The sequence below is a fragment of the Paenibacillus sp. NAIST15-1 genome, from assembly GCF_001894745.1.
Taxonomy (GTDB): domain Bacteria; phylum Bacillota; class Bacilli; order Paenibacillales; family Paenibacillaceae; genus Paenibacillus_B; species Paenibacillus_B suaedae.
This window is the reverse complement of the sequence record NZ_BBYF01000015.1, coordinates 1-57,671: the sequence shown is the minus strand read 5'-3', so window position 1 is coordinate 57,671 and position 57,671 is coordinate 1. Positions and strand designations below refer to the sequence as shown.

General features: G+C 46.7%; 53 protein-coding genes and 1 tRNA gene (1 of these 54 running past the window's edge). 14 read left to right on the top strand and 40 right to left on the bottom strand.

Annotated elements, in window-relative coordinates; all coding sequences use genetic code 11:
- The 3 genes from PBN151_RS23560 to PBN151_RS23550 all read right to left on the bottom strand — a co-directional run.
- A protein-coding gene (locus tag PBN151_RS23560; RefSeq protein ID WP_072730936.1) for a YhgE/Pip domain-containing protein crosses the window boundary here: on the bottom strand, positions 1 to 2,409 show its 5' portion. It extends 591 nt beyond the left edge of the window; 2,409 of the gene's 3,000 nt are visible here — the first part of the coding sequence; it begins with the start codon at positions 2,407 to 2,409; the stop codon falls past the left edge of the window.
- A gap of 39 nt (positions 2,410 to 2,448) precedes the next feature.
- Positions 2,449 to 3,042, bottom strand: coding sequence for a TetR/AcrR family transcriptional regulator (locus PBN151_RS23555; protein ID WP_072730935.1), 594 nt, complete (start codon positions 3,040 to 3,042; stop codon positions 2,449 to 2,451).
- Between the two features lie 305 nt (positions 3,043 to 3,347).
- A complete protein-coding gene (locus tag PBN151_RS23550) occupies positions 3,348 to 4,091 on the bottom strand; it encodes an MBL fold metallo-hydrolase (protein ID WP_072730934.1) in 744 nt (247 codons plus the stop codon).
- Between the two features lie 421 nt (positions 4,092 to 4,512).
- Here PBN151_RS23550 and PBN151_RS23545 point away from each other — a divergent pair, with 421 nt between their 5' ends.
- The gene (locus PBN151_RS23545; protein WP_021257521.1) at positions 4,513 to 4,839 is read left to right on the top strand and encodes a YxeA family protein; all 327 of its coding nucleotides are present in this window, start codon (positions 4,513 to 4,515) and stop codon (positions 4,837 to 4,839) included.
- A 159-nt stretch (positions 4,840 to 4,998) separates the two neighbouring features.
- Here the strand turns inward: PBN151_RS23545 and PBN151_RS23540 are convergent, their stop codons facing one another.
- Positions 4,999 to 5,169, bottom strand: a complete 171-nt coding sequence (locus PBN151_RS23540; protein ID WP_005545397.1) for a CxxH/CxxC protein — start codon at positions 5,167 to 5,169, stop codon at positions 4,999 to 5,001.
- A 106-nt stretch (positions 5,170 to 5,275) separates the two neighbouring features.
- Complete coding sequence (locus PBN151_RS23535; RefSeq protein ID WP_072730933.1) at positions 5,276 to 6,520, bottom strand: S1C family serine protease; 1,245 nt, start codon at positions 6,518 to 6,520, stop codon at positions 5,276 to 5,278.
- A 243-nt stretch (positions 6,521 to 6,763) separates the two neighbouring features.
- Here PBN151_RS23535 and PBN151_RS23530 point away from each other — a divergent pair, with 243 nt between their 5' ends.
- The gene (locus tag PBN151_RS23530) at positions 6,764 to 6,988 is read left to right on the top strand and encodes a hypothetical protein (RefSeq protein WP_072730932.1); all 225 of its coding nucleotides are present in this window, start codon (positions 6,764 to 6,766) and stop codon (positions 6,986 to 6,988) included.
- On the opposite strand, the gene PBN151_RS23525 is transcribed toward PBN151_RS23530, so the two are convergent.
- The 15 genes from PBN151_RS23525 to PBN151_RS23455 form a co-directional block, all read right to left on the bottom strand.
- A complete protein-coding gene (locus PBN151_RS23525) occupies positions 6,942 to 7,763 on the bottom strand; it encodes an MBL fold metallo-hydrolase (RefSeq protein WP_021257524.1) in 822 nt (273 codons plus the stop codon). The two genes, PBN151_RS23530 and PBN151_RS23525, sit on opposite strands and share 47 nt — an antisense overlap.
- Positions 7,760 to 8,509, bottom strand: a complete 750-nt coding sequence (yycI, locus tag PBN151_RS23520) for a two-component system regulatory protein YycI (protein WP_072730931.1) — start codon at positions 8,507 to 8,509, stop codon at positions 7,760 to 7,762. The genes PBN151_RS23525 and yycI overlap by 4 nt, the downstream gene beginning before the upstream one ends.
- Positions 8,510 to 8,542: 33 nt before the next feature.
- Positions 8,543 to 9,862 carry a YycH family regulatory protein gene (locus PBN151_RS23515; protein ID WP_072730930.1) on the bottom strand — a complete coding sequence of 440 codons (1,320 nt, stop codon included), beginning with the start codon at positions 9,860 to 9,862 and terminating at the stop codon, positions 8,543 to 8,545.
- Positions 9,856 to 11,646, bottom strand: a complete 1,791-nt coding sequence (gene walK / locus PBN151_RS23510) for a cell wall metabolism sensor histidine kinase WalK (RefSeq protein ID WP_370510451.1) — start codon at positions 11,644 to 11,646, stop codon at positions 9,856 to 9,858. The genes PBN151_RS23515 and walK overlap by 7 nt, the downstream gene beginning before the upstream one ends.
- An 80-nt stretch (positions 11,647 to 11,726) precedes the next feature.
- Positions 11,727 to 12,461, bottom strand: a complete 735-nt coding sequence (gene yycF, locus PBN151_RS23505) for a response regulator YycF (RefSeq protein WP_072730928.1) — start codon at positions 12,459 to 12,461, stop codon at positions 11,727 to 11,729.
- Positions 12,462 to 12,670: 209 nt separating this feature from the next.
- Positions 12,671 to 14,206: a peptidoglycan DD-metalloendopeptidase family protein gene (locus tag PBN151_RS23500; RefSeq protein ID WP_072730927.1), complete on the bottom strand. Its 1,536-nt coding sequence runs from the start codon at positions 14,204 to 14,206 to the stop codon at positions 12,671 to 12,673.
- Between the two features lie 314 nt (positions 14,207 to 14,520).
- Positions 14,521 to 15,315, bottom strand: a complete 795-nt coding sequence (locus PBN151_RS23495; protein ID WP_072730926.1) for a spore coat protein — start codon at positions 15,313 to 15,315, stop codon at positions 14,521 to 14,523.
- Positions 15,316 to 15,548: 233 nt separating this feature from the next.
- Positions 15,549 to 16,832 (bottom strand): adenylosuccinate synthase, encoded by a 1,284-nt coding sequence (locus tag PBN151_RS23490; protein ID WP_028533236.1) that lies wholly within the window; start codon positions 16,830 to 16,832, stop codon positions 15,549 to 15,551.
- Positions 16,833 to 17,007: 175 nt separating this feature from the next.
- Positions 17,008 to 18,366 (bottom strand): replicative DNA helicase, encoded by a 1,359-nt coding sequence (gene dnaB / locus PBN151_RS23485; protein ID WP_021257531.1) that lies wholly within the window; start codon positions 18,364 to 18,366, stop codon positions 17,008 to 17,010.
- A gap of 1 nt (position 18,367) precedes the next feature.
- A complete protein-coding gene (gene rplI, locus PBN151_RS23480; protein WP_072730925.1) occupies positions 18,368 to 18,811 on the bottom strand; it encodes a 50S ribosomal protein L9 in 444 nt (147 codons plus the stop codon).
- Positions 18,808 to 20,766: a DHH family phosphoesterase gene (locus PBN151_RS23475; RefSeq protein ID WP_072730924.1), complete on the bottom strand. Its 1,959-nt coding sequence runs from the start codon at positions 20,764 to 20,766 to the stop codon at positions 18,808 to 18,810. The genes rplI and PBN151_RS23475 overlap by 4 nt, the downstream gene beginning before the upstream one ends.
- An 11-nt stretch (positions 20,767 to 20,777) precedes the next feature.
- Positions 20,778 to 21,731, bottom strand: coding sequence for a YybS family protein (locus tag PBN151_RS23470; protein ID WP_227775004.1), 954 nt, complete (start codon positions 21,729 to 21,731; stop codon positions 20,778 to 20,780).
- 101 nt (positions 21,732 to 21,832) lie between these two features.
- Positions 21,833 to 22,255 carry a CBS domain-containing protein gene (locus PBN151_RS23465; RefSeq protein ID WP_021257535.1) on the bottom strand — a complete coding sequence of 141 codons (423 nt, stop codon included), beginning with the start codon at positions 22,253 to 22,255 and terminating at the stop codon, positions 21,833 to 21,835.
- A gap of 135 nt (positions 22,256 to 22,390) precedes the next feature.
- Positions 22,391 to 23,374: an LCP family protein gene (locus tag PBN151_RS23460; RefSeq protein ID WP_072730923.1), complete on the bottom strand. Its 984-nt coding sequence runs from the start codon at positions 23,372 to 23,374 to the stop codon at positions 22,391 to 22,393.
- A gap of 849 nt (positions 23,375 to 24,223) precedes the next feature.
- Positions 24,224 to 24,715, bottom strand: a complete 492-nt coding sequence (locus PBN151_RS23455; protein ID WP_021257537.1) for a hypothetical protein — start codon at positions 24,713 to 24,715, stop codon at positions 24,224 to 24,226.
- Positions 24,716 to 24,985: 270 nt separating this feature from the next.
- On the opposite strand from PBN151_RS23455, the gene PBN151_RS31485 reads away from it, so the two are divergent.
- Positions 24,986 to 25,135 carry a hypothetical protein gene (locus PBN151_RS31485; RefSeq protein WP_175560784.1) on the top strand — a complete coding sequence of 50 codons (150 nt, stop codon included), beginning with the start codon at positions 24,986 to 24,988 and terminating at the stop codon, positions 25,133 to 25,135.
- 141 nt (positions 25,136 to 25,276) lie between these two features.
- Here the strand turns inward: PBN151_RS31485 and rpsR are convergent, their stop codons facing one another.
- The 3 genes from rpsR to rpsF are packed head-to-tail and all read right to left on the bottom strand — an operon-like array spanning position 25,277 to position 26,409.
- Positions 25,277 to 25,552 (bottom strand): 30S ribosomal protein S18, encoded by a 276-nt coding sequence (gene rpsR, locus PBN151_RS23450; RefSeq protein ID WP_021257538.1) that lies wholly within the window; start codon positions 25,550 to 25,552, stop codon positions 25,277 to 25,279.
- Between the two features lie 20 nt (positions 25,553 to 25,572).
- Entirely contained in the window at positions 25,573 to 26,070 is a 498-nt protein-coding gene (gene ssb, locus PBN151_RS23445; RefSeq protein WP_021257539.1) for a single-stranded DNA-binding protein, read from the bottom strand.
- A gap of 51 nt (positions 26,071 to 26,121) precedes the next feature.
- Positions 26,122 to 26,409, bottom strand: a complete 288-nt coding sequence (gene rpsF / locus PBN151_RS23440) for a 30S ribosomal protein S6 (protein WP_021257540.1) — start codon at positions 26,407 to 26,409, stop codon at positions 26,122 to 26,124.
- Positions 26,410 to 26,643: 234 nt separating this feature from the next.
- Here rpsF and PBN151_RS23435 point away from each other — a divergent pair, with 234 nt between their 5' ends.
- Positions 26,644 to 26,838 (top strand): YjzC family protein, encoded by a 195-nt coding sequence (locus tag PBN151_RS23435; protein WP_072730922.1) that lies wholly within the window; start codon positions 26,644 to 26,646, stop codon positions 26,836 to 26,838.
- Between the two features lie 771 nt (positions 26,839 to 27,609).
- Here PBN151_RS23435 and PBN151_RS23430 read toward each other — a convergent pair.
- From PBN151_RS23430 to PBN151_RS23420, 3 genes are all read right to left on the bottom strand, one after another.
- Positions 27,610 to 27,700, bottom strand: a tRNA-Ser gene (locus PBN151_RS23430).
- A gap of 62 nt (positions 27,701 to 27,762) precedes the next feature.
- Positions 27,763 to 27,969: a DUF951 domain-containing protein gene (locus PBN151_RS23425; protein ID WP_005545435.1), complete on the bottom strand. Its 207-nt coding sequence runs from the start codon at positions 27,967 to 27,969 to the stop codon at positions 27,763 to 27,765.
- The gene (locus tag PBN151_RS23420) at positions 27,969 to 28,904 is read right to left on the bottom strand and encodes a mechanosensitive ion channel family protein (protein ID WP_028533230.1); all 936 of its coding nucleotides are present in this window, start codon (positions 28,902 to 28,904) and stop codon (positions 27,969 to 27,971) included. The genes PBN151_RS23425 and PBN151_RS23420 overlap by 1 nt, the downstream gene beginning before the upstream one ends.
- A 146-nt stretch (positions 28,905 to 29,050) precedes the next feature.
- Between PBN151_RS23420 and yyaC the strand changes: the two genes are divergently transcribed.
- The gene (gene yyaC / locus PBN151_RS23415) at positions 29,051 to 29,635 is read left to right on the top strand and encodes a spore protease YyaC (protein ID WP_028533229.1); all 585 of its coding nucleotides are present in this window, start codon (positions 29,051 to 29,053) and stop codon (positions 29,633 to 29,635) included.
- Between the two features lie 9 nt (positions 29,636 to 29,644).
- Here the strand turns inward: yyaC and PBN151_RS23410 are convergent, their stop codons facing one another.
- From PBN151_RS23410 to PBN151_RS23385, 6 genes are all read right to left on the bottom strand, one after another.
- Positions 29,645 to 30,145, bottom strand: coding sequence for a DUF4446 family protein (locus PBN151_RS23410; protein ID WP_072730921.1), 501 nt, complete (start codon positions 30,143 to 30,145; stop codon positions 29,645 to 29,647).
- Between the two features lie 562 nt (positions 30,146 to 30,707).
- Positions 30,708 to 31,562, bottom strand: a complete 855-nt coding sequence (locus PBN151_RS23405) for a ParB/RepB/Spo0J family partition protein (RefSeq protein ID WP_072730920.1) — start codon at positions 31,560 to 31,562, stop codon at positions 30,708 to 30,710.
- Positions 31,555 to 32,316 carry a ParA family protein gene (locus tag PBN151_RS23400; RefSeq protein WP_005545445.1) on the bottom strand — a complete coding sequence of 254 codons (762 nt, stop codon included), beginning with the start codon at positions 32,314 to 32,316 and terminating at the stop codon, positions 31,555 to 31,557. The genes PBN151_RS23405 and PBN151_RS23400 overlap by 8 nt, the downstream gene beginning before the upstream one ends.
- A gap of 398 nt (positions 32,317 to 32,714) precedes the next feature.
- Positions 32,715 to 33,530, bottom strand: a complete 816-nt coding sequence (gene noc / locus PBN151_RS23395) for a nucleoid occlusion protein (protein ID WP_072730919.1) — start codon at positions 33,528 to 33,530, stop codon at positions 32,715 to 32,717.
- Between the two features lie 543 nt (positions 33,531 to 34,073).
- Positions 34,074 to 36,419 carry a S8 family serine peptidase gene (locus PBN151_RS23390; RefSeq protein ID WP_072730918.1) on the bottom strand — a complete coding sequence of 782 codons (2,346 nt, stop codon included), beginning with the start codon at positions 36,417 to 36,419 and terminating at the stop codon, positions 34,074 to 34,076.
- 153 nt (positions 36,420 to 36,572) lie between these two features.
- Positions 36,573 to 37,517 (bottom strand): helix-turn-helix transcriptional regulator, encoded by a 945-nt coding sequence (locus tag PBN151_RS23385; RefSeq protein WP_072730917.1) that lies wholly within the window; start codon positions 37,515 to 37,517, stop codon positions 36,573 to 36,575.
- A 123-nt stretch (positions 37,518 to 37,640) separates the two neighbouring features.
- On the opposite strand from PBN151_RS23385, the gene PBN151_RS23380 reads away from it, so the two are divergent.
- Positions 37,641 to 38,090 carry a VOC family protein gene (locus tag PBN151_RS23380; protein ID WP_072730916.1) on the top strand — a complete coding sequence of 150 codons (450 nt, stop codon included), beginning with the start codon at positions 37,641 to 37,643 and terminating at the stop codon, positions 38,088 to 38,090.
- Between the two features lie 96 nt (positions 38,091 to 38,186).
- Here PBN151_RS23380 and rsmG read toward each other — a convergent pair whose 3' ends face one another.
- The 7 genes from rsmG to rpmH all read right to left on the bottom strand — a co-directional run bounded on the left by rsmG (position 38,187) and on the right by rpmH (position 44,858).
- Entirely contained in the window at positions 38,187 to 38,912 is a 726-nt protein-coding gene (rsmG, locus tag PBN151_RS23375) for a 16S rRNA (guanine(527)-N(7))-methyltransferase RsmG (RefSeq protein WP_072730915.1), read from the bottom strand.
- A 69-nt stretch (positions 38,913 to 38,981) separates the two neighbouring features.
- Entirely contained in the window at positions 38,982 to 40,880 is a 1,899-nt protein-coding gene (gene mnmG / locus PBN151_RS23370) for a tRNA uridine-5-carboxymethylaminomethyl(34) synthesis enzyme MnmG (protein WP_072730914.1), read from the bottom strand.
- 80 nt (positions 40,881 to 40,960) lie between these two features.
- Positions 40,961 to 42,337 carry a tRNA uridine-5-carboxymethylaminomethyl(34) synthesis GTPase MnmE gene (gene mnmE, locus PBN151_RS23365; RefSeq protein ID WP_072730913.1) on the bottom strand — a complete coding sequence of 459 codons (1,377 nt, stop codon included), beginning with the start codon at positions 42,335 to 42,337 and terminating at the stop codon, positions 40,961 to 40,963.
- Between the two features lie 195 nt (positions 42,338 to 42,532).
- A complete protein-coding gene (jag, locus tag PBN151_RS23360; protein ID WP_072730912.1) occupies positions 42,533 to 43,297 on the bottom strand; it encodes an RNA-binding cell elongation regulator Jag/EloR in 765 nt (254 codons plus the stop codon).
- The gene (locus PBN151_RS23355) at positions 43,294 to 44,073 is read right to left on the bottom strand and encodes a YidC/Oxa1 family membrane protein insertase (RefSeq protein ID WP_021257554.1); all 780 of its coding nucleotides are present in this window, start codon (positions 44,071 to 44,073) and stop codon (positions 43,294 to 43,296) included. Before PBN151_RS23355 ends, jag begins: the two co-directional genes overlap by 4 nt.
- A 106-nt stretch (positions 44,074 to 44,179) precedes the next feature.
- A complete protein-coding gene (gene rnpA, locus PBN151_RS23350; RefSeq protein WP_021257555.1) occupies positions 44,180 to 44,518 on the bottom strand; it encodes a ribonuclease P protein component in 339 nt (112 codons plus the stop codon).
- 205 nt (positions 44,519 to 44,723) lie between these two features.
- A complete protein-coding gene (gene rpmH, locus PBN151_RS23345) occupies positions 44,724 to 44,858 on the bottom strand; it encodes a 50S ribosomal protein L34 (RefSeq protein ID WP_009223341.1) in 135 nt (44 codons plus the stop codon).
- An 882-nt stretch (positions 44,859 to 45,740) separates the two neighbouring features.
- Between rpmH and dnaA the strand changes: the two genes are divergently transcribed.
- The 6 genes from dnaA to gyrB all read left to right on the top strand — a co-directional run bounded on the left by dnaA (position 45,741) and on the right by gyrB (position 52,191).
- Positions 45,741 to 47,096 (top strand): chromosomal replication initiator protein DnaA, encoded by a 1,356-nt coding sequence (dnaA, locus tag PBN151_RS23340; protein WP_021257556.1) that lies wholly within the window; start codon positions 45,741 to 45,743, stop codon positions 47,094 to 47,096.
- Between the two features lie 245 nt (positions 47,097 to 47,341).
- Positions 47,342 to 48,484, top strand: coding sequence for a DNA polymerase III subunit beta (dnaN, locus tag PBN151_RS23335; protein ID WP_072730911.1), 1,143 nt, complete (start codon positions 47,342 to 47,344; stop codon positions 48,482 to 48,484).
- A gap of 39 nt (positions 48,485 to 48,523) precedes the next feature.
- Positions 48,524 to 48,748, top strand: coding sequence for a S4 domain-containing protein YaaA (gene yaaA, locus PBN151_RS23330; protein ID WP_072730910.1), 225 nt, complete (start codon positions 48,524 to 48,526; stop codon positions 48,746 to 48,748).
- Between the two features lie 4 nt (positions 48,749 to 48,752).
- The gene (gene recF / locus PBN151_RS23325; RefSeq protein ID WP_021257559.1) at positions 48,753 to 49,865 is read left to right on the top strand and encodes a DNA replication/repair protein RecF; all 1,113 of its coding nucleotides are present in this window, start codon (positions 48,753 to 48,755) and stop codon (positions 49,863 to 49,865) included.
- A 27-nt stretch (positions 49,866 to 49,892) separates the two neighbouring features.
- Positions 49,893 to 50,138: an extracellular matrix regulator RemB gene (gene remB / locus PBN151_RS23320; protein WP_021257560.1), complete on the top strand. Its 246-nt coding sequence runs from the start codon at positions 49,893 to 49,895 to the stop codon at positions 50,136 to 50,138.
- Between the two features lie 142 nt (positions 50,139 to 50,280).
- Complete coding sequence (gene gyrB, locus PBN151_RS23315) at positions 50,281 to 52,191, top strand: DNA topoisomerase (ATP-hydrolyzing) subunit B (RefSeq protein ID WP_021257561.1); 1,911 nt, start codon at positions 50,281 to 50,283, stop codon at positions 52,189 to 52,191.
- 143 nt (positions 52,192 to 52,334) lie between these two features.
- Here the strand turns inward: gyrB and PBN151_RS23310 are convergent, their stop codons facing one another.
- Positions 52,335 to 53,078 (bottom strand): YheC/YheD family protein, encoded by a 744-nt coding sequence (locus tag PBN151_RS23310; RefSeq protein WP_072730909.1) that lies wholly within the window; start codon positions 53,076 to 53,078, stop codon positions 52,335 to 52,337.
- A gap of 477 nt (positions 53,079 to 53,555) precedes the next feature.
- Between PBN151_RS23310 and gyrA the strand changes: the two genes are divergently transcribed.
- Positions 53,556 to 56,084, top strand: a complete 2,529-nt coding sequence (gyrA, locus tag PBN151_RS23305) for a DNA gyrase subunit A (RefSeq protein WP_072730908.1) — start codon at positions 53,556 to 53,558, stop codon at positions 56,082 to 56,084.
- Positions 56,085 to 56,240: 156 nt separating this feature from the next.
- Positions 56,241 to 57,377, top strand: a complete 1,137-nt coding sequence (locus PBN151_RS23300) for an HD-GYP domain-containing protein (protein ID WP_072730907.1) — start codon at positions 56,241 to 56,243, stop codon at positions 57,375 to 57,377.
- Positions 57,378 to 57,671: the final 294 nt, after the last annotated feature.

The following is a 57,671-nucleotide window of genomic DNA, read 5'->3' as shown; positions in this document are numbered from 1 at the left end:
CATCGCTGAACCGTAATTCGGTACAGGGAACAGTTCATGCTGATTAAGCAATACCGGCTCCGCGAAGAACTGGCTTTCCTTAGCCGCATCCTTACGAAGCAAGTCAATGACTTGATCCAGATCACCTTTTTCTTCGAATTCACGGATTTTGGATGCAATATCTTTTACTTTCTTTTTGATTTCTGGGAATTTGTCACTGAATTCATCCAGTCCATCTTCCCCCGTGTGAATCTTGCCCTTCATATCAGCCAGTTGGGTCTCGACCTCTGGAATCATTGAGAACATTTCTTTTTTCACGTTCTTGATGAAATCCAAGCCTTTGCGAGAATCTTTGACACCCTTGTCGAAGGCAGGTACAACATCCGAATCGATCTTCCCGATTACTTTATCAATGGACGCGCTCGTATCCTTCGAGGAATCATATATCTTCTGCAGCGCATCCTTCGTCGGTTGATTCGCTTTGCCAGCCGCTTCACTCGCACGCTTCAGCATATCCGACAAATCTGCCAGTTTCCCTTTTACCTTATACATACTATCGGCGATGTCCGTAATGGCACCATCATCCACCGTTTGCTTCATTTTCTCTGTTGAGGCGATAATTTTATCCGCCAGGTTCTGCCCGTTACTGATGTGGTTCTTTGCATTATTGATTTGATCGATCACCTTATCCGCCGTATTGCGGTTCATGATCTTATCTGTCATTTCAATGACATTGCGAGTGCTGTCCTGCATCTTATCGATCATCTTCAGAGCATCGCGATTCAATGCTTGCATATCTCCGCGGATCGTATGGAATCGCGGTTTAATTCCATTATCATAATCGCTAACGAGCTGAGCAACGAGCTCACTTGCTCTTGCTGCCGCTTCTGCGCCAATCTGCTTGCCGCCAGCCAAGCGATCCTGCAGCAGTGTGAGCTTCGTCTCCATGCCCTTCAATTGAGCAATCAACAGATCAGTGTCTATGCCTGTCACTTGAGCCAGCTTGTTCAGCTGATCCTTGTACTTCTCTAAGGAGCCTAATGTGAGCTTCAACTGATTCGTCATATCCTCGACAGCTGCATTCAGCTTGTCGGTTAATGAAGCATCCGTCGCACTGCCCTGAATAAGCTTGTTGACGCGATCAACTTTCTCCTGCAGCTGACCGAGATGCTCTCGATACGTCTTTCCTAATCGTTCTGCATCATCGAATGCCTTCGCTACCGTCGGCGCAACCTGTGAATTCAAGCTTGTTCTCGCTTTATCCAAAATCGAGTTGACTTCGATTGCCTTATTGCGAATATCCCTCAGCTTATCATCTGCAATCGACTTCGCAGACTCTACGGTTTTTTGTGCTTCATCCAGACGCGTCTTCAGATCCTCCGCGCCCCGCTTCGCGTCATTCAAGGACGTGAGCACATTATCAAATAGACCATTATTCTTCAAATTCCGATCTACATCTTCAACCGTCGTAATGAGGCGCTGCAAGGAATTCATCCCAGACTCCACTTCGACACTCTTCTTGGCCAGCTCTGTCTCTACCTTGCCAAGATCGAAGTCGGAGTTCATGATATTCTCCACGACCTTCGATGTATCCGTTGCGACACCCTGAAGCTTCCGCAGATTGTCTTTGACAACCGGTACTTCCTTATGGAAGGAATCACTGCCCTTATCGAGCATATTCTCCGCATCTGTAATTACCGAATCCGGTCGGTTCTCGTAGCGCTTGATGACGCGGATGGCAGACTCTGCCTTGCTAATGAAGTCCTTCGCCTTGATGATATCAACTTGGCCTGTCTTCATCAGCTTCTCGATCTCCGGCAGCTTCTCCTCCAATTTGAAGATGTTATCTCTAAGCTTCTTAATGTCCGGCTCATTCGTTTCAAGCTTAAGGCCAACATCATTGAAAATATCGAATATCGCTTTGTTCGCTGTCTCTACGAAGTTGCTGCTAATGTTCGACACCAGCGTCGAGGCTCCTGCCCCCGCAACCTTCGGCGAGATCGCATTTATCTTTTCATTAATATAATAATCAAGCTGTGCCTTCTCTGGATGATCCGAGATGACGGATGAGATCTTCTCAGAGAAATCCTCTGGGATAACAATGGCTGCATAATAATCGCCATGATTGACCCCATTGATTGCCTCATCCTTCGTAACAAATCTCCAACCTAACTTCTCATTTTCCTTTAACTGTTCAATAACCTTTGCCCCAACATCAAGATCCTTGCCTTCTACCTTGGCACCCTTATCCAAGTTCGCAACCGCAACCGATACATCCTTCGTATTGGAGTACGGATCCCATGACGGGAGAATGTTGAACCATGCATATAGGGAGGGCAGGATCACTACTGCTAAAATAACAATAATTGCAGCAGGATTTGTAATAATGTTGCGAAGATCCGTTTTATAAATGTGTAAGATGTTCTTCATCCCACTGCCACCACCGTTCTACTTATAATATGTAATGCGTTATCCAATTCTAGCAATCCCCTTCTGAGCTGCCCCATTCAGCAAATAAAATTCAAGCAAATGAGGAATTTGATCCTGATGGATAGCCTTCGCACGCTTCGGCCATTCCACTACAAGCGCTGCGTAAGTCTTAATAAATAGGAAAGCAGTCAGCTCAGCATCACAATTCTGCAGCTCGCCTGAATCAATAGCTAGTTCTACCTGCTCTTTCACAAAGTGCTGAAGCGCATCTTCCACCTTGCTCATCTCAGACATCACAATCTCGGTCCCCATCTCCCGCATCTCGTGTGTGAGAATAACCATCATCTCATGCTTTGAGCGGAATTCCAACACATTGTGCAGAGTACGGTGCAAGTTCTCTGTGAAGGTTCTCTCTGGATGAACGGATGACTGTGCAACTTCCAGTATGTCTTGAATGAATCTATTCATAATGGCTTCCAACAGCTCTTCTTTTGTTGGGAAAAAACGATAAATCGTCCCCTTGCCCACATGTGCAAGTCTCGCTATCTGATCCATTGTACTGCCTTTATAACCATATAATGAAAATGACTGTGTTGCTGCCTCTATAATCCTCGTTCTTCGATCTACGATCATACGGATTCCTCCTTTCTGCAAAGAGGCGATTACGAACAGGTTCTAGAACTACAGAACTAAATGTGAATTTCGGTCACTCATTCTTGCTATTATACTTCCAGTAAAATGAATTTGCAAGAAACGACACCTTTTAGACACAAAAAAGCGCCCTATCTCATTGACAGAACGCTTGTAACCGTTTTCCTATAGGTGACTTGCATCCGTTTGTAAGTAGTTCGATAAAACACCACTACCAATCGAAACTTTTATTTTCATCTATGTTTCTCTCAACATCGTGCTTCATTGGCCACTTCACTTCGTCCATTCTACTTCACAGCGCTGCCGTTCATAGATACCGCTCCCCACTTCCGTTCTGCTTCCTGAATGGCACAATCCATTTGAGATGTCGGCTTCATAAGCATCACCCCATGTCCTACTGCGAGCAGAGTAGGCTGTAACGCCCTTAACTTGATTGCACTTGCCAGCGCAGCCTCGTTATTCCAAGTCGCCATAGCTGGGAATGGGAACAGCGGCTTAAGCATCCCCGATACTGCGATTCCTCCTCGAATTTGGAAAGCATCGCCGGCAATCAGCGCACCATCTCTCGTATCATAGAAGGCCATCATGCCTGGTGTGTGACCTGGTGCAAGCACGGCACGCAGAGATCCCACCATCTGACCGTCTTGAAGTAGAACATCCGGCTTCGTACGAATTGCCCCTTCCTTCGGCACATCTCCACAAATAGGCGTTGCTGCCTCACCATCTTCCAATGAGCAGTTCCCCTGCAGCAGCTTGGCATCACGCGCTGAAATCATCACCTTCGCATGAGGAAGCTCCTGCTTCAAGGCATCCAATGCTCCGATATGATCACCATGTGCATGAGTAAGCAAGATACGTGTAATTGGCTTTCCAATTTGCTTAGCCGCCTTCAAAATACGAGCAGCACTATAAGGAAGAGCAGCATCGACTAATGTCAGCTCATTTTCCTCTTCAACGAAATAACAATTCACAGGAAACAAGCGTGGCAGGAAAGACAGTTGAATAATATGACCTTGCTTACGCATACGCATGGATGACCATTCCTCTCTAACTAATGTTAATTATATATTAACTAATTATATTAGTTTTTGCAAGAATGAATTTCCTCATCGTGTTAAAAATCATACCTAATTATGTATAAAGCTTACCGTGCATATTCAATTTACGATAGACGAATCTGTCGGTATCCCGATTATTTATCGTTTTCCACTATCCACATGTGGATAATTGTATTTTACCGTCCAAACGCCCCTTATCCACATATTCATCCACGTTATCACCAACCCTGCGCAGCATGTTCATAAGTTGTTCAATGCTCCCCTATTCACTCGCTTTTCCTTCACTTGCCACATGACAGAACTGTAAGGCTGTGTTGGGTAAATCGATTTGTCCTGTTCTTTGTTGCTGTTATGATAAATGCTAGAACTACGTAAACTCGGAGGTATCTGCATCATGAAGAGACTAATTGCTTTATTCGCAGTCATCACATTGTTTGCAAGCATTCTTGTCGGCTGTGACTACAATCGAAACGGCAAGCAGCAATATTATGTTCAAACCGTTGGCGATCCTAATGACAATGGAGAATATACCCTACCCGCATTCGATGAGAAAGGTAATGAGCTGAAGCTCACCTTTATGAAAACAGGGGAAAACCGCAAATTTAAAGAGCATGCGTTTTTACGCGTATATGTAAAAGATACGGATCGTGTAACCGCCTACGAAGAAGTAAGCAAGGATGAGCTTCCTACTAAGGTGAAGGATAAGCTGAATATCAAATAATAACGAGCTTCATTTGATTCCATATGGAACAACGCAAAAAAACAAGGGCGCATCCCCACCTCGGGGGTGTGCCCTTGTTCTATACACGCAATTGAAGTGTATGAACGATTGTGCCCGAACCTTCATGAAACGGACAGGATCATTCATCCTACGACAAGATTACACGACTAGAAACTTCGCCTCTTGCTCGCAATCCATACAGCACTTGATTGGCCGTTCCCAATCACTGAATTCAACGCCATCCAGATCGACAACGTCGGGGGCATCTTCGAACTCATCTACAAAATTGTCAATTGCCAATTCTACATGCTCTTTACAGACTACGTACATGTCGTTCCCTCTTTCTCGCTTATCTTGCTGTCTTATTACGTCCATCATAACATAAATAGGCCCGGTACGGGTGAAGACATTTGATTTTCCCATCTTTGGATATCACTTAACCGGCCTGCTGCGGCTTATCCTCAAGCTGCACAGTCGTCATCATCAGCTTGCCCTCGCGATAGAAGTGAACTTCCATCGTCTCGCCGACCTTCTTCTTCTCATATAAATATTTGCGCAGATCTCGGGTCTGACCGATCGTTTCATTGTCGAAGCGGACAATCACATCATTCAGCTTCAGTCCTGCCTTCTTCGCCGGCCCCGTAGCCTCCAGTACAATAACTCCGTTCTTCACGTCTTGCGGAAGCTTGAGATCATTGCGCTGCTCCTCCGTAATCGGAGCATAAGGATTCGTCAGATCGACCGTATATACACCTAGATAAGGCCGAATAACCTTGCCATTCTTCATAATCTCGTCTACTACGGTCATCACTTCATTCGTAGGAATCGCAAATCCGAGGCCCTCAACGCCAGTCGTCGCGATCTTCATCGTATTGATGCCAATAACCTGCCCCTGTAAGTTCACAAGTGCTCCGCCGCTGTTGCCCTCATTAATTGCCGCATCCGTCTGAATGACCCTCTGCTCCCAGTCATATACACCATCCTGGTTCAAGGATACCGGGATAAGTCGATTCGTATAACTGACGATGCCAGCTGTCAGTGACCCGCCTAGGCCAAGCGGATTGCCAATTGCGACGACGGTTTCCCCGAGACGCAGAAGGCGTGAATCGCCAATCTCTGCCACCGTGGATACACCTGCATCATCAATAAGAAGAACGGCAATATCCATTACCCGATCCTTGCCAATGAGCTCTGCATTTTTGCGCTGCCCGTTCGAGAGCACCACCTCTAGCTTATCCGCCCCCTGTACGACATGTTCATTCGTCAGGATGAACGCCTTGCCGTCATCGCGCTTAATAATGACACCTGAGCCTAGATTTGTGTCCTTCTCATTATCAGTCTCTGCTGCCACTCGCTTCTGCTCATTGACGATGCTGACCACCGCAGGCCCAACCTTATCGGCTACAGTCACAATACGATCATAGGGATCAACCGTCCCCGTTCGGTTAATGGTCACAGGCTGTGTGACTGAACCTGTTCCCACAATCCAGCTATATAAAATAACGGCTGACAAGGCACTAATCACCGAGCTCACAATAGCCACTTGGACGGTGGACCACCTGCGGCCGGATTGAGTTGTCTTGCCCAGTGTCCATCCCGTTCCTGTCTCTCGCTCCTGCCATCTGCGCTTTACCTTGCCAGATACCTTTGTCGAGAAAAAATCATCATCAAACAAGCTCATCCGAACAACTCCCCTCAACCCTCCAACCGGGATCGATCCACGGGTTGAACCACTGCCTTCGCAGCATCATTACACCACGGAATGATATGGCTGAAAATCGTCAACACTATATATTAATGCACACTATGAGCTTGTCATGTAAAAGAAATGTAATAGATTTGCAAGCTTGTACATATTCTATCATACAAACAGGGAATTGAGAGAAACAATCTCCCTCCCCTAATAGAAAGGAGAACTAGATTTATGACGACTTCAAGCACAATCTGGTCGGACATCGACCTAGTCGGACAACTAGCTGATATGAAAGAAGATCAATACCGTCTTACCTTGGCTTTATCCACCCTCATGGAGCTTCTCGTGGAGAAAGGCCTGATTACGCAGGAGGATATATCACGGAAAGCCAATGATCTCGACAGATGGCTTACAAACGCACCACAGACTTCGCATGAACCGTATCCCATGCCGTAGGCTTGTCATAATACGTATCTTTTAATTGCAGTTCACTCTCTTTGTAAAAATGGCCGTTGTCCTCCATAACTCCCTTTACCGTCATGCGGGCGAGATCCATCATATTATGATCCCGGCTTAAATGCGCCAAGTATACGCGGCGGGTATTACCCGTAGCAATCTCACACAGCGCCTCGCCTGCCGCATCATTGGACAAGTGCCCCATATCTCCTAGAATTCGTCGCTTAATATTCCATGGATACCGCCCCATACGAAGCATCTCCGTATCATGGTTCGATTCCAGCACAAGCACATCCGAATCGATAATCTCATCTCGAACCTTATCGCTCATATAACCTAAATCCGTTGTCACACTCAGCTTTGTCTCGCCTTCATAGAACTTATAACCCACCGGCTCGGCAGCATCATGAGAGATACCGTATGATTCTATGCGCAGATCCCCGAAATCGCGCGCTTCCCCCGTTTGCATGACAATCCGATTTTCGTCTGCAATTTCACCCACATGCTTCTCTAGTGCTTCCCATGTGTTCTCGTTGGCATAGATCGGCACGTTGTGCTTGCGTGAGAAGGCTCCAAGGCCCTTAATGTGATCAGAATGCTCATGCGTGACGAATATGGCGTCAATCTGCTTGCCCGAGAGCCCCTGTTCCTCCAGGAGCTGCTCTGTCCGCTTGCAGCTTAGACCAACATCGATCATCACAGTTGCGTCTTCATTTTGAATGACCGTTGCATTGCCTGTTGATCCACTCGACAGTACTGAAAATCGCATACTCATCTATCGTTCTCCTTCTTTCCTTCTTGCGGAGTATCAATTGCTCCACTTATCGCATTCACATAATACACTTCATCATTTTCCAAGAGGATGCGCCAAGACGGCGCTGCCACCTGTGTATTGGCCGCATCGAATATTTGACCATGGTAGCCAAGCTGTACATCCTTGACGACGGCCCCTGACATTAAGGCGCTCAAGATCACATGCTCCAATGCTTGAGAAGCCGGCAAGATCTTCTGCTCCTTGCTCTCCTTAGCTTCAATCAACTCTACATACTGCTGCCGGAACCCCTTAATCTTCTGCTGGCTGTGTGCCAGCTCCAATGTCACTTCGAATATCGGCAGGCCATTAGGCAGTCGCTGATACAAGACGAATGTTCCATTTCTACCTGTCAACGCGTCATATCGGTACATCTCAATATGAGGAATATCCCCTTGCAGGGACTTGATCAAATCATTCTCCATAAATACGATCTTCGTATCCTGCGGCTGCTTGAGCGGTTCCATCTGATCGCCCCGCTTCACGAATCGGTACGTGATTTCACGTAAGGCGGGTGTCTCTGAAGGAATCTTGGCTGTAACTTGAATCTTTTTTACTTCCATCATCTTCTTCGCCGCATCAGACAGGGAGGTCCAATCCAGCTCGGAATGCATTTGGTCGCGTACCTCTTGCCAGAGCTGATAGCCCAGCACAATATTGAGCAGCAGAAAAGCATAGATCAATATATTCTTCGCCCGACCCCAATCCATTTGACTCCTCCCTTCTGAGATACGATCTTACGTTCATTTCTTAACAGACCCATCAAGCAATGCGGTCGACCCATCCTTGTACTTTACCTGCCATGCAGGCAGCAGACGAACCGTCTCCTTCCCTAACTCAGGGATGTATACCGGGTCAATCCCTACGATTGGCTTCTTCTGACTGAGTGCATTCAATTTTTGAAGTAAGGCATCTCCAACCACCAGTTGGCGCATTTCCTTCTTCTCTGCACGCTGATGAAGTTGTACAAGAGAACGCTCATAACTCGTAACCGTGCCCTCTTGCATCGTAACCTGCATATACCCGAACCGGAAGCGACTTGTATTGACAATCGGGTAAGAGCCCCAATATTGCTGGAATCGAAAGGCTGTCCCTAATCCACTGGTTGCTCCGTTCAGCACATCCTTCTTCTCATTGTCCGGCAAGGTGACACGATATCTGCCATTCCAGCCTCCATGCTGGTTAATGAAGCGGACTGCTGCCGTGACATCAGAAGCAATATCCTGCTGCCCTTCCGTCTGCACGACAGGATCGGAGTAGATAAGCCATTGCAGGCCCCGATTCACTTCCAAGCCGCGCTTAACGTCGGTATAAATTTCGGAATTCCCAGTCTCTATATTTTTCGTAACGGTAGGATCATTGAACAGGCTGCGCTGCATCTGCTCTGCCGTAATTCGATCATAGGGAAGCGTAACCTCAAGCAGTTCAATCGGCTGTTCTGGAACATAATATGACCCGTTAACCAACTTATAAGGCGTCCAAGACCGTCCGAATTCGACCTGCTGCTTCACATCCTGCTCGGTCAAGTCTGCTCGGGTTGACTCATAGACAGCGTCCCCCTTCGCATTGAAGAAGAAGACGCGGACTTCCTTCGTATCCTTCGTCGTATACAGCCATATTCGACGAATACTCTCATTCATAAGCGCAGAATCGTCACCGATCGGAAACACCTTCTGCAGCAGTTTCACTGGGATAGGCGCGTGGAAAAGCAGTTCCACTCCCTCATTCTCCTCGCGTATTCGATTCCAATCCACCGCAGAAAGCGAGCGGTATTGGAATCCATCATACGAGCGTCCCTGCAGCCGCTTCACAATAATGTTATAGAACGTCATGCCTGGATATAGAATGGTATGCTTATTTCCTCCGAGGTGAAGAACCAGCTGTTCCGGGAAGATTAGATTCTCTACTTTCTCCTCAGGCCCGAGCGGATCGGTCGTAATGTAGTCACTGGTCGACTTTTTGCGTACATCGAAGTTCGGTATGCTATAGGCAAGGAAGAAGCTCTGCAGCAAGCTTAACAGCACAAGAAATGTTAGCAGCATCGTCTTAAATCGCTCTACCATTCGCTTGCCTCACTCCCTTCCGCCTTCATTGATGTCAACGGAAGCGAGAAGGTAATTTGCGTACCTGCGCCCCATTCCGACTCAATCCATATATCCCCACCATGCGTTCTCACAATTTCCCGGGCAATGGACAAGCCTAGTCCCGTACCGCCCATATTGCGCGAACGAGCCTTATCTACCCGATAGAATCGTTCAAATATTCGTTCCAAATCCTTCTGTGGAATGCCCAGCCCATTATCCTGCACTGATACATGAAGCATGCTGCGAGAAGAATCCAGAACCGCAACCAGCTTCACCTCGCCGCCGTCTGGCGTATACTTCACCGCATTGGACACAAGGTTATCCAGCAATTGATCGATCTGATCCCGATCGATCATCACTAAGCCTCCCTTGCCAATGTCCGGATCAATGACAACTGATGCAGCGATTCCCTTATTGCGGAACTGGAAGGAGAATCGGTCGATGACATCCTCCAGCATCTCCGTCATATCCGTCACCTGCTTGCGCAGCTTCGCCTGCTTCGAATCAAGGCGCGACAGATGCAGCAAATCCGTAACGAGACGAATCATGCGCTCCGTCTCGTTCTGTATAACGCCAACGAAGCGCCCTGCAAGCTGCGGCTCTTCCAGCGCGCCGTCGCCTAATGCCTCAACATAGCTCTTAATCGTCGTCAGCGGCGTCCGCAGCTCATGTGACACGTTGGCTACGAACTCGCGGCGAGACTGCTCCAGCTTCTCCTGCTCCGTCACATCCTGCAGCACGACAATTGATCCTGTCATACCTTCCCCACGGCGATGAACCGGGGTGAAGGATATGCGCAGGATTGTCTCGCTATCTTCATCACCCTCATGTTCTTCTGTTCGAGGAAGCAGCATCCAGTTCAGCTTGCCGTTCACCATCTCATCGATCTGTTCCTGCGGCACACGAAGCACCTCGGACATGGGACTGCCCTCTACCTCGCCTTGCTTGATACTTAGCAGCTTGCACGCCCGTCTGTTGACGAGAATAACCTGACCTTGTTCATCGGTCGCGACAACGCCGTCACTCATATTTGTCAAGATGGATGCCAGCTTCTCCTTCTCTTCCTCATTCGCATTCAGCGCTTCCTGCAAGCGCCTCGTCATATAATTGAATGCCTCACTCAACTGACCGATCTCATCGGTGCCCATGACAGGAACTTGTCCTGCGAAGTTCCCTTCCGCCACCTTCGTTGCTTGCTTCGTTATCTCCTTGATCGGTTGTGTAATGGTATGGGCCAGAATGACACCCAGTACGGCCGTTAACCCAAGTGCAATCGCCATCCCCGAGAGGAAAATCCGATTGATCCCCTCAATTGTAGCGTACAGCTCCTTCATTGATGCGACAATGTATAGGGCCCCTACGAGCTTCCCATTGGAGTAGACGGGCTTCGCCAGCACCTGCATGCGCACATTGTCCTCATCAATGATAACCTCTTGGTTATCACGCATGCCCTGCAGGGCCCGATTCACTACTGTCTCAGTATTTTTACGCCCTACATATTCCATATGAGTAGGCACAGATGTCGTCAATACCTTCCCGGTTACGTCCAAAACCTGTATTTCCACGCCATTCATATTGATGAAGCTGCGTACGAACTTATTGAGCGCCTCCAGCGTCTGCTCATCATCAAGCGTCTCATCGCCCTTCAGCGTCTGACCCGCGTAAATAGACATGAGCTCTGCTGTGTTCTGCAGCTCCTTCGTAAAGTTGGTCGTCTGCGTATGCTTCATCGAACTGACGAAGTAGACACCGATGAGCTGCATCGCAATTAAGATAAGCAGAACATAAATAATAATCAGCTTCGCCTGAATGGTGCGAAAAAATCGACCTAGCCCCCGCTTCACTAGAATCCTCCACTCCGCGGATTGCGCATCATATATCCCAATCCGCGCCGTGTAATGATATATTCCGGCTTGCTCGGATCATCCTCAATCTTCTCGCGCAGGCGGCGTATCGTTACATCCACCGTGCGTACATCTCCGAAATACTCATATCCCCACACTGCCTGCAGCAGGTGTTCGCGTGTCATGACCTTGCCAGCATTGCGCACCAAGTAGAACAGCAGTTCATACTCCCGATGCGTCAAATCCAGCATAGCTCCGTTCTTATAGACTACATACATGTCCGTATCAATGAGCAGTTCATTCAGCTTCATGCCCTGCTTCTCTGCGGCAGATGTCGCAGCATCCTCTTCTGGATCTGGAGTAGAGATTTTGTTTTGGCGCCGCAAGTGAGCCTTAACCCGAGCCAGCAGCTCTCTCGTGCTGAACGGCTTCGTCACATAGTCATCGGCCCCCAATTCCAAGCCTAATACCTTATCAAGCTCTGTGTCCTTCGCCGTCAGCATAATAATAGGCATATGCAAATGCTGACGTACCTCACGGCACACATCCATCCCGTCCTTCACGGGCAGCATCAAGTCAAGAAGCATAAGATCCGGCTTCTCCGATATTGCCAAATCAACGGCAGCTCCCCCATCGAAGGCGCAGATGACCTCGTAGCCTTCCTTCTCCAAATTAAACTTTAAAATATCTGCAATCGGTTGTTCATCATCTACAACGAGAATTTTGCCGTACACGAATCCGCACCTCTCCCTCTACCTTCACATTTCCTACCACGTACTAATACAGTCACAAATTCCGTTCTGCATGCAGCCAGTCCTTATGTCACTCTATTTTACCATAATTGTCTCTACATCCCGAACCCAAACGTTGGAGAAGACGGCATTACGCGGCAATCTAAATATAAAAAAGACGGGACATCCGATTCGTCCCGTCTAGCTTGCGTTTATAAGTATTTAAGAGGATTCTGCACTTCGTCATTTTTAATAATTTCGAAATGCAAATGCGTACCTGTGGAATCGCCCGTATTGCCCATTACGCCAATATCTTGACCCTTCTCCACAATATCGCCGGCATTGATATTAATTTTGCTTAGGTGGCCGTACAAGGTTTTGTACCCATTGCGATGGTTGACGATGATGCAATTGCCATACCCGTTCTTCACACCCGCAAACAGTACGACGCCTTCATCAGCAGCCATAATCGAACGATCCGAGGATACCATGTCGATCCCCTTGTGCATGCGGCCCCAGCGCTTGCCGAATCCGCTTGTCAAGGTTGCACTGTTCACAGGCCAATCGAAGGAGCCTGTCCCTTCGCCGCGCACGACCTTCGTACCGCGAATGACAATCTCCGGAATGGCAGGCTCGACAACCTCTTGCTCAATCCATTCCTCGTGGGATAGCTTGCCGTTGTCCTTCACCAGGCGATAAGACATGCGCTTTAATCCTTGTTTGCCCTTGCGGACAACCTTGGACTCCCCAGAGCGCATATTCGGATCTTCCTTGATCATCTTCTGCGGTTCAGTCACCAAATACTCGCTATAAGCTTCAACCGTCTTCACGGTAATAAGCGGCTTCGTATCCGTCAAATTAAGAATTTGTCCATCCTGCAGACGTTCCTCCCCGACAGTCGGGTTGTTATGGTAGATCGCATCCATAGAGACATTCATCTTATTTGCAATTGACGAAACGGTATCTCCTGCCCTCACAATATATTGGAGCTTATTCGTGAGGCCTGTCGTCAGCTTGCTAATCGCCTCATCCTGCGTCATCAGCTGGTCTGGGCTAATATTGGCATTTTCCGTGCTGACACGCTCGCGGAAACTAACAGATTCCAAGCGTGATACGGCTTTCGTGGCCTTTGCAGAGCGCATAGGCGCAGCTAATACGCGCACTTCCTTCGCATTCCCTTTGTTCGATGCAGATGGAGTGTACTTCGCCTTTACCTGCTTCAATATTTTCTCGGCCGTAGCCTCGTCATTCACATATCCGACTGTCGCGCCGTTGATCTTCAGCTCTACGCCCTCTGCATAAGCAGGCGTCAATTGATCGAGCTTCGCTAACGTTGCTTCCGTTGTCGGCTTCGCCTTGAATCCAGAATCCTCAATCGTTCGAATTCCCTCTCGATTTATCTTCATATGGGCGTTCGGATACTTAGCCTGTTCCTTCTGGAGCCGAGCTGCATAATATTGCTCGACTTCTTCTAGAGCAGACACCGTGCCCACCAGTTCATTCTTATGGTATACGTGATAAAAAGGTATCGTATTGGCTTGTACATAGGTAATGCCTCCCCATACTGCAGATGCAGCCAATGCCATGCCACTTATTGCGAATACAATCGTTCTTTTTCTCTTTGTCATCCATCGGGTTGCAGGATTCCTCGTCAACCGTTCCCGCCATGCAGCCGTCCATTGTTGCCATCGGTTGCGATCATTCATTTGTTCCTTTTCCTCCCGACGATTTCCGTTGAAACGTTCCATGATGGTCTCCTTTGCGAATACAATGCCTATATTCTCATACGTAATGTGATCTTTTTCTATGAAAATTTACAAAAGTTAACGTTTTGTCATCTTTTTTTAATGTACCATAGGTCGAAAGTACATTGCAACTTGACCGAATTCGTCATTTTTTGGACGTTCTTCATCCTTACACCCCTTACTTTTCCAAAACAAAAACGCGAAAATGTGCTCTCCTGAGGAGATGGCCACTTTCGCGTTTATTATGCAATCCTTTTAATCGGTTTATTCAGCATATGTTCTCACAAAGATGTTCTTCGTGAAGCCTATGAATCAGACTACGGTGTTCCCGTGCTTTCTGTCTTGCTTTCCTTCGCATTTGAACCATCCGTAGTGCTGGCAGTATCCTTCGTCTTCGATTCTCCCACCATCCACTCCCGCATCTCCTTATATTCCTCGTCATTCAGATGCTTCGCGAGAATCTGTTCGACTTCCATAACCTCACTGGAAGTTAATCCTCCCTCCATTAAGGTTGAGATGCGCTGCCAATCCTCTTGCGGGAGCTTCTTCATCAAGGTTGCAAAGATTTGATCCTTCTTCTCCTTCGACAACTCTTCCTTGCTCTTCGCTATCGCGTCAGGTGGCACTATTATTGCCTCCCGTCCCTTCGATTCCTGACCAGATGTTATGCCCCCCATTACCGGCAAAGCGCCATCAGGCGTTGGAGTTGATCCGCTCTCGCCTTCATTTCCCTCAGCAGATGGGGAACCTGTCGTTCCTCCGCCATTCGTCTCAGTCGCTCCCTGCCCATTCCCATTCGATCCCGATCCCTGACTATTAGTAGTGGTTCGTTCTGTATGGTTCCCGCTATTTCCCATTATCCCATTCTGACTCGTTCCTGTAGACTTATTATTTGATTGACTAGCCGTTTGTACATCGGAGCCAAGCAGAACACCCCACATAGAGGTCAATGTCAGCGGCTTCCGTTCTATTGGGATATGGAAACTATCCAGGGCAGTCTGAATATATCGATCGACTACGATCGCTGTTGTTCCAACCGTTAATAGGCTAGATAATATACCTACGACCAAAATCGTCATTGCTAACCGCATCACACGCCACACTAAGCGCATCTATACTACCTCCCAGCCAGCTCTTGCTGCCACGCGAGGGCAATATGCCCTCTCACGTGCCCGAGTGCGTATAATAGAGTACTAGCAGCCTCCAATATGACTCTTCTTCCTCTATCTTGTATTCGGGATCCTTGCCAGCTCACAGTCATTTACTGCTTAGTATGCCCAATTATGTACAAAAAAAACGACTCTTCCCGAAGGAAAAGCCGTTTCGTTTCTATATCATGCTGCAATTAGCGGTAGATAGAACGCACTTGATTCGTCTGCTCGCGGTTGCGGCCAACGGAGAAGATCGAGATCGGAATGCCTGTCAGCTCCGATACGCGCTTCACATAGTTGCGTGTTGATTCAGGCAGTTCATCAAGCGTCTTGCAGCCTGTGATGTCTTCCGACCAGCCTGGCATTTCTTCATAAATTGCTTCGCACTTCGCAAGCATATCCAAGCTTGCTGGATAGTGCTCGATAATCTCATCGCCGCACTTGTAAGCCGTACAGATCTTAACTGTCTCCAGTCCAGTCAATACATCAAGCGAGTTCAGGGACAAGCCTGTAATCCCGCTCACGCGACGAGCATGGCGTACGACGACACTGTCGAACCAGCCTACGCGACGTGCGCGGCCTGTTACTGTACCATACTCATGGCCAGCTTCGCGGATGAAGTCGCCTGTCTCATTGTTCAGCTCTGTTGGGAACGGACCATCACCAACGCGAGTCGTATAAGCCTTCGCTACGCCGATAACCTCTTCAATCTTGGATGGGCCAACACCAGAACCGATGCAGACACCGCCAGCTGTTGGGTTCGAAGAAGTAACGAACGGATACGTACCTTGGTCGATATCGAGCATAACGCCCTGCGCACCTTCGAACAATACCTTCTTGCCGTCATCGATTGCATCATTAAGTACAACCGAGGTATCAACCACATACTTGCGAATGAATTCTGCATATTCGAAGTATTCCTGCAACGTAGCTTCGATATCCAGCTCTTCGCCGCCATACATTCTGATTAACTCGTTCTTCTCATTTGCCAAGTGGCGGAATTTCTTCTCGAATACATCCTTGTCGAGCAAGTCGACAATACGAATGCCGTTGCGAGCTGCTTTATCCATATAACAAGGTCCGATCCCTTTGCGGGTCGTTCCAATCTTGTTCGGGCCTTTGCGCTCTTCCTCCAGACCGTCCAGCACCATGTGATACGGCATGATGACATGCGCACGATCACTAATGCGAAGATTATCGGTAGAGAAACCATTTTCGTGAATATATTCAATCTCTTGGATTAGTGCCTTTGGATTGATGACCATACCATTACCGATTACACAAATTTTGTTTGTGTAGAAAATACCGGATGGAATCAGGCTCAGCTTGTATTTCTTATTATCAATCAAGATCGTGTGTCCCGCATTGTTACCACCTTGATAACGCGCAACCACGTCGGCGCTTTCGGCGAGGAAGTCAGTGATTTTCCCTTTCCCCTCGTCTCCCCATTGGGTTCCTACGACGACTACTGTAGACATATTCATACCCCCGGCGGGTGTTTACACACCGTTATTCACTGCTTTTTTAAGCTTTCGCTCCAAGCAGCATACCTAGTTTATCAGTCAAATAGTGCAAAGTCAACGAAAAGCGAACGTTGATATCCGACCTTAACCAAATGTTCGGAAAAACAACGTTCGCTTTCTTTTACGCTTATTATCCCGCAGAAGCGTCCTGATGATTCCTTTCGTAGCTGACGAATTTGTTGAAGTTCTTCAAGAACACCAACTCCACCGTACCTACTGGACCATTACGCTGCTTAGCAATAATAATTTCGATAATATTCTTTTTCTCCGTATCCTGATTATAGTAATCATCACGGTACAAAAATGCAACGATATCAGCATCCTGCTCAATGGAACCCGATTCCCGAAGATCGGACATCATCGGACGCTTATCCTGCCGCTGCTCTACGCCCCGGCTTAACTGGGACAAGGCAATAACGGGAACCTCAAGCTCACGGGCTATCTGCTTCAGCGTACGTGATATCTCGGAGACCTCCTGCTGACGGTTCTCGCCTGGCTTGCCGCGTCCTTGAATCAGCTGCAAGTAATCGATCAGAATCATGCCAAGACCATGTTCCTTCTTAAGACGTCTACACTTGGCACGGATATCCGCCACCGTTATCCCTGGTGTATCATCAATGTAGACCTCCGCCTCGGACAAGGCTGCGATGGACATCGTCAGCTTCTCCCAGTCATCATCCTCAAGCGCTCCTGTACGGAGTCGTCCTGCATCGACATTGGACTCAGCACAGACCATCCGCTGTACAAGCTGTGCCGCGGACATCTCGAGACTGAATATCGCTACCGTCTCCTTCGCACGAACGCCAACATTCTGGGCTACGTTCAAGGCGAAGGCGGTCTTGCCGACGGACGGACGAGCAGCCACAATGACAAGGTCACTGCGCTGGAAACCCGATGTCATCTTATCCAAATCAGGGAAGCCTGACGGAATGCCTGTCGTCCCCCCGCCTGTTTGCTGGCTCAAGGTCTCGACTTTATCATACACTTCCATCAATACATCTTTAATCGCGATAAAGCCGCTCGAAGAGCGGCGATTCGAAATTTCTAAGATACGTCGCTCCGCATCGCTAAGCAATCCAGAGACATCCTCGCCGCCTGTATAGCCTTCACTTGCGATTTGCGTGGCAGTCCGAATGAGACGTCGCATCATTGACTTTTCTTCAATAATTTGCGCGTAATAATCGACGTTGGCTGCGGTTGGTACCGCATTGGCCAGTTTCGTCAAATAAGACACGCTGCCGACGTCTTCCAACTGCTGCTTATCCTTCAGCTTCGCTGTAAGCGTTACAAGGTCAATCGGCTGGTTGTCTTCGCCCAGCTCGATCATCGCCTCATAGATCATTTGATGGGCCGGATTGTAGAAGTCCTCGGACTGAATCCGCTCCATCGCCGTGATCATCGCTTCGGAGTGGAGCAATATAGCGCCGAGAACGGCTTGCTCAGCCTCCAGGTTCTGCGGCGGAACACGATCGACATACATCTCGTTCATTCTATTCCTCCGTTACGTGCACCTTCATCGTCGCCTTGACTTCAGGATGCAGCTTCACGGCTACATTCGTAAATCCCAGCGTACGAATCGGGTCATTAAGTTCGATTTTACGCTTATCTATTTTGATCTTCATGCCTGCAAGAGCTTCTGCAATTTGCTTCGATGTGATGGCACCGAACAGACGGCCGCCTTCACCAGCCTTTGCCTTCAACTCAACTGTTGTTTCTCCCAGCTTCGCTGCAAGCATTTCCGCATCTATCTTTTCTTGTTCCTTGCGCTTATCTTCTGACTTCTTCTGTTGATCCAGGGTCTTAAGATTGCCGTCCGTCGCCGGACGAGCCAGTCCCTGCTTGATGAGGAAATTTTGAGCGTACCCTTCGGAAACCTCTTTGACTTGTCCTTTCTTGCCTTGTCCTTTTACATCCTGCAACAAGATGACTTTCATTCGAACAACCCCTCTTCTGCGTCGATTTCTTCCAGCACGCGCTTCAGCTTCGCTTCTGCCTCAACAAGCGTACCTTGCAATTGAGCTGCGGCATTCGTTAGATGTCCGCCGCCGCCCAGCCGTTCCATAACGACCTGTACATTCATCTGGCCCAGCGAACGCGCGCTAATCCCAATGAGTCCGTCATTTCGCTCGCTGATAACGAACGAAGCGAGAACATCGGTCATATTTAATAGCGTATCAGCTACCTGTGCAATGAGCAACTGAGAAAATTTTCGTCCTGGCTCTGTAACCGCAATCGCAATATGTCCATACAGCATCTGTGCATGGCGGATGACTTCCGCCTTCTGAATATACTCATCCAGATCTTCTTTTAAGATGCGCTGGATAAGCAGTGGATCTGCACCTTGTCTGCGAAGGAAGCTTGCCGCATCGAATGTGCGCGAGCCTGTTCGCAGCGTGAAATACTTCGTATCTACCGTGATCCCCGCCAGCAATGCCGTTGCCTCCAGCATGCTGAGGTTGATCCGATTATGGATATACTGCAGCAGTTCCGTAACAAGCTCAGCCGTAGAAGATGCATAGGGCTCCAAATAAACGAGAACCGCGTCATTAATGAACTCTTCGCCGCGCCGATGATGATCGATAATGACAATCCGATCCGATTGAAGCAGACGCGGCTCTTCTACCATAGAGGCTTTGTGTGTATCACATACAACCAGAAGGCTTGCTTCCGTAATCATTTCGATAGCTTCCGCTCGAGAGATAAACCTTGACCATAGAATTTCATCCTTCTTCAAATAGTCCACTAGACGATCGATCGAAGGATTGCTCTCTTCCAGCACGATATAGGCTTCAATTCCAAGCATTCGGCATGCGTTCAGCACGCCAATCGATGATCCAATCGAATCCGTATCCGGATTCTTGTGCCCCATAATGAACACAGCGTCGCTCTGCTTAATGAAATCTCGAAGCGCGTGCGCGATAACCCGTGCGCGAACCCGAGTCCGTTTCTCTACCGCATTCGATTTACCGCCATAGAACGATAATCGTTGTCCCATACGAACCGCTACCTGATCTCCGCCACGGCCAAGTGCAATATCCAAGCTTGACTGTGCCAGCTGACCCAGTTCCGGGATACTGTCTGCGCCAGCTGCAATGCCCATGCTGAGTGTTACTGGAAGCTTATTATCAAGCGTCGTCTCCCGAACCTCGTCAAGAATGACGAATCTCGTCTGTTCCAGTGCCTTCAGTGTCTGCACATCCATAATCATGAAGTGTCGATCAGAGGACAGCCGCTTCATCAATACACCATGCTCGCCTGCCCAGGACGTAATCTGTCCATTTACACGCGCGAGCAGGGCAGCCCGCTGCTGGTCGTCCAGCCCTTGGGTCGATTCCTCCAAGTTATCCATAATGACGACTCCGACTGCTATCCGTTCTTCGTCATAACGTTTGCGCAAGCTCCACAGGTCAGTAATGTCCGTAAAGTAGACAACCCGCTCCTCTGGCACAATATCCGCATGTACGATACGCCCACCGATGAACAATTCAGCGGAGCGATCCTTTTCTTTTCCCATATGAAGCTGCGGGAAGATATCCGCCAATTCCTCTCCAACTAACCCATCCTGTCCGGTTAGCTGAGATACATAAGGATTATGCCATTCTATGACACGATCCTCACGATACAAAAGGATGCCATACGGCAAGTCGATGATGGCCTCTTCCCCCGCCCGCTTTACTCGTAATCCAAGCGTTGATAAATACGACTCCGTCTCTTCCCGGAATTTACGTTCTGCCGTGAACGATGCCATAGCGAGCGCTGCAATACTGATCCATGCCAATACCCCGACTCCCCAGTTATACCAGGTCAGCACTAAGCTCATGGCGATCAATACAACGAATGTCCAGCTTGTATGCTTCGTATACCAACGTTGAAACAATAGTTTAGGCATGCCTTCTCACCCTATACTTTTGGTTTGGACAGGTACTTCCGCATCGGAAGGACGAGATCCACCAATCCTACAATTCGAAGTAGTGAATAGAGCAGTGGAATGAACAATGCAGCTACTGTAATGACAATCGGCAGCACCTTGCCCCATTTCTTCATGTGCGCAAAGAAGAAGAGAAAGGCAATCCCCTGCACTACGAATGCCAACTGCAAGAGCGGCGCCAAGTTCAATACAATCATCGTTAAGAAGCTGTCCGTTGACTTCGGGCCAACAAGGTCAAGAATCACAACGATGAAATAGTACACGACAAGAGACTTCGGAAGCATCCATTGGTGTACAGGTTTCATCTTCTGCACATCATGTCCTTGCGCGGTTAATAGACGACGGCTGATAGCGTACGTAATCGTACCCATATACAGCGCACTCACAATCATCATAAATGGAACCATCTTGCTCATGAGAAGCGCAAATTGCTGTTTCATTTCTGCTGTCACTTGCGTCGGGAATAGTGCAGACTGCTCAACACCGACCATCCCGTAGTTCAGCATCTCAATCACAAATTCATACACATTGAAGTCTAGTACCCACTTCGCTACGACGAAGAGGACAAGGGACTCAACGAGAAAGGTCACGGTTCCAGCAACGAACACGTTGAGTGCAGGCTTTCTGCTTTTAAACATGTGGCCAATGACAATGCCCGGAATAATAAAGTACAAGGCGGTTACAGCAACAATCATGCCTGCCTTCCCCATTAACAAGTAGACGACGGCAAGCACGGCAGCAGTGATAAGAGCGAATCTCTGCTTTGATTGCGTTGCATACAGCATCACAAATGGAACCGCCATAAAACTCATCGTCAACACCTGTATCGGCTGCAATATGGATAATAACAATACGAGCGCTACAATCGCCCATAATAAAGACGATGACCAGCGGTTTTTCAATACGTTCACCTCTTGCGCATTCAATCTTTTTCCCCCGGAAAGAAACCCCGAGACCGCTTATTCCGCGGATATATCCCTATATCTTCCATATTTCTGAAAAGGGCGTCATTTTCATTATACCATAATTACTTCACGTCCATAGCTTTGGTGACGAACTGCTCGCAATATTCGATAATTTGACTGCGCCTCACGATGCCAATAAAACGGTTCATATCATCTACCACCGGGACAAAGTTCTGCACCTTGGCCAAATTAATAAGATCCTCCATATTGGAGTCAATTCGTACTGATTTATTATGCATATTCAGCGAAACTTCTTTCAGCAAGGATTTTGAAGCGTTCTCAAACGTAATCGCGCCATTGGAATTTTTCATGTGCCATAACAGGTCTCCTTCGGTAACCGTTCCTACATATTCCCCTTCATCATTCAAAATCGGAACAGCCGTGTACCGATGATATTCCATTCGTTCGAGTGTTTGTCTCAATGTTGTATTCAATGTAAGACTAACAACCTCATGTTTCGGTGTTAAGAAAAAAGCAATGTTCATCCGTTAGGTCTCCTCCTCAAACGACTCCAGCGAGATGATCGCTGTAACTCCCTAACAATAAATTAACACATTTAGGCATACAAAAACAAAAAGTCAGCCGTAATAAATACGACTGACTTTCCGGTTTCTATACCATTAATCTTCTTTCACTTGGCGTGGTTCCATTAGATTCTCTTTGCTCGTCTTCGGATCCAGCCAGTTGTCCAGCAAAGTCTTAATATAATCCAGATCCTCATCCTTCACCATGTAATACCAGCCGTTGCCAATCATCTTGCCGTCACCATGCAGCATATAGCTGCTAATGCTCGGTACTCCGTCATTCGTGAACATCGTCTTGGCCAAATCAATCATATACTTCGGTCGCATATCCGTTGTAAAATTCTCACCCATAATTTCAATAAGCTCTGGAATGCGTCCGATTTTATCCATTTCGATGGCACGCTGCATAACCGCGTTCAAGAATATGCGGTGACGCATCGTACGGTTCATATCCGAATCCTCACGGTAACGTACGAAGTACAATGCTTCTTGACCATCATAGATCGGCTTGTTCGGCTCTATGCGGAACTTCTCATGATCGGGATCTTTGTTGACGATCGCCTTCGTAATTGGGAGTTTAACGCCATCTAATGCATTGACGACATCCTTCAATCCCTCGAAGTTAATTGTCGCATAATGGTCAACCTTATGCTTGAGCAGATTATCTACCGACTCCATGCTCATCTTCGCACCACCATAGGCATAAGCGTGATTGAGCTTCGTTTCAAATCCCTTGCCGATGATTTCCGTATACGTATCACGTGGAATCGACAGCAGCAATACTTTGTTATCTTGTGGTCTTACAACCGAATATATAATGGTATCAGAACGTCCAATTTCCTTGCCTCGCTGGTCAACCCCCAGCAGTAGTACTGAGAATGGCTCCGTCACTTTGCGAATTACTTCTTCTTTGCCTTCAATTGGCTTATAAGACTTATCAAGCGTCTCTTCTACATGCCCGGATAAGAACATATCGAAGGCCAGAACCGCTAGCTGCTTGCGGAATATAAATCCGCTAAGACCAACAATCGCGATGATTGCCAGGGCGATTCCCCATTTTTTATATTTATTTTTTTTCATTCGTAATCCTCTTCTTCCTTTATGTGATGCAATCATATCCAAAATCCATTTACTAACCGATAGTTCTTATTTCATACATATAAGAAGCATTTTTGTTGCCTTCCATACCTGTTTCAGTATAGCTCTTAGGCATTTTCCGCATTGACCAGATGAGAAACATTATGCTGCGCATAGCTATCCGCGTCAATCTGATTTCCCTATACGCATACGGTGTTTCATTTTTCCTCATGTGTGTAAGCTTCGGTTCGCTCTAATTCGAAATTGGCAGCACATCATACCTGCTTCACTTCTCAAAGATACCCGCCCCAGTGCGAACGACACGAATTTCCTATACTAGCAGTACCTATTCCCCTAGAAAGTTTCGCATGGTGATTTTTCAAAAAAGACCAGCCATGCTAGCTGCTCATCGTTACTTCTCATTTATTCGAATCATAATAATTGCGGCTTGGATCATGCGAGCGTGCACTTACTCTATTCGTTGAACATGAGCTTCACACCGCTTAGGCCCTACCTAGAACAGTATGTGACGATGAATGTAAAAGACATGCTCACATTCAACACTGAACAGCCTCACAACCCATTATTGGAATATCCACGTTCCCTTATGGTTAAGCTGTATCAGATATAGGATGAGCATGCTCGGTCGATTTTATCTGTTTGTAACGACCGGTAATCAGAACCCTCTTTGACAAATTTCTTTGATGATTATGCATGAAACAATATTTTTATTTTACATGCAAACGATCAAAAAGGAAAATACAGATTTCATGATCCGGATCACTATTTTGACAGAAGTACCAAAAAACCGCCCATTTTTGGACGGTTTTCACACAGAATATGGAATAATGATCATCCGAACCAGCTCTTTACCCAACGTACAACATCTAACGTTAATGGAATGAGTCCAAACCCATGATTGCCTATAGCGACGACACCATACGCATATTGACCGATAGCGACGACTCCTAATGCCACGTTGCTAATTACAACAGCACCGATGGATAAGACACTACTCACGGCCACAGCGCCAATGGACAGCCAATCGCTAACCGCAATCGCCCCTACCGAAAATAAATCACTGAATGCAATGGCACCCACTGCTGCCAGCAGTCCTAAGGATATGGCACCAAATGCAAACAGACCAACACTTATCATTCCTCCAGCGATGAGACCGATTGCGATATCCCCAATCGCGATAAGGCCAATTGCGACCTTACTGTGTCGGCCTACTCGGCTAGCACCACTGCTCCGAATGCTAATGATCGGAAGCTGTGGGGATGGCCATTGATAGTCGATTTCTTGTCCCTGCCAACGTTTACTGAATCGTTCGTGCCATCTCATGATCTAAACCTCCGTACCGAATCCATTTTCATCCTTATCCTGCTATCCATTGTATCACTGCAGCCATATGAAGGAATCCGCCTCGAGACGGAACCCCCCATCCAACTGGAGCAGCATTTATTCATTTGCGAAATCAAGTTTGAATGGGATACAGGCATAGTAAATTAGAAAAAAGGATGGGTTACTGTATTAGCCGCACAAGTAAAGAATGGTATGTTCTATACTTGTACATGATGAATCCTATGCAACAGGAGGAGGTAGCATGAACAAATGGTTGAAGATATCGTTGTATTTCTTGGGGAAATCGTGCTAATGGCAGGCCCTTGCGATCCTCTAGTATTTAAAACGCCTAGATCAAGCTCAGGCTCCGCATCCGTTGTCGCGGTGAATTCGCTCCGCTTGCGAAGGGAACAGGATTAACAGGCTCGATTGTAACCCCTGCTTCAATCCAATCCGCAGAGGGGAACACGATGTGAAGTAACGAAAACGCCCTCTGTCGATAAATTAAAAAAGACATAAAAAAGACAGCTGATATGATATCAGCTGTCTTCTGCACCATCATTACTCCGTAGTGTACGGAAGCAATGCTACTTGGCGAGCGCGTTTTACAGCGATCGTCAAAGCACGTTGGTACTTCGCGCTTGTACCTGTTACACGGCGTGGCAAGATTTTGCCGCGCTCGCTGATGAATTTCTTCAACAGGTCGATGTCTTTATAATCAATGTGAGTGATTTTGTTCACTGTGAAGAAGCACACTTTACGGCGCTTGTTACGACCTCTACGGCCACCGAATTTACGGCCTTCGCGTTCGCCGCCTTCATTTTGCTTAAAGCTCATTCATGTCAGTCCTTTCCGTTTTAGAATGGCAAATCATCATCGGAAATGTCGATAGGTCTACCGTCATCAGAGAAAGGATCTGCTGCTGCTTGTCCACGAGAATTGGAATTCCCACCACGTGCTGGAGCATTGTTGTATTGCGGTGCTGGTGCACCGTAATTGCCGCCGCCCATATCATCACGTGTTCCCCCGTTATCACGGTTCGATTCCAAGAAACGCACATTATCAGCAATAATTTCAGTCACGTATACACGTTTACCTTCGTTATTGTCATAGTTGCGCACTTGAATGCGTCCTTCTACTGCTGTAAGCCGACCCTTGCGCAAATAATTTGCACATGTCTCAGCTAGCTGCCGCCAAGTAACGACTGGAATAAAGTCCGCTTCACGCTCCCCACCTTGACTCGAGAACGGTCGATCAACCGCTAACGTAAACTGCGTTACTGCCACTCCAGATGAAGTGTAGCGCAATTCAGGGTCCCGTGTAAGACGTCCTATCAATATCACGCGATTCAACATGCTATCCCCTCCTTCGACGTATCCTTTACGAACTTACGATAGTTTTGGCTATTAAGCCACGTCGCTAACGACAAGATGACGGATGATTTCGTCAGAAATCTTAAGCTGACGATCCAACTCCGCTACTACTGCAGGTTCTGCAGTAAAGTTCACGAGAACGTACACGCCATCGCGGAACTTCTTGATTTCGTAAGCAAGACGACGCTTACCCATCACATCGTGCTTCGTAATTTCTCCACCGCCGTTAGAGATAACGCCTTGGAATTTGTCGACTGTTGTTTGAACAGCTTCTTGCTCTACGTCAGGACGAATGATGTACATCAATTCGTATTTGCGCATTTCACGTTCACCTCCTTATGGACTTCAGGCCTCTGATCTTGTCAGAAGCAAGGAGCGAGAAAACTCGCACTAAACTAGTGTACCAAAATGAAGGATGACATGCAAGTGCATCTTCGTGTCCGCATACAAGCACTTTTCTCCATTCATTAAGGGATACCCCTGCGCACACACTACATAGGCAAGCGATCTCGTTACGCTTCTGCTCTATACAACATGCTTTCAGGAGGTTACACAATGGGCGAGAAAACAGAATTCGAACCGGGAGACAAAGCACCCAATGATGCCATTTATATGGAAGTCGGTGAGAAAAGCTTCCATACCGAAATTCAAGATCCAAAACAAATTAAGTTGAAGAAGGGCGACACATTCCCTGAAACAACGAACAAAGACCGAAAGTGGAAGAAAAAGCGCCATGCTTTGACGCACTGATTCAATCGTTTCACTTTTTTTATTATCCGTGTATAGAAACGCAATAATGATCCATAATAACAACTGACGGTGCGAAGCGAGGTGGGTTCCGTTGAACAATGGAGCGAAGAAGCCTAGTGGAGACATTTAACTTTACGACATAAGAGAAGCGAGGGGTTGTGCTAAAGACCATTTGTCTGCAACACACTTATCGTAATATGGATACCGTAAAGGTTCCATGTGATGTAGGAAGCCTAAGCCATCTGAACATTGTGAAGATAGAAGTCGAATAAGCACCGTCAACCAGGAAGGGATTTCGCGCATGCGAGATCCCTTCTCTCATTTGCTGCACCCTTTTTATTTTTTTCTCGGATGTATGTATAATTCCGCAATAACGATCCATAATAACAACTGACGGTGCGAAGCGAGGTGGGTTCCGTTGAACAATGGAGCAAAGAAGCCTAGTGGAGACATTTAACTTTACGAAATAAGGGAAGCGAGGGGTTGTGCTGTAGAGCATTTATCTGTAACACACTTATCGTAATGGAATTTTTATATGGTTCCATATGATGAAGAAAACCTAAGCCATCTGAATTGTGAAGATAGAAGTCGAATAAGCACCGTCAACCAGGAAGGGATTTCGCGCATGCGAAGTCCCTTCTCTTATTTATTTCAGCATTTGTTACAACAAACACATACATCGTCATCAACAGCTCCAGAGGCAGCAAAAACTTGCCTATAACATGCAAAAAACTCCGAAGCCTAAGCTCCGGAGTTATCATATCCAATAAGTGGCGGAAAGGGTGGGATTCGAACCCACGCACGCCTTGCGACGCCTAGCTGATTTCGAGTCAGCCCCCTTGGACCTCTTGGGTACCTTTCCATAGCAAGAGTTATCTTACCATAGTCCACACTATATTGCAACATATTTTTTACAAAATTATCTTACTCGGAATCAGGTTGAGCAGAACGAAGCACCTTCTTCATGCTCTTCTCGAACTTCGCGCGCGGGACGAGCACACTATGCTTGCATCCAACGCACTTAATGCGGATATCCATACCCATTCGAATGATCTCCATCTCATTTGTACCACAAGGATGAGGCTTTTTCATTTGAACGATATCACCTAGTGCGAAGACTTTACGTTCCATTACATATTCCCTCCTTGTTCTGCTCGTTGATACGTAACGAGGCGCGGGTATGGAATCTCAATTCCCTCTCGCTCTAGAGCCCGCTTCATATCTGCATTAATCATACGAACAACACCTGCTTGGGTAAATGGGCGGCATTCGGCAATAACCCGAATCGTCACTTCTGAAGGCCCAAGCGTTTGAACGCCCAAAACTTGCGGTGTCTTGACTACATTCTCATTGTGCTCTGGCAATGCTTCAAGCGCTTTATTCATGACTTGAATAGCCTTCTCTACATTCTCCTCATAAGCAATTGATACATCCACAACAGCAATCGAGTTGTTTAGTGAATAATTGGTTACCTCGGTAATGCTACCGTTTGGAATGACGTGAACCTCTCCAGTCCAGCTATGGATCCGAGTCGACCGCAAACCAATCATCTCTACCGTACCTTGGAAGGATCCAACCTTAATGACATCGCCTACCGCGAAATGATCCTCCAATATTATGAAAAATCCGGTCATAACATCCTTCACCAAGCTTTGAGCACCAAAACCAATAGCCAAGCCGACGACCCCTGCCCCCGCTAACAGCGGTGCCAAATTCACATTGAACTCCGATAAAACTACAAGGATCATAATAAAATTCATTGCAAGCGAGGTCATATTTTTAAGCAGCTTTCCTACCGTAACAAGCCGCCTCGGTTGTCCGTTCAGGCGGGATTTCTCCTGCTTGGCAATCGTATGATTAATCATTCGATGAACAATGCGAATCACGATTCTGGTTACTAATATAATCAGTACAATTTTAATGGTTTTTACTAAGAGCATTTCCCAAGTTGCCATATCGGTTACCCAGTTCCATATCCCTTGCTGCCATTTCTCGAATACCGACAGCGTCTGTTCAATATTGTCGGTTACTTCTTCTGGCTTATCTGCCGCTGCGGCCCATAACATCTTCATTCCCCCTCTATTACTATCTAGCGTTATCAATGTTAGGACACTTTATTATAAAATAGGAACTTATTCTCGTCGAAGTATAAAAGTTTTCTTGCTTCCATATACTAGATAGTACCTTTAGTAGAAAACGGAGGCTGCTTGTGATGACATTTTCTTTGTTCAAACGCCCGTCAACCCATGAATGCCATCCATGTAAAGTGGTTTATGATGCACCTAACGCACTATCTTCCCTAATTCATTCCTGCCAACACCATTTGCAAATGCGAGCTTCTCACCAGTCGACAACGGTTATCTGCATTGGAACCGATCGGTCAACGGGCGACTGTCTCGGCCCTCTCGTCGGGACACGGCTGTCGAAGTCCACTTCCCGTCACTTTCAAGTTCTCGGGACACTACAGCAGCCTGTTCATGCCATGAATTTGCAAGAGACGATAGATTCACTGCAAGCGAGCGATCCTCATACCTTCATTATTGCAGTTGACGCTTGTCTTGGCCAGAGCAGCAGTGTGGGTTCCGTTCAAGTCGTTGAAGGGCCGGTCCGTCCTGGGGCTGGGGTAAATAAACAATTGCCCCCGATCGGAGATATGCACATTACAGGCATTGTCAACGTCGGAGGCTTCATGGAATATTTCGTATTGCAAAATACTAGGCTTCATTTGGTCATGGGTATGGCCGAGGTGATCGCGGATACAATCGAACAGTCACTCACTTCCTTAGCCCATCGATAAGTACACGGATTAGGAGCCCTTCTTTGCCTCTGCAAGCTCCATTGCTTGCTTCTCTTCCGGGGACAAGGAATAGGAAGACTGTCCATTCTCTATGGGCTTCGCATATACATAAGAGTGATCCCGTCCGTGGATGCCTGTAATGACAACCCCATCCTGCTCCTCATTTAACCATGCAATCGAGAAGCTTAAATCACTCCCGCGCTCTGCAAATGCATTGTAACGCTGTATGCCGACGTGGGATTTCATCTTTTTCAGAGCTTTTTTCGTTTGCTCCATGTCAGCATAATGCTGTTCCGTCTTCCCTTGCAGATGTGCAATATCCTCATGCATGCTGGACAATACAACATCCAAATTTTCAATACCACTTTCCCCCATAATCGCCTCATATTTGCGGCGAAGCTTACGGAGCTGTGACCCTTGGAGAAGAACAATAATAAGTAACAACAATAACAATATGCCGATGCCAGCGGCAATGAGCGGCAACCAATCATTCTGCAATTCATTCATCATAAGTCTTTGTTCTCTCCTGCCTATAACGTGTCCCGTACCTCAAATGCACGGACTTCCTCATCCTTGCGTTTCCCCATTAGTTCGCTTGCTGTCTATCAATATTTATTATCTATAATGGGCAGCTATGATGCGAGCTGGCCGAATGATGAGTCATATTTTCTGTATGTATTTCGTCCATCCTTAGTATAAATTTTTTCATCGGACTCATACAATACTTTTTCCCCACCATTCAACTTGAAAAATCTGCGTTTTTCTACCCTATATCAACTTCCAAAGGCTACGATGAAGCTGAACCTGTTTATGGTCATTGATGATATTCGGAAATATGCCCTTTTAACGGATCTCTACATTTAGTTATAACACGATCTAACCGAATGAAGAGACAACAAAGTTGTAACCTTTTGCTTCAATATTTTGTAAATAAAGAGCTGTTCATCGTTGCCTTGTCCTTCTGGCTGTTTGTTCTGTCCCAACACAAAACTGGCATGCTTAGTGTAATCCCCTCTTGCTTCGGATAACAACCAAGAATGCCAGTTCATGTACAAGAATCCCAACTAAGGCTTTATTGAGCCGACAACGATTGAAGCAATTCTAATAATCGCTCCAGATCCTGCTTGTTAAAGTACGATATCTCAATTTTCCCTTTATCTTTGCTCTGTTTAATTTTAACTGTCGTACGGAATCGTTCACGCAAACTTTCTTCCAATTCATCTAAGTAAGGATCTTTGCGGACAAGCTTCGTTTTATCAATTGACTTCCCTTTTTTGTTCATCTGCTGGATTGCTTCCTCCAACTGACGAACGCTCCACCCTTGTTCGATGGAAGATTTAGCCAACTGTTTCACCTTTGCTTCGTCCTTTACCCCTACAATGGCACGCGCATGTCCCATTGATAGTGTTCCACGTGAAACACATTCCTTTACTTCTTCTGGGAGCTGCAACAGACGCAGAAAGTTAGCGATATGTGAGCGCGACTTACCTACTTTAACAGATAGTTCTTCTTGCGTTAACGTGAACTGATCCATTAAAGCTTGATAAGCAACGGCCAATTCAATGGCGTTTAAATTTTCACGTTGTAAATTTTCAATCAGGGCAATTTCCATGACTTGTTGATCGGAGAAGTTGCGAACAACTGCTGGAATATGCTGCAAACCAAGCTGCTGAGAGGCTCGGTAGCGGCGTTCTCCAGCAATAATCTCATATCCCTTTAAAACACTCCGCACAATAATGGGCTGAATGACACCATGCTGCTTAATTGATTCTGCAAGCTCCTGAATAGACTGCTCATCAAAATGTTTTCGCGGCTGATATGGATTGGGACGCAGCTGTTGTAGAGATACCTCTACTACCTTATCGTCATCATTGACGGATAGTGACGGAATGAGCGCGTCTAATCCACGTCCTAATCGCTTACTCATACGAAATCACTTCCTTCGCAAGTTCCAAATATACTTCCGCACCCTTAGATTTCGGATCGTAGGTCATGATCGACTGACCATGTGACGGTGCCTCACTAAGGCGTATGTTACGGGGAATAATCGTTGTATACACCTTCTGTTGAAAATACTTCTTAACTTCATCAATGACTTGTATACCCAAGTTCGTACGTGCATCAAGCATCGTAAGAAGAACACCCTCAATTTGCAGAGAGGTATTCAAATGCTTCTGAACAAGTCTGACCGTATTCAACAATTGGCTGAGTCCCTCTAACGCATAGTACTCACATTGAATCGGTATAATGACCGAATGGGATGCTGTTAAGGAATTGATCGTCAATATCCCAAGTGAAGGTGGGCAATCAATTAATATGTAATCGTACAAATGTGCTACAAGCTGAAGCGATTTCTTCAATCGTACTTCACGTGATATCGTCGGAACCAATTCAATCTCAGCACCCGCCAATTGTATCGTTGCCGGAATAATGTGCAGACCTTCGACCATAGTCGGAATCGTTGCGTCCTTCGGATGAACATCATTAATAATCACGTCATAAATGCAATTCGTTACATCTGCTTTGTTAATCCCGATACCACTCGTGGTGTTGCCTTGTGGATCAATATCGACAAGCAGCACCCGCTTCCCTAATAACGCCAAACCTGCACCCAAATTTACCGTCGTCGTTGTCTTGCCGACGCCGCCCTTCTGGTTGGTAATGGCAATAACCTTAGCCATTCCTCTTCACCTCAATGTTGTTTCTTTTGCGTTTCTAGCTGTAACGATAACCGCTAACGACCACAAAAACAGAAAAGAGCGGCCTCTTGCCTGCCGCTGCACATATTTGAGCACTACGCATGACAACAATATCGCCGTACGATAGGAAACATACAACGATTAGGCTGGTATCAACCGATAATTAGGTGAATCTGATATATAGGTTACTAAAAAGGTCAGGATGTAAGTGCAAATGTATATGCGGAGCAGCTAGCTTTACGTCCCCCCTGCCAGTAGGATTTTTACTTTCATCAATCCCCTAGCTATAGCCATAAATCCCTCTTCTTATTGAATAAGGCTGCTGCACCCTTATAAGAAATATCTGTCGACCTCTTTAAACAACACACGTTTATAATAAACTACCTTTTCGGTATTTTGATGACAATCTCATAATGATCATCATGATCATGTTCATCCGTTTTAATTTTTAAGCCTGATCCAGTCACAAGATCGATTGACTGTCGAATCGTATTCAGCGCAAGACGTACATCCTTTGTATATGAGATACGCTTCGATTTCTTCGCCTTGTGAACCTCTTTATAAAACGCGACTCGTGCCTCTGTCTGCTTAACATTCAATTCTTTTCCGATAATCTCCTCAAGCAGTTTGAGCTGCAAACTCTCTGAATCGAGACCAAGCAATGCTCTTGCATGTCGCTCTGTAATCTTGCGTTCCATTAAGGCCTGCTTCACTACATCCGGTAGATTCAGCAAGCGAATTTTATTGGCTATTGTAGACTGGCTCTTGCCAAGCCGTTGCGCCAAGCTTTCTTGCGTCAAATTGTGCAAATCAATGAGCTTCTGATAAGCATATGCTTCTTCAATCGCTGTAAGCCCTTCACGCTGCAAATTCTCGATCAAGGCAATGGATGCCGCCTGAGCGTCATTAATTTCTCTTACTATGCCCGGGATCGTATCCAAGCCCAACTTCTTGACAGCACGCCAACGGCGCTCTCCGGCAATGATTTCAAATTGCCCGTTTCGCTGGCGGACAACGATCGGCTGAATAACGCCGTGCGTTTTGATCGTCTGACACAGTTCATCAATACGCTCATCATCGAATATAGTTCGAGGCTGATAGGGACTGCTGACAATCTCATTCACCGGAAGCTGTTTCACTTCATCCAGCGATTGACGCTCCGCAAAACCGAATAACCGAGACAGTTGTTCTTTCATTTCCGTATAATACCACCTAACTTCAAAATAATGCCAGGCACATGAAGAAGCGGCAGTGCTCTGCTCCATTCTTAATCTTCTGCCCTACGTCGCTCAAGGAGGCAATTGGGCTGCGATTCCCGCTACTCTTCGCAATTTTCCATTCCCTTTACGTCCTTCGCGACAATGATAGAGTAGGACATCTGACTTGAACCATTTCTTTCCTTCGACAAAATTATACGTCTGCCTTTATGTATTCTCCAAGCTTGTGCCTTTTTCCTGCCTTTTCTTGTACACGATAAAAGAAAAACTTCGAATGATATCTTTTGCCGTCGTTACACTTCTATTCTAATCACTTTCTTGATAACACCTTATCTATCATGAACATGTTTCACGTGAAACATTTCCCCACATTCTATCACGTTAGCTTCTTTATCCTATCATAAATAATTGCAAAAGATTAGGTTGCCTCCTTAACATTCTATGAACTCTTACCACCTCTATAAATATGAAAATTATTCCATGTAAATAGAATAAAGCGGAGGATGCCCCCGCTCCAAGCTGCTATATGTTTACTTGTGTTTTTTGAATTTGTACGTTGCCAGCGGCATCTTCCATCCGGATAAATATATTGTGCTTGCCCTTTTTAAGCCCTGACCCTACAAGAGACACGTGGAACATCCTCTTGTCTTCATTGAATCTCACACTCTTCCAATCTCCTGTGTTCGAAGTACTCCACTTCACATCAATCAGGGCCGGCTGCTTATTTCCCGAGGCAATACGAAACATAGGCCGTACCGCATAATCAAGGGTTAGCATCATGTCTTGAACCGTCCCTTGCACAACTCCACGTTCCGCCTTTGCCTTCATAAAGGTTGCCCTAGGGGCTTCACGATCGATATAGATAATTTGATCGTCCTTCATTTCCGAACGTCCATCCGCGAACGCTTTACTCTTCAAGTTATACAACCCATCTGGCAGTTTACGGCCCGTCACATCTGTACCATTCCATTCGTACGTATGCAATCCATTGATAGGATTCGGCTTATTGAACAATAAATATTCACCTTCAGCCTTCTTCCCTAAGTCAATACGACTCGCTGTAATAATCATCCGATCGGCGTCGCCTGGCAAATAATAATGGAATCGGATTGACTTATGTTTGTCCCCGTTCGGCGTGAGCAGTTGATCGTCTGCAAACCATCCCGTCAGCAGCGGATAATGACCGGAACCATGTATCAATTGGAAAGGGATTCGTAGCAATTCTGTTCCGTTCGTAAGCTGGAGGCTCCCAGTAAGGACTCCCGTCTCCTTAAGAGTGGTTAGATCCCATACAACAGGAACACGGACTGTCTCGCCAGGCTGCAACGTAATGGAAGCAGGATAGGAGATGTCCCATTTCCTTGCTTCGGATGACAATGTAACCTGATAGGTCATTTCCTGCGCGGTGCGATTCGTCACTTGGAACGTCTGCTCCTTCTTTGTACCGCAAGACTCTGATCCAACTACTCCATACGTTAACGCCGTGGGCTGTAGGAAGGTATGTGCATCCAGCGCTTTATCTATATTTACGAGTCCTGATCCCTGTGCGTGATACGGATATTCCGATCCATTGTTATCCGTAAGCTTATCCGCTGAAGTCATCAGCGCCGACTTCACCATTGCAGGCGTCCACTCCGGATGTGCCTCTAGAATGATCGCGGCTGCGGCCGATACATAAGGGACGGCCATGCTCGATCCGCTCATATTCCCATAACCCTGCTCATATAGATCACGCGGCATCGAGCTGCGTACATCAATCCCCGGAGCTACAAGATCCGGCTTCATAAGCCAAGTGCCTACAGCGGGACCGCGAGAACTCATCGATGACATTCGGCTTCTCTGCTCTTCTCCCCACTGCCAGACTGCCGACTTGCCTTGCTTCAACATCGTCGCTCCTTGTGGAGAAATCGTAGCCGCGGGAATAAGTCGATGATCTTGCTCATTATGAATATTAATCTCCGGTTCCCACTCTACCTTCTCATCTTGATAGAACAGAATACCGCTAGCCTTCGCTCGGCATGCCGCTTCATAATAAGATGTTACCGAGGAACTGGGAGTCCTCACTACGATCCATTTCCCTTGGTGCTGCTTCTGTGTAATTACTCTAGGACTGTCCCCACTAACGAAGACAACATCAGCGGAGCCCTGCTTCGGAAAAGCAGGTGTATTTCTATCTGAAATTAGGCGTATGCTGCGATCGTTCTTCGAGAGCATTGGTTCATAAGTAGGTAAAGTAGATGCCCCAACGGTGATGACATCCTCCACCAGTCCTGGCGCTGTAATACTCCATAGCTTCTCCCCTGCGTTGCCGCTGGAGTTGACCACAACCACCCCTTTGCTTGCTGCATCCGCAATTGCCTGGGACAGTGGTTCATCTGGAGCATCGATATCTGAATGCAGGGATAAATTAATGACTCTCGCTCCATCTTCAATCGCACGCTGCATTGCCTCTGCAATCGTAGACGTGAATTCATGACCTTCAGGGGCGACCGCACGGTAAATGAGCAGCGAGGCGCCAGGCGCTTGCTGTGCCACAATACCAGCAACATGCGTGCCATGTCCCTTCTCATCTTGTGGAAACTCATCACCTTCCACAAAGTCATGTGCCTTCACAATTCGATCCTTCAATAAGGGATGCTCCATATCTGCACCAGAATCGATGACGGCGACTTTAATCCCTTTTCCTGTGTATGGATCATCTGTCTTCGCTGCTGTATGGGATGGATCGAGCATTGGCCCACCTACAGGCAGTAGCGGTGCTTGAGCAGAAGCCGTCCCCACTCCAAGAGGAGCAGCCAATACCCCAGCAGCAACAATCAAAGCGCATGAGGCCTTCCATATCGGTTTGTACCAGCAATCTATGTTCATTCAATATTTCCTTCTCTCTAAGCTCTTCATGATGTCTCTTAAATCGTAACATAGGATAGAGAGGGAAAGATTTACGCCACTGTAATCTAGCTGCCCCAATTTTTCTCAATCAGTCCTGCTTGCTCCGCTGATAGATTCATAGCCTTCTCCAATTCAAGTAATTGAGGTTTGATAATGCTGTAAGAGCTGCTCTACCTTCGATTGAATCATTGTTCGTAATGATTCAGGCTTTACTGCTACCACATGACTGCCATACCTCATGAAATATTCGGCGATAAATGATTCTTCTCCTGGATTGTAGAATCCTGTAATGACGGTCCTTTCACCGATATCTAGTTTCATAGAAGGATAAGATTCTTTATAGAAGATGTCCTTGGCCTGTTCTTCAATTTCTACCTCAAATCGAATATGGTGCACCGACTGGTATAGTTCTAAAGAGCTGCTAACTAGTTCATCAAGTGAAAAGGGGGATTCTTCTGCTTCCAACTGCATGGAGGTAACTTTATCGCATCGGAACACTCGTTGTTGATTTGTATTTACCTCTATCCCTGTTGCGTACCATTGACCGAACTTAGCAGAAATTTTGGAAAATTGAACCCGATAACTCTTGCTGCCCTTATTCCGTGCATATTGAATGGTGCAGATGTTTTCATGAAGAATGCTCTTCAAGATTTGTTCCAAATAAAAACTTACATGATGATGCTGATTGCTTTCCAATTGCAGAACCTTTTTCATGCTACAAATCTTCTTGATTTGTTCTTGCGAAAGGCACTTTTCAAACTTCTCTTGCAGCTGATTGACATGCATATGAAATGGAGTAGATTGATAAGATTGCAGCGTCAGCATGGCGAAATACAGAGCGTAAACTTCATCAAGCGTAAAGATAACCGGTGATAGCAATCGATTCTGCAAAATACCATATCGCCCATGACGTCCATATTCCGAATAGATAGGCATGCCTAATTGTTCTAACGAGCGAATATCACGCAAAGCTGTACTTTTTGAAATCTGGTACTTATCCATGAGGTCTTGTAAATTAAAGAACTCTCGACTATTTAAGTATCTGAGCATGTCTTGTAATCGTTCTGATTTATTCATGCGAATCTCCTTATTAAAGATGTCATGATTTGATACCTTTAGCAATTATGATAAAACCAAGGCCAAATATCAAATGCTAAAAGATATCTGCCAACCATGATGATCCACAAGGAGACTGATACGATGAGCGCAACACTGGAAGTCGCTATTTTCCTGTCCATGAACGGACAAGCACGGGAAGCCATTCATTTTTACAAACAACATTTGAACGCGAAGGAATTGCTGGTTGTGACCTATCAAGACATGGCGAAGCGTGACAGCTCCATAACGCTTACGGAGGACAACAAGAATCAGATTACTCACTCTGTCTTATCGATTGGCAGAACGAAAATAATGATTGCAGAAGATACAATGAACCCTGGGAAAGCCTATACTGTTGGCAATAACACGTCACTGTGCATTCAGAGCGCTGATTTAGAGGAAGTGGAACGATTTTATGCCAGCTTGATTACGGATAAACGGGTACGCATTATTGTCCCGTTATCGAGCAATATATTCAGCAAAGCCTACGGTATAATCGAAGATCCATTCGGTATTCACATCCAATTGATGTTTGATTCCAGATTGCAATAAGATCGCACAACATCCCCCTCCACTTCCACCACCCAAGACACAAAAAAGAGGTCGAACGATTCGACCTCTTTTTCTTGCTCTGTACTTATCTATCATCTACACAATTGGTGTCTTCAGCGGCGTGCCAGGCTTGCGTGGATACGCCTTCGGCGTTGGACCCTTCTTCGACATCACTATAATGTGACGCTCGGACTGCTCCACCGGAAGCTTCAATGCATGGTCAGCTGTAAATGTGGCCTGCAGCACTTGTAGGCTTCGCTTCGCCTCCACAATCTCTTCATGTGGATCTGTCCCCTTCATCGCTGCGAATGTGCCGCCTGGACGCACGAACGGCAGGCAGAACTCATTCAGCACGTTCAATCTGGCAACAGCACGTGCTGTCACAAGATCATACTGATCGCGGTGCTCCGGCTTGCGAGCAACCTCCTCAGCACGCCCATGAATACAGCTAACCCCCGTCAATCCAAGCTCCTGCACCAGATGATTCAGAAATACAATTCGCTTATTAAGGGAATCAACAATCGTCAACTGAAAATGCGGGAACATAATCGCCAGTGGAATCCCTGGGAAGCCTGCCCCTGAACCGATATCAGCCATACGCTTGACTTCCTTCATATTGACATGGAAGCCTAGTGTCAGTGAATCGTAGAAGTGCTTCTCGTATACGAGCTCACGCTCGGTGATGCCGGTCAAGTTCATCCGCTCATTCCAATCCACTAACACCCGATAATACGTCTCTAATTGATTCCACTGTGTATCTGTAATCGGCGGCCATCCATGTCCGGATAGCCAGCCTTGGAACTGTTCTTGCAATGCATCCATCACTGGAAATCTCCTCTTCTGCAGTTAATGTCCCCAACCTGCATACTTGGCACAGCCCGCTCACCCGAATTACGACTGAGCGTGCTTCTCGGCTGTTACGCGGTTGTAATGCTCCAAATATACAAGCAGGATTGAAATATCTGCAGGAGTTACACCAGAAATACGCGATGCTTGCCCGATCGACAACGGGCGAATCTTCGCTAGCTTCTGCTTCGCTTCCGACGCAATGCCATGAACCGCATTATAATCGATATCCTGCGGAATCAGCTTCTTCTCCATCTTCGCCAGACGCTCTACTTGTAGCAGCTGCTTCTCAATATATCCTGCATACTTAATCTGAATCTCGACCTGTTCCTTCATTTCTTCATCCAACTCAAGCGGCGACGGGAATAACTTATCCACATGTGCATAAGATATTTCTGGACGTCGCAGCAAGGTAACGGCGTCACAACCGTTCGTCAGTGGAGCAGAACCCGCTTCTGCAAGCATTGCCTGCACGGCTTCATCCGGTTTCACCTTTGTTGCCTTCAAGCGCTCCAGCTCTTGACCGACCAAGTCAAGTTTGTGCTGGAATGAAGCGTACCGCTCATCGGTAATAAGACCAATCTCATGCCCGATATCCGTCAAGCGCATATCCGCATTGTCATGGCGAAGCAGCAGTCTATATTCCGCGCGGGACGTAAGCAGACGATACGGCTCATTCGTCCCCTTCGTTACGAGATCATCGATCAACACGCCAATGTAAGCTTGCGAGCGATTCAGGATGACAGCAGGCTTGCCCTGCACCTTTCGTGCAGCATTGATGCCGGCCATAACCCCCTGCGCAGCAGCTTCTTCATAACCCGATGTTCCGTTAATTTGTCCAGCTGTGAATAAGCCATCTACCTGTTTTGTCTCCAGCGTTGGCCACAGCTGTGTCGGCACGACTGCATCATACTCAATCGCATATCCAGTTCGCATCATTTCCGCGTTCTCGAGTCCCGGGACAGAGCGCAGGATTTGCAACTGAACATCTTCAGGCATACTCGTGGACAGTCCTTGTACATAATACTCAGCTGTATCCTTGCCTTCCGGCTCCAGGAAGATTTGATGCTTCGGTTTATCCGCAAAGCGAACGATCTTATCTTCAATGGACGGGCAATAACGAGGACCTGTACCTTCAATGACACCAGAGAACATCGGTGCACGATGCAAGTTATCATTGATAATGCGATGCGTATTCTCCGACGTATACGTTAGCCAGCAAGGAAGCTGCTCATTATCGGAAGACTTCGTTTCATAAGAGAAGAACTTCGGATGATCGTCTCCAGGTTGGATTTCTGTTTTGGAAAAGTCGATTGTCCCTCCATTCACCCGCGGAGGAGTACCTGTCTTGAAGCGAACGAGATCAAATCCGAGATTGCGTAAGCATTCGGACAGCTTCAAAGACGGTTGTTGGTTGTTCGGGCCGCTCTCATACATCAACTCACCGATAATGATTTTGCCCCGCAAGTACGTACCTGTCGTTAAGACAACCGTTTTCGAGCGGAAAATAGCACCTGATTTAGTGATGGCACCTACACATTTACCGTCTTCCACGATCAATTCCTCGACCATGCCTTGACGCAGCGTCAAGTTCGGCGTTGTTTCTACTGTTTCCTTCATTTTTGCCTGATACAATACCTTGTCGGCCTGAGCACGCAGCGCGTGGACAGCTGGCCCTTTCCCGGTATTGAGCATCCGCATTTGGATGAAGGTTTTATCGATATTGCGGCCCATTTCTCCGCCTAATGCATCGATTTCGCGTACAACATGGCCCTTAGCTGGACCGCCAATCGAAGGGTTGCACGGCATGAAAGCAACCATATCTAAGTTAATCGTCAACAGCAACGTATTGCAGCCCATCCGTGCAGAAGCAAGTGCCGCTTCACAGCCCGCATGGCCCGCTCCGATAACTATTACATCATATTGTCCCGCCTCAAATGGCATGGGGCTCCCTCCTTTAACAACTTTCTCTATAAATAAACAGCACTCACGGCAGCAAGACCTTTCACCGTAATCACAACTCTCTATTTTCCAAGACAGAACTGGGAGAAGATCTGGTCAATCAGCGAATCGCCTACAGAGTCTCCAATGATTTCGCCGAGCAGCTCCCAAGCGGTGCGCACGTCGATTTGAATCATATCAATTGGTATTCCCTGCTGTGATGCCTCCACAGCGTCTTCTAGTGCCCGCAGCGTCTTCTTGAGCAGCGCAATATGCCGTACGTTGCTGACATACGTCATATCCCCCGCTTCAATTCCACCGCTGAAGAACAACTCGGAGATCACCTTCTCCAGCGCGTCCACGCCTTCCTGCTCTTTCGCGGACATACGCACGATTTGGCTCTCACCAAATGCTTCCTTCAACGGAGTATCATCCAACACCGTAGGCAGATCCATTTTATTCACAATGACAATCACTTGTCTACCCGTAATTTGCTCCATCCATTCTCGTTCATCTGGATGAAGCTCATCATTGTTGTTCACGACGAAAAGAATGAGGTCTGCTTCTTGGAGTGCACTGAGTGAACGCTCTACCCCAATTCGCTCCACCACATCTGTCGTCTCCCGAATGCCAGCCGTATCCAAGAGACGCAGCGGAATCCCGTTAATGGTTACGAATTGCTCGACCACATCGCGAGTTGTTCCCGGAATATCGGTGACAATCGCTTTATTATCTTGGGCAAGCGTATTGAGCAGCGATGATTTGCCGACATTTGGTCGCCCAATAATCGCAGTGACAATACCCTCCCTCAATATTTTCCCCTCAGATGCGGTCTTCAATAGCCGCATCACTTCTTCCATGACTTGCCCGCATTTATCTTGAATAAAGTTGCTCGTCAGCTCTTCAACATCATGCTCTGGATAGTCGATATTCACTTCGATATGAGCAAGTGTCTCAATGAGTGTATGACGGAGCGACTTAATTCGGGTAGACAGTTGACCTTGTGCCTGCTTCATAGCGATGCTGAAGGCGCGATCCGACTTCGAGCGAATGAGATCAATAACTGCCTCCGCTTGTGACAAATCAATTCTGCCATTGAGGAATGCACGCTTTGTGAACTCTCCCGGCTCCGCCAGACGAATTCCCTGCTGAAGCAGAATATCCATCACCTTCCGCACCGAAATAATTCCGCCATGCGTATTGATTTCGACAACATCCTCCGTTGTGAATGAACGAGGGCCTCGCATCACGCTTACGAGCACCTCTTCTACTCGCTCCCCTGACTGTGGATCAACAATATGTCCATAATGTATCGTATGGCTGTCCGCCTCTGTTAGCTTCGTTTTTGAACGGAATATGCGATCCACTTCAGCGAAAGATCCTTCTCCGCTTACTCGGATAATCGCTATACCGCCTTCGCCAAGCGGTGTAGATACCGCTGCGATTGGTTCGTAATTCATCCTAATAATGACCTCCGCACATATAGGGTACATTTATATTATCTCATTTTACGTCAAACGCCTAATCATGAAATCCCGTTCAATGAGTCAAATAACGAAAAAATGCAATGAGAGCACCCTGAACCAGGCGCAATCATTGCATTTTCTATCTGTCTATGCGTTCTGAATAGAGGTTATTCATAAGTGCAGCCATGCCTATTTAATCATAATGACTACGCGTCGGTTAGGCTCCTCGCCTTTACTGCAAGTTTTCACCTTCGGATGATCCTGCAGCTTCGCATGAATAATCTTGCGATCCTGCGCCGTCATCGGCTCCAGTACAACCTCTTGCCGGGAACGAATCACTTTGTTCGCGAGCCGCTCAGACAACGATTCGAGCGTTTTCTTACGCCGTTCGCGGAACTGCTCTGCATCAAGAATAATACGGAGATGATGCTTGGAATAACGATTGGCTACCAGGTTCGCCAAGTATTGAAGCGAATCAAGCGTTTGACCGCGGCGCCCAATAATAAGACCCAAGTCCGAGCCGCTAATATCAAGCGTTACCGTGTCCTTCCTCTTATGTACTCCAATTTCCACATCAAGCCCCATCGAGCGGGCAACATCCATAATGAATTGCTTCGCTTCTTCAATCGGATCAATATCGTCTGTAGAGTCAGCATCCATCTCCTGATCTCTATCCTTCGATACTGCTGCTGCCTGCATGCCGGCCACAGCAGATGCTGTCTGAACTGGCTTCGATGACGATGATTGTGTTGTAGGTTCAGAGAGCGGGACATCCTTGTCCGGCAGAAGAGTCATCTCGACCTTCGCTGGACGAACGCCGATAAGTCCAAACAGCCCGCGTGATGGCTTTTCCAGCACGCGAACAGATACGCGATCCTCGGTTACGTTCATTCGTTCCAAACCGTTCTTTATTGCATCTTCGATCGTCTTTCCCGATACAACGAGCGTATTCATTTCGCCGGACGAACCTCCTTATCCTTATCGCGATAAAGGAAATAGTTCTGAACAATAGTAAAGACGTTGCTGTATACCCAGTACAACGGAAGTGCCGCTGGGAAGTTGATCGACATGACGAAGATCAACACTGGGAAGATTAGCATCATGAATTGCATAGGGCCTTGCATTGGGTTTTGACTTGCCATCATCTTCGACTGCACGAATGTCGTCAATGCAGCAACGACCGGCAATACATAAAACGGATCCGCCTCACCCAGTTTGAGCCACAAGAATGTGTGCTCACGAATGGCAGAGTTCATGTAGATCGAATTATACAAAGCAATAAAAACTGGCATTTGAATGAAGATTGGCAAGCATCCCGCCAACGGATTCACGTTGTGCTGTTGGAACAGCTTCATCGTTTCTTCCTGCTGCTTTTGCGGATTATCCTTATGTTTCTTCTTTATTTCAGCGAGCTGAGGTTGCAGCTTCTGCATTTCCTTCGAGCTGCGCATTTGCTTAACTGTAAGCGGCAAGATACACAGACGAACAATAACGGTTAGCAGCAAGATGGCGAATCCATACTCCCCGCTGAACCAGCCTGCGAATGTATCAAGTGCTAGTGAAAAATAATAGACCACGTTACGCTCCCAGAAGTTACCCTGCAGCAAATCCTCCGTCTTCAGCGTAGTGGTCGTGGACGTACATCCCGACAATACAACGATCAACAGCACAGAAACCGCTACCAAGAGCCATTTGCGGTTCGAGAACAACTTGTTCAGCGACAATAGCATAACCCCTCTCTTAACCTTCCGATTCCAACAGTAAATATATCACATTTCCCCTGTTAAAGGAAACGATTCAACAGGTGTATCGTGCGATCTTGCTGACAAATTACATTCATTTATATATAGAAGCTTTTCGCATGACATGATGGACGCTCTTGGCAAGCTTGTCATAGTCCATTTCCGTCGCGCCTTTACGCACAATGAACACCAAATCGACATGATCCATAATGCGATCTGCCTGAAGTCTGACAATTTCCTTGATCATGCGGCGCATTCGATTGCGCACAACCGCATTGCCAATCTTTTTGCTCGCCGATATCCCAACGCGGAACCGTTCAACCTTCGGCTGGGCATAAACATACAGTACAAGCTGATGATTGGCAAAGGAACGACCATTGCGATAAACACGAGTAAAATCTGCGCGATCCTGCAGCCGATACTCTTTTTGCATCGGATCTTTCTCCTATCTCTCCGGATGAACTCCGCTCGTCCCTACTCTAAAATGCTTGATTGGTATGATCAAAGTATGGGCACCTGCGTAACGGAATAAACATTTCTTCTACTATATTTTATGTGACGCCTTTATGACGAAAAACGTATGATTTTCGCGTAAAAAGAAAAAAAGACCACCGAGGTGGTCTTGTATTCACGCGATCTTATGCGCTCAATACTTTTCTGCCTTTTAGGCGACGAGCAGCCAACACCTTACGGCCGTTTTTCGTGCTCATTCTTTTACGGAAACCGTGAACTTTCTTACGTTTGCTCACGTTAGGTTTAAATGTCGGTTTCAACGTATTGCACCTCCTCGAACGAGATATGTCATGATGAACCATTCATTGCTACGTTTATCTGTCTGCGCAAAATTCCTTTTTACATTTAACCAGAATACGCGGGAAAAGTCAATCCTCACCGTTTCTCCTATCATCTCTTTTCGATTCAGAATTCACATCATAATGAAAAATACATTCTTATTATGTATAGAAATGATTATCCACACTTCGAACTTCGATCATGCTCGACACATTTTGTTATACACATGTGCAAAACTAAAAAATATCGACAATTCCGCCACCTTGCCTGTGTACAAAAAATAGCGGACCTTTGTCTAGACATGTCGAAAAGAAACAAGTTATGAACAATATCTAGTGGTGTAGATAACATTTATGCACAAGTTATTGAATTTGTGGATAAAATAAGCCCGATCATTGAAATATAAGGCCTCATCTGCTATGATTATATTGCTTTTCGGTTGTGAATAGCGATTGTGGATATTTACTTATCAACAGTCTGTGGATAAGGTTGTGAACAATTTATACTCACTTGTTTAGAACTTGTTCGACATGATCTGCATATTGTGGATAAATAGTTGTAAGAAACGGTATACTTCGACAGCAACATGTCTGATGTTTCGTGGAAAACGCGAGAAATTTTCTCGACTGGAGCACAAGCATATCGACATGTAAGCATAGACCCCGACAATACGCTCTTATCGAGGACAGGTTAGTTCAAGCTGATTTTTCGTCTATGTGAACCTTCTTCCTCATAAAAGAGGGCTTTCTGCGCCTTGCGGAGCCTTTTTGCGTCTTGTCGGGGCAATTGTCCTTTTTTCAGGCGTAATTGCCGGTAAGCGCGTCATATGAAGACGCAGCAGGCTTGAAGGAGTGAAACAATCTGTGGAGCGCCAAGCAAATGAACATTGGCAGGAAATATTGTCCGTCATCCAGACGAAGCTAAGCAAACCTAGCTTTGATACCTGGTTCAAGGCCACGAAAGCTGTAAAGTTTACAGACTCACAGCTGCTCATTACTGCGCCGAATACATTTTCGGTGGAATGGCTTGAGAGCCGGTATACGAAGCTTGTCAGCTCAACAGTGATGGAAGAAACGGGCAAGCAAGTGGACGTCAAGTTCATTATTGAGGAAGCAGCTCAAGCGGAAGCAGAAGTCGTGCAGCCACAGGCTTCACCGGCTCGAGTCGCTGTCTATGATGAACCGGCTTCCAATATGCTTAACCCAAAATACACGTTCGATACATTCGTCATTGGCTCGAACAATCGCTTCGCGCATGCTGCATCGCTCGCCGTCGCTGAAGCGCCGGCCAAAGCTTATAACCCGCTCTTTTTATACGGGGGAGTAGGTCTCGGCAAAACGCATCTCATGCATGCGATCGGTCATTATATTTTGGAGCATAATCCCGCAAGCCGCGTCGTCTATACGACGTCGGAGAAATTTATGAATGAATTCATTAATGCCATTCGGGATAACCGCGGAGAAAGCTTCCGCAACAAATACCGCAATATTGACATTTTGCTTATTGACGACATTCAGTTCTTGGCAGGGAAGGAACAAACCCAGGAGGAGTTCTTCCATACATTTAATGCACTGCATAACGAGAACAAGCACATCGTCCTCTCCAGCGATCGCCCTCCTAAGGAGATCGAAACATTAGAGGAACGGCTGCGTTCTCGCTTCGAATGGGGTCTTATTACGGATATTCAGCCGCCGGATCTCGAGACGCGAATTGCGATTCTGCGCAAGAAGGCTAAGGCCGAGAACTTGGATATACCGAATGAAGCCATGGTGTACATCGCCAACCAAATCAATACGAACATTCGTGAGTTGGAAGGTGCGCTTACGCGCGTTGTCGCATTTTCCACGATGACCAATCAGGATATCACGACTCACTTGGCTGCAGAGGCACTCAAGGATCTCATCCCGTCCAGCCGTCCGAAGATGATTACGATCCAGGACATTCAGCATAAGGTCGGGGAGTTCTATGGACTTAAGATGGAGGATTTCAAGGCACGCAAGAGAACGAAAGCCGTCGCTTTTCCCCGTCAAATTGCCATGTATTTATCGCGGGAGCTCACTGATTATTCCTTGCCGAAAATTGGTGAAGCCTTTGGCGGACGAGATCATACAACCGTCATTCATGCCCACGAGAAAATCACCCAAAATCTGCAGCAAGATCAGGAACTTTATAAGGTTGTACAGAACCTGATCGACAAAATTAAAAATCCAACGCTGTGAACAACATAACAAGCCTATACACAATCTATACACATGTGGATAGGCTTTACTTTATGCCTGTTCAAGAGGGTTATCCACATATTCAGTGCCCCTACTATTACTACTATTATTAAAAAAGATTATATAGATCATCATAAGAAGAGCACATATTCGGCATATCTCGACTCAGAGCAACCGGATATAACAAGATTCGTAACAGATAGCAACAGTAGAATGAGCGCAAATTGGCGTTAGGGAGTGAACGTATGAAACTTTCGATATTGAAAAATGAACTAAACGAAGCGATACAAAATGTATCTAAGGCGATTTCCAGCAGAACGACGATTCCTATTTTAAGCGGGATTAAGGTTGACGTTACGTTCCAAGGGGTTACCCTTACTGCTAGTGACACGGATATTTCTATTCAAACCTTTATTCCAGTTGAGGATGATCGCCAGACGATTGTTCAAGTAGAACGTCCGGGCAGTGTTGTTTTGCCGGCTAAGTTTTTTGTCGAGATTATTAAAAAGCTACCATCGCAAGATATTGAGATCGAAGTGAAGGATCATTTCCAAACTTTCCTCCGTTCCGGTACAACAGATATCCAAATGGTCGGACTTGATCCAGAAGAATTCCCTGTTCTGCCTAGCATCGAAGAAAACCAAGTGATTACAGTCAATGGCGATTTGCTGAGAACTATGATTAAGCAAACCGCATTCGCTATTTCTTCCAACGAAACAACGCCAATTTTGACGGGTGTATTGTGGAATCTAAGCGAAGGTAATTTGAAATTCGTATCCACAGACCGCCACCGCTTGGCAAGCCGTACGGCTGATATCCAAGCAGACCCAGCGGTTCGTTTTACGAATGTTGTCATTTCCGGTAAGACGCTGAATGAATTGAGCAAAATCATCCCTGATCAGAACACAATGGTGGATATTGTCGTCGCCGACAACCAAGTGTTGTTTAAAATCGATCGAGTTCTATTCTATTCGCGTATTTTGGATGGTACGTATCCAGATACTTCTAAAATTATTCCGCAAAACTACAAAACAGAACTTATTTTGGACACAAAAAAGCTCATCGATGCAATTGACCGTGCTTATTTGCTGTCCCGTGAAGATAAAACGAACATTGTCCGTCTGCAGACAAAGGAAGATGGTTCGATTGAAATTTCATCCAGCTCATCTGAGCTAGGCCGTGTTACAGAGCAATTGGATGTGAAGGAATTCAAAGGGGATCCGCTTCGGATTGCTTTCAACTCGAAATATATGCTGGATGTGTTGAAGGTTGTCGAATGTGAAAACATCTTTATTGGATTTACAGGGGCAATGAGCCCAATCATCATTAAGCCGACTGAACACGTCAGCAGCTTGCATCTCATCTTGCCATACCGCACCACAAATTAAGATAGGGTTGGTGCATCTGCATCACAAGGAGGATACGACATGAATGACATCCAAATTCGAACGGAATTCATTACGCTAGGGCAGTTTCTGAAGTTGGCTAATTGCGCTTCAACAGGCGGTCACGCCAAAATTATGCTGGCAGAGAACATGGTGAAAATAAACGGTGAAGATGAAGCGCGGCGCGGCCGGAAGCTGTATCCGGGCAACGTTGTCTCAGTAGATGGATGCGGTGAGTTCCTCATCGTTTCATCTCAGGAGGCTTAATCGAGTGTTCGTCAAATCGATCGCTCTGCAAAATTATCGCAATTATGGCGCGCTCGAATTGAATACAGACAATCGAGTTAATATTTTTGTCGGCAATAATGCGCAGGGGAAGACCAATTTGCTCGAATCCATATTTGTGCTTGCCCTGACGAAATCACATCGGACACCACGAGATAAAGAACTCATCGGATGGGAAGCAGAGCATGCACAGCTTCGAGCATCTGTAGAACGGAAGTACGGAACAGTTCAGCTGGAGCTAAACATTTCTCGGCAGGGGAAAAAGGCAAAGCTGAATGGTTTAGAGCAGCGTAAGCTGAGCGGCTTCATTGGTGCGCTTAATGTTGTCATGTTCGCCCCAGAGGATTTGGAGATCGTAAAGGGATCGCCAGGCATTCGCCGGAGATTTCTGGATATGGAGATTGGCCAAGTTCAGCCAAGCTATCTATACCATCTGCAGCAGTATCAGAAGGTGCTCTTGCAGCGCAACAATCTGCTCAAGCAAATGTGGAGCAGCCCAAGCGGACAAGCGAATACGATGCTCGATATATTCAATGAGCAGCTTGTTACGAATGGTGTTAAAGTTGTAAAGAAAAGGAAACAATATTTAAAGAAACTCCAATCATGGGCGGAGCAAATTCATGCCGGTATCACGAATGGCAAGGAAGCTCTTACCGTTGAATATAGTCCATCGTTTGCTATGCCAGACGAAGATGAAGCTGTCTTATTCGAGCAATTTATGTTAAAGTTAACACAGATGAAAGACCAGGAGGTGCGGCGCGGCATGACACTTGTCGGACCGCACCGGGACGATCTTGCCTTCTACATTAACGGCAAAGAAGTGCAAACCTATGGATCGCAAGGTCAGCAGAGGACGACAGCGCTGTCGTTGAAGCTGGCTGAGATCGAACTGATGCACGAGGAAATAGGAGAATATCCTATTCTACTGCTCGACGATGTTCTGTCTGAGCTTGATTCGATGCGCCAGACGCAGCTGATTGAGACGTTTCAGAGCAAGGTACAAACGTTCATTACGACGACAGGCATTGAAGGCATTAATACGAGCAAGTTGCATGATGCAAATATGTTCCACGTGGAAAATGGGCAAGTCATGCGGTAAGAGGTTGTTCTAAGGGGAGTGAGCGCTATGTATATTCACTTGGGCGGAGAAAGAGTCATTCGTTCCTCGGAACTGGTCGCCATTTTTGATGTATCGATAGAGAAATCATCTAAGCTGTCTAAGCAGTTCGTGGCGAATGCGCACAAAGTGAAAAATGTTGAGGCGATAGGCGAGGAAGAAGCAAAGTCCATCGTCGTGACGAAGGGAAAAGTATTTTACTCTCCGATATCATCTACAACATTGAAGAAGCGTGCGCATCATTTTAACGAGTAAGCGAACATTGCATATGGCCTTGTTGACAGCGTCATCTCTATATTCCACTGCCTAGCAGTTGGGATTGCTTGGGATGATGCTCTTGCAATTACATGCGATTGGCATAATGAACGGTACTGAAATTAGAGAAGTAGGTGAAGGCATGTCTGTGAATCATAACACGTATGATGAGAGCCAGATTCAGGTGTTGGAGGGCTTGGAAGCCGTACGCAAACGGCCGGGGATGTATATCGGTTCAACGAGTGCCAAAGGTCTGCACCATTTGGTATGGGAAGTCGTCGATAACAGTATTGACGAGGCGTTGGCTGGGTATTGCACGAAAATCGAAGTAACCGTACATGAAGACAACAGCATCACGGTCGTGGATAACGGTCGCGGTATTCCAGTCGGGATACAAGAGAAGATGAAGCGCCCGGCTGTTGAAGTTGTTATGACCGTGCTTCATGCGGGCGGTAAATTCGGCGGCGAAGGATACAAAGTATCCGGCGGCTTGCACGGTGTTGGTGTCTCGGTCGTAAATGCCTTGTCTTCGAGCTTAATCGTTACCGTGAAACGAGACGGACATATCCACCAGCAGGAATATCATCGCGGGGTTCCTCAAGCCGATTTGGAGATAATCGGAGACACGGAGGAGACCGGCACAACGATTCGGTTCCAGCCCGATCCTGAAGTGTTTACAGAGACGACGGTATACGAATACGACACACTTTTGTCCCGTATTCGAGAGCTCGCATTTTTGAACAAAGGCATCCAAATGGTGCTTACCGATGAGCGTACTGGACATTCAGAAACATTTAAGTACGACGGCGGTATCAAGGAATTCGTTGAGTACCTGAACCGCAATCGTGAGAAGATGCATGAGCAGCCCATTTACGTGGAAGGCTCCAAAGATAACATTACGTGCGAAATCGCACTCCAATATAACGATAGTTACACCGAGAATATTTACTCTTTTGCCAACAACATTCATACGCACGAAGGTGGTACGCATGAATCTGGTTTTAAGAGTGCCCTTACGCGAATCATTAACGATTATGCTCGGAAGATGAATCTCATGAAGGACAATAACTCCAATTTAAGTGGGGACGATGTTCGCGAGGGTCTGACCGCGATTATTTCCGTGAAGATTCCAGAGCCGCAATTCGAAGGACAAACGAAGACGAAGCTCGGCAACAGTGAAGTACGCAGCATAGTGGAATCCGTATTTTCTGAGAAGTTCATGGAGTTCTTGAACGAGAACCCGATGGTTTCGAAGAAGGTCGTTGAGAAGGGGATGCAGGCATCCCGAGCTCGAGAAGCAGCTCGCCGAGCACGTGAGTTGACGCGCCGCAAGAGTGCGCTTGAAGTGAGCTCCCTTCCAGGTAAGCTGGCGGATTGCTCTTCCAAGGATGCTGCACATTGCGAATTGTTCATTGTCGAAGGTGACTCTGCGGGCGGTTCTGCGAAGCAAGGCCGTGATCGCCATTTCCAGGCGATATTGCCGCTGAAGGGTAAAATCTTGAACGTTGAGAAGTCTCGCTTGGATAAGATCTTATCCAACGCAGAGATTCGTGCGATTATTACGGCGCTTGGCACAGGGATTGGCGAAGACTTTGATCTTGAGAAAGCTCGCTATCACAAAATCGTCATCATGACCGATGCCGACGTCGACGGTGCTCACATTCGAACACTTCTATTGACCTTCTTTTATCGTTACATGCGCAAGCTTATCGAAGCGGGATACGTGTACATTGCACAGCCGCCGCTCTATAAAATTGAGCGCAACAAAATTGTTCGATATGCAGATAGCGACAAGCAGAAGGACGAAATTATCGCGGAATTTGGTGAAGGCGTGAAGATCAACGTTCAGCGTTATAAAGGTCTTGGTGAGATGAATGCGGAGCAGCTGTGGGAGACGACAATGGATCCTGAGAGCCGGAAAATGCTCCAAGTTTCGTTCGATGATGCCAAGATGGCAGATGATGTGTTTGATACGCTAATGGGTGATAACGTTGAACCACGACGTGATTTCATTCAGCGCCATGCCAAGTTCGTTAAAAATCTTGATTTCTAATCGAATCCTACCACTTGGGATCGTGCTCTCCATCGCGAAGCACGGAGGTTCGATATAACAATAGAGCCCCAGTTCCACATCAGGACTGGGGCTTTGGTGTGGCAGCGGGCTTCAGTTGATGGAGTAGGTGAGAGGAATCCTTGTTACTTCAATCGTCCATAAGCTTTGGCATTTCGGACGATGCGGCGATAAGCAGCAGGGTTGAATGTGCGGTACACGTAGATAGCGGGCTTCGTATTGACCTCTAAGATCCAAGGGTGCATGCTTTTGTCAATCGCAATATCGAGCCCAAGCTCCTTGAGACCCTTGTGCCCCTTGCTCAGTCGTGCCCCGACGGACAGCCCGATTCGTTCCAACTCGCTGCGGAGCTGCTGAGTGGAGCTTGCATTTAAGTGGGGCTTCAAGAGAGTCCGCAGTGATTCCATTTTTCCTCCGTTGCTGACGTTCGTCACAATCTTGTGGGCAGCCGCCTTTCGACCTAAGATAGACATAACCTCCCACTTGTTGTTCACATTTTTTTGCACGAACACACGGAGATCGAACTTCCTTCCCCGGTGAGACAGCATGTGGACTCCTTGTTGAATCAAGTACTTTCGTTTTCCGATTCTGGTTTTGATTTTGGCCAGGAGAGAGTCTATTTCGGTGAAGGTGGCCGTGGAAGTACCTTCTCTCAACTCGAATGAGTCATTGGCGTGCTGCTTAACACGCATAACGCCTTTGCCATGAGTACCTAGGTCAGGTTTCACATACACCATTTGAAATTGATTCAGCATCTCCTTCAACCGGAGAGCACTATAGATGGACGTCTTAGGAATATACGAACGTAGTGAGGAGTCTTGCAAAATTTTCGTCTTTTTCCATTTGCTAAATATACGCCGGCTGGACAAACATCATCACCCTTTTCCAAATCAGTCATTTTATTTTTTGAACGGGAAGGGAGCAGAGGGATATGAAGTTGATATCAATGTATGATCAATCGGGCAAATAGAAATAGTACAATCAACTATATGTCGTGGAAAATGTTCGGATTTTGGGCGGTTTCATGGAACGTTTAATTGTATCTCTTTTGTGAAAGTAATATAATATAAATAGTGCAGTTAAGGAATTGATGAGTATGATTTTATCCGCATGATCAAGCTAGAGTAGAAATTATCCCTTGTGAACATGGCGCCTTTTTAGTCCATAATGGTTTGTGTCGCCATGTGGGGAGTTTCGATATGGACTAGATAAAAGATTATTCGTCCGTGGAAATGGTTCGACTCCATTTATGGGGGGAAAGGGCCGTTTTCGCTTGTAGAGAGCAAATATTGCATTTTGCTAGATGATGATGACGCTGTTAAATACGAATTTTAAGGAGGTCCAGCATGGCGGAAGAACAACAACCGCAAATCAGGGATCGCGACATCGGCACGGAGATGCGGGAATCATTCCTGGATTACGCGATGAGTATCATCGTAAGCCGCGCTCTGCCGGACGTGCGTGACGGATTGAAGCCGGTTCACCGACGTATTTTGTATGCGATGTCAGACCTCGGCATGTCACCGGACAAACCGTATAAGAAATCAGCGAGGATTGTTGGTGAAGTTATCGGTAAGTATCACCCGCATGGTGACTCTGCCGTATATGAGACCATGGTGCGTATGGCCCAGGATTTCTCGCTTCGTTACATGCTCGTGGATGGCCACGGGAACTTTGGTTCCATTGACGGAGACTCAGCCGCGGCGATGCGCTATACAGAAGCGCGACTCTCCAAGATTGCCATGGAACTGCTTCGTGATATTAACAAAGAAACGATCGACTTTGCTCCGAACTATGACGGCGAAGAGCAAGAGCCTGTTGTATTGCCGGCTCGCTTCCCGAATTTGCTCGTGAACGGGGTATCCGGTATCGCAGTAGGTATGGCAACGAACATCCCACCGCACAACCTGACGGAAGTCATTGACGGTCTGCAGGCGCTGATTCAGAATCCAGAATTAACGCCAATGGACTTGATGGAATACATCAAGGGCCCAGACTTCCCAACATCTGGATTGATTATGGGTCGGGAAGGTATTCGCCAAGCGTATGCGACTGGCCGCGGATCTGTTACGATGCGGGCACGTGCGACAATCGAGGACAATAACGGCAAGGCTCGTATCGTTGTTCACGAATTGCCTTATCAAGTCATTAAGGCTCGTCTCGTTGAGAAGATTGCTGAATTGGTACGGGAGAAGCGCATTGACGGCATTACTGACCTTCGTGATGAATCTGACCGCAACGGAATGCGCGTTGTTATCGAACTGCGCCGTGATGTGAACCCGAATGTCGTTCTGAATAACTTGTACAAGCATACAGCGATGCAGAGCAACTTCGGCATCAATATGCTGGCGCTTGTGAATCAAGAGCCTCGCGTTCTTAATTTGCGTGAGATGCTCCATTATTATTTAGAGCACCAGATCGAAGTGATTCGTCGCCGTACCGAGTACGATTTGAAGAAAGCCGAGGCACGTGCACATATTCTCGAGGGCCTGCGCATTGCGCTTGATCATATCGACGAGATTATTGCGCTTATCCGCGGCTCGAAGAATGACGAAGAGGCTCGTGAAGGGTTAATCACTCGATTCGGTCTAAGCTTCGACCAAGCACAGGCGATTCTCGATATGCGTCTGCGCCGTCTGACAGGCTTGGAGCGCGAGAAGATCGAAGCTGAATATAACGAATTGCTGATGAAGATCGCGGAATACCGTGAAATCTTGGCGAACGAACAGCTTGTGCTGACCATCATCAACGATGAGCTTGAAGAAGTGAAGCAGAAGTATGGGGATGAGCGCCGTACAGAAATCACGATTGGCGAGGATAGCATACTTGATGAGGATCTGATCCCTCAAGAAGATGTTATCATCACCATTTCGCATAGCGGATATATTAAGCGTCTTCCGGTAACGACATATCGTAGCCAGAAGCGTGGAGGCCGTGGTGTAGTTGGTATGGATACGAAGGATAATGATTTCGTAGAGCATTTATTCGTGTCCAACTCTCACCATTACCTGATGTTCTTCACGGACAAGGGTAAGGTTTACCGCATCAAGGCGTATGAGATTCCAGACTTGAGCCGCACAGCGAGAGGAACGCCAATTATCAATTTGATTCAAATTGAACAGGGTGAGTCCATTAGTGCGGTGATTCCAGTCGTGGAATTTGAATCTGACAAGTACCTGTTCTTTGCAACCCGCCAAGGGATCGTGAAGAAGACTCCGCTTGACGATTATGTCAACATTCGCAAAGGCGGCTTGATTGCCATCAACCTTCGTGATGATGATGCGTTGATTGGGGTTCGCCTGACGGACGGCGAGCAGGAGATCATTATGGGTACGAAGATGGGAATGTCGATCCGATTCTCTGAGAACGACGTTCGATCCATGGGACGTTCGGCTACAGGTGTCAAAGGCATTACGCTTGATAGCGAAGATGTCGTAATTGACATGGATGTAGTCAATAAGGAGAACGATGTGCTTATTGTTACAGCCAAAGGCTACGGCAAACGTACCCCTATGGAAGACTATCGAATTCAGAGCCGTGGCGGTAAAGGGATTAAGACGATTAATGTAACGGACAAGAACGGTGCAGTCGTCGGCTTGAAGGTTGTACAGGATGGAGAGGACTTGATGATTATCACTGCATCAGGAACAATTATTCGTACAAGCATGTCGGGCATTTCCCAAATGGGTCGATACACGCAAGGTGTGAAGCTCATCAATATCCGCGACGACGATTCCGTATCTACGGTTAGCCGCTGCGATAAGACTGAGGATGATTCTGAGGAATCCTCTGAAGAATCGTCTGAAGAAGCAGAACAAAATCCGGGCATGACAGAGAGCGAAGCACCTTCTGCCTCCGAACCGGAATTAGAATAGAATGATGAACGTGAAGATGCAGCAGCAGTGTGAGCATTGACAACAGGTAGGGCGTATTCTTTTATAGAGTGCGCCCTTTTCCTTGATATAAGCAGATACATAACGATAACCGAGTCAAATTCATATGAAGAGGCCAACAGGAGAGTGTAATAACCTATGGTATTCATCCCCGTCTCGCAAGCTAAGCCAGGAGATCAATTGGAGCAGGACGTGATAACAGGGCTTGGCGGAGTAATTATGAATAAAGGAAGAACGCTCAGTGTACGTGATTTGGATGTGCTCGATGCTTTTATGATCAAATCAGTTGCAGTGGCAAGTTCATATCCTTCGCCGATTATGGACAGTGTAGGGACACGTGTGGATGCGCCGGATCGCAAAAACAGTGAACCGACCATTCCTCAAGCATCATCACGCCAGACGAGCCATTTTCAACATGATGCCGGCTTTGTAGAATCATGGCTTCAGATGGTGAACCTACTCAAGAATGTATATAAGACAGCAGGGGCTACCAAGCTTCCTATATTAGAACTGCGCCAGCAAATGGAATGGCTGCTTGGACAGAGCGAACATTACTCTCCAGTCTGCTTCCATCCACAAATTAAAGAAATGCTGCAAGGAAATGAAGAAGACTATGTGTATCATAAATCCGCTGCTGTTGCGCTCACGTCATATCTTATCGGACAATGGAGCGGGTATCCTTCCAAAGAAGGGATGCAGATCGCTTTATCTGGGCTGCTGCACGATATTGGGAAGACGAAGGTCGATAGCGATATCTGGTCTAAAAAAGGCACCCTGACGGAAAACGAGAAGGTTGAGATGCGCAGACATACCCATTATGGTTATGAGTTGCTTCGAAATGTGCCAGCCATTAATGATGGTGTTAAGCTTGCCGCATTGCAGCATCATGAGCGTATCGATGGGAGTGGGTACCCTCTAGGAGTAACGGGGGAGCGAATACACCCGTATGCCAAGATCGTAGCGATCGCTGATATCTTCCATGCGATGACACAGAATCGAATATATAAGAGAGCTTCTTCTCCTTATATTGCACTTGAGAGATTGAAGGAAGAATCATTCGGCCAGCTCGATCCCCAACTTGTACGCACATTCATCCATAAGGTGGCCCAGATGCATCAGAACGCATTTGTTAAACTGAATGATGGACGGGTGGGACGCATCGTATTTACGGAGGATTCTCACTTGACTCGTCCGTGGGTGTCGGTAGATGGCAGCATCGTTCAACTTACGCAGGAAAGACAGATATGGATAGAGGAAGTACTCGCCGTACATTGATCCTATTGAGTGGTGCGAGTAAAGCAGTAACCTTGTTATGAATTGGTATCGATAGAGTCTGCTATAAGGCTGTGTGCGGGTGTTAGAATGGCTCCGCAATTAGCTTTATAGCAGACTTATATTCTTTTTAAAGTTTTTTTAAAAAAGTGCTTGCGTTATTATTGTGGGCGTGATATATTATATGAGTCGCCGCTGAGAGACGCGGTGAACGAAAGCGAAAGAGGCAATAAGCCGAAGCGCTGGATTTGAAGATTGTTCTTTGAAAACTGAACAACGAGCAACGTTTGTGAATGA

Bases quoted from the DNA above. Each gene is read 5' to 3' on its own strand.
- walK (WP_370510451.1), bottom strand. From the start codon at position 11,646: ATGCAGCTCATCGGTGTCTACTTCGTCAGTTCGATGAAGCATACGCAG.
- yyaC (WP_028533229.1), top strand. From the start codon at position 29,051: ATGACATTTTCTTTGTTCAAACGCCCGTCAACCCATGAATGCCATCCA.
- PBN151_RS23515 (WP_072730930.1), bottom strand. From the start codon at position 9,862: ATGGTAGAGCGATTTAAGACGATGCTGCTAACATTTCTTGTGCTGTTA.
- PBN151_RS23530 (WP_072730932.1), top strand. From the start codon at position 6,764: ATGACGACTTCAAGCACAATCTGGTCGGACATCGACCTAGTCGGACAA.
- PBN151_RS31485 (WP_175560784.1), top strand. From the start codon at position 24,986: ATGGTTGAAGATATCGTTGTATTTCTTGGGGAAATCGTGCTAATGGCA.
- rplI (WP_072730925.1), bottom strand. From the start codon at position 18,811: ATGAAAGTCATCTTGTTGCAGGATGTAAAAGGACAAGGCAAGAAAGGA.
- dnaN (WP_072730911.1), top strand. From the start codon at position 47,342: ATGAAACTTTCGATATTGAAAAATGAACTAAACGAAGCGATACAAAAT.
- PBN151_RS23400 (WP_005545445.1), bottom strand. From the start codon at position 32,316: ATGGCTAAGGTTATTGCCATTACCAACCAGAAGGGCGGCGTCGGCAAG.
- mnmE (WP_072730913.1), bottom strand. From the start codon at position 42,337: ATGAATTACGAACCAATCGCAGCGGTATCTACACCGCTTGGCGAAGGC.
- PBN151_RS23390 (WP_072730918.1), bottom strand. From the start codon at position 36,419: ATGAACATAGATTGCTGGTACAAACCGATATGGAAGGCCTCATGCGCT.
- mnmG (WP_072730914.1), bottom strand. From the start codon at position 40,880: ATGCCATTTGAGGCGGGACAATATGATGTAATAGTTATCGGAGCGGGC.
- rsmG (WP_072730915.1), bottom strand. From the start codon at position 38,912: ATGGATGCATTGCAAGAACAGTTCCAAGGCTGGCTATCCGGACATGGA.
- PBN151_RS23495 (WP_072730926.1), bottom strand. From the start codon at position 15,315: ATGCGCTTAGTGTGGCGTGTGATGCGGTTAGCAATGACGATTTTGGTC.
- yaaA (WP_072730910.1), top strand. From the start codon at position 48,524: ATGAATGACATCCAAATTCGAACGGAATTCATTACGCTAGGGCAGTTT.
- yycI (WP_072730931.1), bottom strand. From the start codon at position 8,509: ATGGATTGGGGTCGGGCGAAGAATATATTGATCTATGCTTTTCTGCTG.
- gyrB (WP_021257561.1), top strand. From the start codon at position 50,281: ATGTCTGTGAATCATAACACGTATGATGAGAGCCAGATTCAGGTGTTG.
- rpsR (WP_021257538.1), bottom strand. From the start codon at position 25,552: ATGAGCTTTAAGCAAAATGAAGGCGGCGAACGCGAAGGCCGTAAATTC.
- PBN151_RS23420 (WP_028533230.1), bottom strand. From the start codon at position 28,904: ATGTTATGGGCCGCAGCGGCAGATAAGCCAGAAGAAGTAACCGACAAT.
- PBN151_RS23555 (WP_072730935.1), bottom strand. From the start codon at position 3,042: ATGATCGTAGATCGAAGAACGAGGATTATAGAGGCAGCAACACAGTCA.
- PBN151_RS23435 (WP_072730922.1), top strand. From the start codon at position 26,644: ATGGGCGAGAAAACAGAATTCGAACCGGGAGACAAAGCACCCAATGAT.
- PBN151_RS23545 (WP_021257521.1), top strand. From the start codon at position 4,513: ATGAAGAGACTAATTGCTTTATTCGCAGTCATCACATTGTTTGCAAGC.
- PBN151_RS23460 (WP_072730923.1), bottom strand. From the start codon at position 23,374: ATGAAAAAAAATAAATATAAAAAATGGGGAATCGCCCTGGCAATCATC.
- remB (WP_021257560.1), top strand. From the start codon at position 49,893: ATGTATATTCACTTGGGCGGAGAAAGAGTCATTCGTTCCTCGGAACTG.
- PBN151_RS23465 (WP_021257535.1), bottom strand. From the start codon at position 22,255: ATGAACATTGCTTTTTTCTTAACACCGAAACATGAGGTTGTTAGTCTT.
- gyrA (WP_072730908.1), top strand. From the start codon at position 53,556: ATGGCGGAAGAACAACAACCGCAAATCAGGGATCGCGACATCGGCACG.
- PBN151_RS23525 (WP_021257524.1), bottom strand. From the start codon at position 7,763: ATGAGTATGCGATTTTCAGTACTGTCGAGTGGATCAACAGGCAATGCA.
- rnpA (WP_021257555.1), bottom strand. From the start codon at position 44,518: ATGCAAAAAGAGTATCGGCTGCAGGATCGCGCAGATTTTACTCGTGTT.
- PBN151_RS23490 (WP_028533236.1), bottom strand. From the start codon at position 16,832: ATGTCTACAGTAGTCGTCGTAGGAACCCAATGGGGAGACGAGGGGAAA.
- PBN151_RS23540 (WP_005545397.1), bottom strand. From the start codon at position 5,169: ATGTACGTAGTCTGTAAAGAGCATGTAGAATTGGCAATTGACAATTTT.
- PBN151_RS23405 (WP_072730920.1), bottom strand. From the start codon at position 31,562: ATGAGTAAGCGATTAGGACGTGGATTAGACGCGCTCATTCCGTCACTA.
- jag (WP_072730912.1), bottom strand. From the start codon at position 43,297: ATGAATACGCTCGTTGTATCGGGAAAGACGATCGAAGATGCAATAAAG.
- PBN151_RS23455 (WP_021257537.1), bottom strand. From the start codon at position 24,715: ATGAGATGGCACGAACGATTCAGTAAACGTTGGCAGGGACAAGAAATC.
- PBN151_RS23410 (WP_072730921.1), bottom strand. From the start codon at position 30,145: ATGATGAATGAATTGCAGAATGATTGGTTGCCGCTCATTGCCGCTGGC.
- PBN151_RS23500 (WP_072730927.1), bottom strand. From the start codon at position 14,206: ATGGAACGTTTCAACGGAAATCGTCGGGAGGAAAAGGAACAAATGAAT.
- PBN151_RS23380 (WP_072730916.1), top strand. From the start codon at position 37,641: ATGAGCGCAACACTGGAAGTCGCTATTTTCCTGTCCATGAACGGACAA.
- dnaB (WP_021257531.1), bottom strand. From the start codon at position 18,366: ATGAACGAGATGTATGTCGATCGTGTTCCGCCGCAGAACCTGGAGGCT.
- PBN151_RS23385 (WP_072730917.1), bottom strand. From the start codon at position 37,517: ATGAATAAATCAGAACGATTACAAGACATGCTCAGATACTTAAATAGT.
- PBN151_RS23475 (WP_072730924.1), bottom strand. From the start codon at position 20,766: ATGCCTAAACTATTGTTTCAACGTTGGTATACGAAGCATACAAGCTGG.
- PBN151_RS23535 (WP_072730933.1), bottom strand. From the start codon at position 6,520: ATGAGCTTGTTTGATGATGATTTTTTCTCGACAAAGGTATCTGGCAAG.
- PBN151_RS23550 (WP_072730934.1), bottom strand. From the start codon at position 4,091: ATGCGTATGCGTAAGCAAGGTCATATTATTCAACTGTCTTTCCTGCCA.
- PBN151_RS23300 (WP_072730907.1), top strand. From the start codon at position 56,241: ATGGTATTCATCCCCGTCTCGCAAGCTAAGCCAGGAGATCAATTGGAG.
- PBN151_RS23425 (WP_005545435.1), bottom strand. From the start codon at position 27,969: ATGGAACGTAAAGTCTTCGCACTAGGTGATATCGTTCAAATGAAAAAG.
- ssb (WP_021257539.1), bottom strand. From the start codon at position 26,070: ATGTTGAATCGCGTGATATTGATAGGACGTCTTACACGGGACCCTGAA.
- rpsF (WP_021257540.1), bottom strand. From the start codon at position 26,409: ATGCGCAAATACGAATTGATGTACATCATTCGTCCTGACGTAGAGCAA.
- noc (WP_072730919.1), bottom strand. From the start codon at position 33,530: ATGAAAGAACAACTGTCTCGGTTATTCGGTTTTGCGGAGCGTCAATCG.
- PBN151_RS23355 (WP_021257554.1), bottom strand. From the start codon at position 44,073: ATGCTATTGTCGCTGAACAAGTTGTTCTCGAACCGCAAATGGCTCTTG.